The sequence below is a fragment of the Leptolyngbya sp. DQ-M1 genome (assembly GCF_039962505.1).
Classification (GTDB): Bacteria; Cyanobacteriota; Cyanobacteriia; order Leptolyngbyales; family Leptolyngbyaceae; genus Leptolyngbya.
Genome location: NZ_JAMPLJ010000006.1, coordinates 1 through 57671, shown reverse-complemented (window position 1 = coordinate 57671; position 57671 = coordinate 1). Strand labels below are relative to the sequence as shown.

Annotated in this window: 52 protein-coding genes, 1 tRNA gene and 1 pseudogene (1 of these 54 running past the window's edge); 36 read left to right on the top strand and 18 right to left on the bottom strand. The window is 47.9% G+C overall.

The genetic code is table 11. From position 1 onward, the window contains the following. Positions 1-2021: the 5' portion of a solute carrier family 23 protein gene (locus NC981_RS18400; protein ID WP_348244279.1), read on the bottom strand. 199 nt of this gene lie to the left of the window's left edge; 2021 of the gene's 2220 nt are visible here — the first part of the coding sequence; it begins with the start codon at positions 2019-2021; the stop codon falls past the left edge of the window. A gap of 152 nt (positions 2022-2173) precedes the next feature. Here NC981_RS18400 and NC981_RS18395 point away from each other — a divergent pair, with 152 nt between their 5' ends. The 12 genes from NC981_RS18395 (at position 2174) to NC981_RS18340 (ending at position 16841) form a co-directional block, all read left to right on the top strand. Next, positions 2174-3628, top strand: coding sequence for a mechanosensitive ion channel domain-containing protein (locus tag NC981_RS18395; protein WP_348244278.1), 1455 nt, complete (start codon positions 2174-2176; stop codon positions 3626-3628). A gap of 74 nt (positions 3629-3702) precedes the next feature. Then, positions 3703-4152 carry a chemotaxis protein CheW gene (locus NC981_RS18390; protein WP_348244277.1) on the top strand — a complete coding sequence of 150 codons (450 nt, stop codon included), beginning with the start codon at positions 3703-3705 and terminating at the stop codon, positions 4150-4152. A gap of 4 nt (positions 4153-4156) precedes the next feature. Beyond that, entirely contained in the window at positions 4157-5320 is a 1164-nt protein-coding gene (locus tag NC981_RS18385; protein WP_348244276.1) for a CheR family methyltransferase, read from the top strand. An 11-nt stretch (positions 5321-5331) separates the two neighbouring features. After that, positions 5332-6930 (top strand): methyl-accepting chemotaxis protein, encoded by a 1599-nt coding sequence (locus NC981_RS18380; protein ID WP_348244275.1) that lies wholly within the window; start codon positions 5332-5334, stop codon positions 6928-6930. A 4-nt stretch (positions 6931-6934) separates the two neighbouring features. Next, positions 6935-7597, top strand: a complete 663-nt coding sequence (locus tag NC981_RS18375; RefSeq protein ID WP_348244274.1) for a chemotaxis protein CheW — start codon at positions 6935-6937, stop codon at positions 7595-7597. Beyond that, positions 7594-10302, top strand: coding sequence for a hybrid sensor histidine kinase/response regulator (locus tag NC981_RS18370; RefSeq protein WP_348244273.1), 2709 nt, complete (start codon positions 7594-7596; stop codon positions 10300-10302). The genes NC981_RS18375 and NC981_RS18370 overlap by 4 nt, the downstream gene beginning before the upstream one ends. Positions 10303-10305: 3 nt before the next feature. After that, a complete protein-coding gene (locus tag NC981_RS18365) occupies positions 10306-11286 on the top strand; it encodes a chemotaxis response regulator protein-glutamate methylesterase (protein WP_348244272.1) in 981 nt (326 codons plus the stop codon). Between the two features lie 8 nt (positions 11287-11294). Continuing rightward, the gene (locus tag NC981_RS18360; RefSeq protein WP_348244271.1) at positions 11295-12785 is read left to right on the top strand and encodes an adenylate/guanylate cyclase domain-containing protein; all 1491 of its coding nucleotides are present in this window, start codon (positions 11295-11297) and stop codon (positions 12783-12785) included. A gap of 140 nt (positions 12786-12925) precedes the next feature. Further along, on the top strand, positions 12926-13174 hold the full coding sequence (locus NC981_RS18355; protein ID WP_190378401.1) for a hypothetical protein: 249 nt from the start codon (positions 12926-12928) through the stop codon (positions 13172-13174). A 73-nt stretch (positions 13175-13247) separates the two neighbouring features. After that, on the top strand, positions 13248-14057 hold the full coding sequence (locus NC981_RS18350; RefSeq protein WP_348244498.1) for a prepilin peptidase: 810 nt from the start codon (positions 13248-13250) through the stop codon (positions 14055-14057). A 70-nt stretch (positions 14058-14127) separates the two neighbouring features. Continuing rightward, a complete protein-coding gene (gene pheT, locus NC981_RS18345) occupies positions 14128-16560 on the top strand; it encodes a phenylalanine--tRNA ligase subunit beta (protein ID WP_348244270.1) in 2433 nt (810 codons plus the stop codon). Between the two features lie 11 nt (positions 16561-16571). Continuing rightward, positions 16572-16841 (top strand): YciI family protein, encoded by a 270-nt coding sequence (locus tag NC981_RS18340; RefSeq protein WP_190378403.1) that lies wholly within the window; start codon positions 16572-16574, stop codon positions 16839-16841. Positions 16842-16927: 86 nt separating this feature from the next. Here NC981_RS18340 and NC981_RS18335 read toward each other — a convergent pair whose 3' ends face one another. From NC981_RS18335 to NC981_RS18325, 3 genes are all read right to left on the bottom strand, one after another. Beyond that, the gene (locus NC981_RS18335) at positions 16928-17620 is read right to left on the bottom strand and encodes a ribonuclease (RefSeq protein WP_348244269.1); all 693 of its coding nucleotides are present in this window, start codon (positions 17618-17620) and stop codon (positions 16928-16930) included. Positions 17621-17716: 96 nt separating this feature from the next. After that, positions 17717-18988, bottom strand: a complete 1272-nt coding sequence (locus tag NC981_RS18330; protein WP_348244268.1) for a hypothetical protein — start codon at positions 18986-18988, stop codon at positions 17717-17719. A 161-nt stretch (positions 18989-19149) separates the two neighbouring features. After that, positions 19150-19659 carry a hypothetical protein gene (locus NC981_RS18325; protein WP_348244267.1) on the bottom strand — a complete coding sequence of 170 codons (510 nt, stop codon included), beginning with the start codon at positions 19657-19659 and terminating at the stop codon, positions 19150-19152. Between the two features lie 221 nt (positions 19660-19880). Between NC981_RS18325 and NC981_RS18320 the strand changes: the two genes are divergently transcribed. From NC981_RS18320 to NC981_RS18295, 6 genes are all read left to right on the top strand, one after another. Next, on the top strand, positions 19881-20321 hold the full coding sequence (locus NC981_RS18320; RefSeq protein ID WP_348244266.1) for a hypothetical protein: 441 nt from the start codon (positions 19881-19883) through the stop codon (positions 20319-20321). Between the two features lie 34 nt (positions 20322-20355). Continuing rightward, complete coding sequence (locus NC981_RS18315; protein ID WP_190378407.1) at positions 20356-20868, top strand: hypothetical protein; 513 nt, start codon at positions 20356-20358, stop codon at positions 20866-20868. 300 nt (positions 20869-21168) lie between these two features. Continuing rightward, positions 21169-22275 carry a DUF2382 domain-containing protein gene (locus NC981_RS18310; RefSeq protein ID WP_348244265.1) on the top strand — a complete coding sequence of 369 codons (1107 nt, stop codon included), beginning with the start codon at positions 21169-21171 and terminating at the stop codon, positions 22273-22275. A 59-nt stretch (positions 22276-22334) separates the two neighbouring features. Beyond that, a complete protein-coding gene (locus tag NC981_RS18305; RefSeq protein WP_190378409.1) occupies positions 22335-22856 on the top strand; it encodes a BON domain-containing protein in 522 nt (173 codons plus the stop codon). Positions 22857-22980: 124 nt separating this feature from the next. Beyond that, positions 22981-24060 (top strand): EcsC family protein, encoded by a 1080-nt coding sequence (locus NC981_RS18300; protein WP_348244264.1) that lies wholly within the window; start codon positions 22981-22983, stop codon positions 24058-24060. Positions 24061-24669: 609 nt separating this feature from the next. Beyond that, positions 24670-25647 carry a 2OG-Fe(II) oxygenase gene (locus tag NC981_RS18295; protein WP_348244263.1) on the top strand — a complete coding sequence of 326 codons (978 nt, stop codon included), beginning with the start codon at positions 24670-24672 and terminating at the stop codon, positions 25645-25647. Between the two features lie 69 nt (positions 25648-25716). Here NC981_RS18295 and NC981_RS18290 read toward each other — a convergent pair whose 3' ends face one another. Together NC981_RS18290 and NC981_RS18285 are read right to left on the bottom strand one after the other, a co-directional pair. Next, positions 25717-26604 carry a S1 RNA-binding domain-containing protein gene (locus tag NC981_RS18290; protein ID WP_348244262.1) on the bottom strand — a complete coding sequence of 296 codons (888 nt, stop codon included), beginning with the start codon at positions 26602-26604 and terminating at the stop codon, positions 25717-25719. 50 nt (positions 26605-26654) lie between these two features. Beyond that, a complete protein-coding gene (locus NC981_RS18285; RefSeq protein ID WP_348244261.1) occupies positions 26655-27368 on the bottom strand; it encodes a dienelactone hydrolase family protein in 714 nt (237 codons plus the stop codon). Positions 27369-27738: 370 nt separating this feature from the next. Here NC981_RS18285 and NC981_RS18280 point away from each other — a divergent pair, with 370 nt between their 5' ends. Then, positions 27739-28725 carry a GntR family transcriptional regulator gene (locus NC981_RS18280; protein WP_348244260.1) on the top strand — a complete coding sequence of 329 codons (987 nt, stop codon included), beginning with the start codon at positions 27739-27741 and terminating at the stop codon, positions 28723-28725. Positions 28726-28728: 3 nt separating this feature from the next. Here the strand turns inward: NC981_RS18280 and NC981_RS18275 are convergent, their stop codons facing one another. The 3 genes from NC981_RS18275 to NC981_RS18265 form a co-directional block, all read right to left on the bottom strand. Next, positions 28729-30765 (bottom strand): response regulator, encoded by a 2037-nt coding sequence (locus NC981_RS18275; RefSeq protein WP_348244259.1) that lies wholly within the window; start codon positions 30763-30765, stop codon positions 28729-28731. A 67-nt stretch (positions 30766-30832) separates the two neighbouring features. Next, the gene (locus tag NC981_RS18270) at positions 30833-32032 is read right to left on the bottom strand and encodes a histidine kinase dimerization/phosphoacceptor domain -containing protein (protein WP_348244258.1); all 1200 of its coding nucleotides are present in this window, start codon (positions 32030-32032) and stop codon (positions 30833-30835) included. A 635-nt stretch (positions 32033-32667) separates the two neighbouring features. Further along, positions 32668-33168, bottom strand: coding sequence for an orange carotenoid protein N-terminal domain-containing protein (locus tag NC981_RS18265; RefSeq protein WP_190378418.1), 501 nt, complete (start codon positions 33166-33168; stop codon positions 32668-32670). A 203-nt stretch (positions 33169-33371) separates the two neighbouring features. On the opposite strand from NC981_RS18265, the gene NC981_RS18260 reads away from it, so the two are divergent. From NC981_RS18260 to NC981_RS18250, 3 genes are all read left to right on the top strand, one after another. Continuing rightward, positions 33372-33863, top strand: a complete 492-nt coding sequence (locus NC981_RS18260; RefSeq protein ID WP_348244257.1) for an NUDIX hydrolase — start codon at positions 33372-33374, stop codon at positions 33861-33863. Between the two features lie 24 nt (positions 33864-33887). Beyond that, positions 33888-34460, top strand: a complete 573-nt coding sequence (locus NC981_RS18255; protein ID WP_348244256.1) for a hypothetical protein — start codon at positions 33888-33890, stop codon at positions 34458-34460. A gap of 655 nt (positions 34461-35115) precedes the next feature. After that, positions 35116-37935 carry a PAS domain S-box protein gene (locus NC981_RS18250; protein ID WP_348244255.1) on the top strand — a complete coding sequence of 940 codons (2820 nt, stop codon included), beginning with the start codon at positions 35116-35118 and terminating at the stop codon, positions 37933-37935. A 25-nt stretch (positions 37936-37960) separates the two neighbouring features. Here NC981_RS18250 and NC981_RS18245 read toward each other — a convergent pair. Next, a tRNA-Lys gene (locus NC981_RS18245) sits at positions 37961-38032 on the bottom strand. Between the two features lie 48 nt (positions 38033-38080). Between NC981_RS18245 and cbiE the strand changes: the two genes are divergently transcribed. Then, positions 38081-39283 carry a precorrin-6y C5,15-methyltransferase (decarboxylating) subunit CbiE gene (gene cbiE, locus NC981_RS18240; RefSeq protein ID WP_348244254.1) on the top strand — a complete coding sequence of 401 codons (1203 nt, stop codon included), beginning with the start codon at positions 38081-38083 and terminating at the stop codon, positions 39281-39283. Here the strand turns inward: cbiE and NC981_RS18235 are convergent. Then, the gene (locus NC981_RS18235; protein WP_348244253.1) at positions 39267-40004 is read right to left on the bottom strand and encodes a cobalt-precorrin-6A reductase; all 738 of its coding nucleotides are present in this window, start codon (positions 40002-40004) and stop codon (positions 39267-39269) included. The two genes, cbiE and NC981_RS18235, sit on opposite strands and share 17 nt — an antisense overlap. A 77-nt stretch (positions 40005-40081) precedes the next feature. Between NC981_RS18235 and bioA the strand changes: the two genes are divergently transcribed. Together bioA and NC981_RS18225 are read left to right on the top strand one after the other, a co-directional pair. Continuing rightward, positions 40082-41362, top strand: a complete 1281-nt coding sequence (gene bioA, locus NC981_RS18230) for an adenosylmethionine--8-amino-7-oxononanoate transaminase (protein WP_348244252.1) — start codon at positions 40082-40084, stop codon at positions 41360-41362. Between the two features lie 119 nt (positions 41363-41481). Then, positions 41482-42042 (top strand): hypothetical protein, encoded by a 561-nt coding sequence (locus NC981_RS18225; protein ID WP_348244251.1) that lies wholly within the window; start codon positions 41482-41484, stop codon positions 42040-42042. Between the two features lie 44 nt (positions 42043-42086). Here the strand turns inward: NC981_RS18225 and NC981_RS18220 are convergent, their stop codons facing one another. Continuing rightward, positions 42087-42287, bottom strand: coding sequence for a hypothetical protein (locus NC981_RS18220; RefSeq protein WP_348244250.1), 201 nt, complete (start codon positions 42285-42287; stop codon positions 42087-42089). A gap of 1 nt (position 42288) precedes the next feature. Between NC981_RS18220 and NC981_RS18215 the strand changes: the two genes are divergently transcribed. Genes NC981_RS18215 through NC981_RS18205 form a run of 3 tightly spaced genes read left to right on the top strand, consistent with a single transcriptional unit; the run spans position 42289 to position 45810 of the window. Then, positions 42289-43851 carry an efflux RND transporter periplasmic adaptor subunit gene (locus tag NC981_RS18215; RefSeq protein WP_348244249.1) on the top strand — a complete coding sequence of 521 codons (1563 nt, stop codon included), beginning with the start codon at positions 42289-42291 and terminating at the stop codon, positions 43849-43851. A 1-nt stretch (position 43852) separates the two neighbouring features. Then, a complete protein-coding gene (locus tag NC981_RS18210; protein ID WP_348244248.1) occupies positions 43853-45118 on the top strand; it encodes an ABC transporter permease in 1266 nt (421 codons plus the stop codon). A 17-nt stretch (positions 45119-45135) separates the two neighbouring features. Continuing rightward, a complete protein-coding gene (locus NC981_RS18205) occupies positions 45136-45810 on the top strand; it encodes an ABC transporter ATP-binding protein (protein WP_277881344.1) in 675 nt (224 codons plus the stop codon). Positions 45811-45848: 38 nt separating this feature from the next. Here NC981_RS18205 and NC981_RS18200 read toward each other — a convergent pair whose 3' ends face one another. Next, on the bottom strand, positions 45849-46679 hold the full coding sequence (locus tag NC981_RS18200) for a flagellar assembly protein H (protein ID WP_348244247.1): 831 nt from the start codon (positions 46677-46679) through the stop codon (positions 45849-45851). 114 nt (positions 46680-46793) lie between these two features. Between NC981_RS18200 and fumC the strand changes: the two genes are divergently transcribed. Further along, complete coding sequence (gene fumC, locus NC981_RS18195) at positions 46794-48182, top strand: class II fumarate hydratase (protein WP_348244246.1); 1389 nt, start codon at positions 46794-46796, stop codon at positions 48180-48182. Positions 48183-48315: 133 nt separating this feature from the next. Continuing rightward, the gene (locus NC981_RS18190) at positions 48316-48597 is read left to right on the top strand and encodes a hypothetical protein (RefSeq protein ID WP_199298461.1); all 282 of its coding nucleotides are present in this window, start codon (positions 48316-48318) and stop codon (positions 48595-48597) included. On the opposite strand, the gene coaBC is transcribed toward NC981_RS18190, so the two are convergent. The 5 genes from coaBC to NC981_RS18165 form a co-directional block, all read right to left on the bottom strand. Next, positions 48594-49799, bottom strand: coding sequence for a bifunctional phosphopantothenoylcysteine decarboxylase/phosphopantothenate--cysteine ligase CoaBC (gene coaBC, locus NC981_RS18185; protein ID WP_348244245.1), 1206 nt, complete (start codon positions 49797-49799; stop codon positions 48594-48596). The two genes, NC981_RS18190 and coaBC, sit on opposite strands and share 4 nt — an antisense overlap. After that, on the bottom strand, positions 49799-50011 hold the full coding sequence (locus NC981_RS18180) for a DUF2555 domain-containing protein (RefSeq protein ID WP_190376377.1): 213 nt from the start codon (positions 50009-50011) through the stop codon (positions 49799-49801). Before NC981_RS18180 ends, coaBC begins: the two co-directional genes overlap by 1 nt. A 122-nt stretch (positions 50012-50133) precedes the next feature. Continuing rightward, positions 50134-50508 (bottom strand): barstar family protein, encoded by a 375-nt coding sequence (locus NC981_RS18175; RefSeq protein WP_348244244.1) that lies wholly within the window; start codon positions 50506-50508, stop codon positions 50134-50136. A gap of 16 nt (positions 50509-50524) precedes the next feature. Continuing rightward, the gene (locus tag NC981_RS18170; RefSeq protein ID WP_348244243.1) at positions 50525-50806 is read right to left on the bottom strand and encodes a ribonuclease domain-containing protein; all 282 of its coding nucleotides are present in this window, start codon (positions 50804-50806) and stop codon (positions 50525-50527) included. Positions 50807-50891: 85 nt separating this feature from the next. Further along, complete coding sequence (locus NC981_RS18165) at positions 50892-51521, bottom strand: alpha/beta hydrolase (RefSeq protein ID WP_348244242.1); 630 nt, start codon at positions 51519-51521, stop codon at positions 50892-50894. Between the two features lie 72 nt (positions 51522-51593). Here NC981_RS18165 and purH point away from each other — a divergent pair, with 72 nt between their 5' ends. The 6 genes and pseudogenes from purH to NC981_RS18135 form a co-directional block, all read left to right on the top strand. After that, positions 51594-53129: a bifunctional phosphoribosylaminoimidazolecarboxamide formyltransferase/IMP cyclohydrolase gene (purH, locus tag NC981_RS18160; protein WP_348244241.1), complete on the top strand. Its 1536-nt coding sequence runs from the start codon at positions 51594-51596 to the stop codon at positions 53127-53129. 45 nt (positions 53130-53174) lie between these two features. Next, the gene (locus NC981_RS18155; protein WP_190376336.1) at positions 53175-53645 is read left to right on the top strand and encodes a DUF4079 domain-containing protein; all 471 of its coding nucleotides are present in this window, start codon (positions 53175-53177) and stop codon (positions 53643-53645) included. Between the two features lie 331 nt (positions 53646-53976). Then, a complete protein-coding gene (locus NC981_RS18150) occupies positions 53977-54465 on the top strand; it encodes a hypothetical protein (protein WP_348244240.1) in 489 nt (162 codons plus the stop codon). A 31-nt stretch (positions 54466-54496) separates the two neighbouring features. Continuing rightward, positions 54497-54946, top strand: a complete 450-nt coding sequence (locus NC981_RS18145; protein WP_348244239.1) for a hypothetical protein — start codon at positions 54497-54499, stop codon at positions 54944-54946. 219 nt (positions 54947-55165) lie between these two features. Beyond that, a complete protein-coding gene (locus tag NC981_RS18140; RefSeq protein ID WP_348244238.1) occupies positions 55166-56755 on the top strand; it encodes a glycoside hydrolase family 57 protein in 1590 nt (529 codons plus the stop codon). Between the two features lie 659 nt (positions 56756-57414). After that, positions 57415-57671 (top strand): annotated as a pseudogene (locus NC981_RS18135) (hypothetical protein); the annotation flags it as partial.

Below are 57671 nucleotides of genomic sequence, written 5' to 3'. Positions count from 1 at the left end.
AAGCCCATCTCACCGATCGTGTTCCCGATCGTATAAGTCCGAATTCGCTTTGTTTGCTTCTGATCCAGGTCTATCACCACGCTCACTTGCCCTGAACCAACAAAGTACAATCCATCAAACGGATCACCCTGATAAAACAAATACTCTCCAGGCTGAAGCACACAGGTTTTCAGCATCAACATCAATCGATCAACCTGCTCCGGATCGAGAAACGCAGACTTCAAATAGCGACGAAAGGCACGATCGGGATACTCTGAACTGGGTTCAAGTTGGATTAACGGGTAAGCTTGTAGGATTTGTTGTTCGCACCATTCTAAGCCACGATCGAGATCATCAAATCGATGACACAACGGAGCAGTTTCATCTAAACAATCTCCCTGACTTAACCATTGCTTTGCTTCACGAGACAATTGCGTAAACAATAGATGCACCTGTTTCTCGGTTGCAAGCTGTCCTAGTTTGGCAAAACTTAACACCGCAGAAGCATCAAGTCCGCTCACTAATCGAAAATCTAGAATGACAAACCTGACTTGTGAATTCTGGTCTAAATGAGCGCGAATTTGATTGAGTAACTTGTTTGCTGTGCCAAAAAAGATCAATCCTTGTAGCTCTAGCACCAAAATCTGCTGACCTTTTGCTTCAAGGATATCCATTTCTTCGGGTGTTCGGAGAACATTGCTGTGATGATATGTCCCTGAGCTAATGCGTTTCGTGATGGCAAGTTGACTATACTGAATCACAAACAGCACGATCGCAGCCATCAATCCGACTGCAATTCCCTGCAAATATCCCGCCGTTGCCGTCACCGCAACAATCAGCAAAATAATCCCGTAGTCCGATCGTGAAAACCGAAACCAAGCTTGATAAATCCACTCATACAAGGGTTCAATTCCATATAGAAGCGGCAGTCCAACCAGAATGAACTTCGGACAGTAGGCTAAACCCTCAGCACTACCAAACGCAATTGCAAAACACAGCGCCGCAATCATTCGTCCGACTAATCGTGATCGTCCACCCAACTGAATCGCGAGTGCTGTTTCATTCAAACTCGAAAACCCACCCGCACCGCCACCTAAACCAGAGGCGATCGAAGCTGCTCCTGCAATCTTCAATTCTTGATTCAGGTCAAAATCGCGTTTCACCAATAGTTCAATGCCATTGGCGTTGAGCAATAACGCGATTGCTTCAACCAGCCACAATGCGGCTAGAGTCGGAAGCTGTTGAGTGATAACTGTCCAATCAGCGTGGGTAACGGCTGGGATCGCAGTAAATTGGAACAATGCACCTGATGGCATTTCTCCGAGTAACCATTGTTGTGTTGTTGCCTCTTGGATTGTGGTTCCGGTAAGTGCAAGCCCAGCATAAAAGAGCGCGATCGATGCCACAATAATGCCTGGAAGCAACAGAAAATGCTGAAACGACTTTGGCAGAACATACATCGCCAGCGCAAAAAACACCGCAGGTAGCCATTGAAGCAGCACATTCGGTTGCAAAAAGACTGACACGGTTAAATGATCATAATCAACATCACTGAGCGACTGAAGCGCACCCTGAACTAACAATAGTCCTGTACTGGCAATAAACCCACCCACGACCGGATAAGGAATAAATCGAATCAGTCCACCAAGCCGAAACTTACCCAACGCCATTAGAATTGCACCGCCCACAATCGAATTCAGCACGATCGTTGCAGACAGCGTGAGTAACTTTTGTTCAGTCGTTGCATTCGGCATCAGTTCGACAATCTGACGCGCAATCAGGCTCAGAACTGGAATCGAATTATCCGAAAGCGTTGCAACTACACCTGGATACGAACTGAATGAAGAAGCGATCGTATTGATCACTGCTGCACTAAACAACAGCACGCCAATTCCCCAGGGAAGCGCCTCAGAGAATCCACCTGAAAAGATGACTGCTCCAAACGAAACGCTGGTAATCACCGTGAGAGTCCCCATTGTTCCACCTGAAATGAGATTCAGGAACAATTGGTTCTCATGCTTTTTGGCAGGTGCATTCTTCACGCGTTGAATTGATAAAAAAGCATGGAAAGCAATTTCAGCCTACACTAGCTCACCAAAACAAGTCACGCGAGATCGATCGAAATCCTTCTTCAGATGGAAACGATTAGTGCAGTCAGAGGGTTAATTTCTGTGTAGGTTCAAACGCTGTGCTTATGGAATTTCAGGAACTCTTCAACGGAATCGTTGTTCAGGGATTATTTGAAGAGTTGTCTAACTTCTTTTCAACTCACTTATTCACCTTTGGTGGGAAGCAATTTTCGATCGGCTCTATGGTCGAATTGTTGTTCCAACTCATCATTGTTCTGGTTATTTCTAACTTAACCAAGCAGCTTTTGAAACAGCGAGTGTTTCCGGGAGTTGGCTTGAATATCGGTACAAGCGAATCCCTGTCCACGATCGGCAGTTACGTAGTGACGCTGATTGGCTTTTTCGTGGTGATTGAATCAACGGGCATTAACTTCAGTTCACTGACGGTGTTTGCAGGCGCGATCGGGCTTGGGTTCGGGATTGGCTTACAGAACATTACCAGTAATTTTATTAGCGGCATCACATTGTTATTTGAGCAGCCTGTTAAGGTTGGAGATTATATTGAGGTTGAGCAATTAGCGGGGATTGTTGAAGACATCTCGATTCGCAGTACAACTATCCGGACAATTAACAATGTGTTTGTGATTGTGCCGAATAGTCGATTTCTAGAGAATGGTGTCGTCAACTGGAGCTATCGCGATCCAAAGTGCCGCATTGTGATCCCGATTTTAGTCGTTGATGAAAGTGATTCGCTTACGGTCATGGAAGCCCTGCTAGCGGCGGCGCGTCAAGAATCACGAGTATTAGCGGCTCCTTCACCGGAAGTCTACTTTAAGGGATTGGATGCTGAAAAATCGATGTTGAAGTTTGAATTGCTGGTGTGGATCGAGCGGCCGATCGAGCAAGATTCAATCAAAAGCGCTCTACAATTCCTGATCGAAGCCGAATTTCGCGATCGCGACCTGGATACGAAAGCGGCTCCGACTGATATCGTGTTTAACGATTTACCCACGATCGCTCAACTGCTGCAAGGCATCCAGAATGGTTCACCGCCTAAAGCGATCGCACCTGACAAACCGATTAGCGGCTGGCTTTTGCGCGATTTGCTGAAGAAAGTGAGCTATTTTCAACATTGTTCTGATGTCGAATTACGCCAAGTGATCGAAAAAGGCTATCGGAAAAAGCTAGCAGCAGGTGAAGTGATTGCGCGGGAAAATGATCCGGGCGATGCGTTTTATTTGATTCTGTCGGGTGCGGTCGAAGTGGTAGTGGAATCGATCGATCAACAAGTGGCAGTCCGACGATCGGGCGAATTTATCGGAGAGATGTCGCTGTTGTTAGGGACACCCCGAAGCGCGACGTTACGCACGATCGAAGATACCATTCTGTTTATCGTGGATCACGCTAATCTACAGAGCTTACTCAGTAGCCATCATGAATTAGCCGACCAGATTGCGGAGGCACTGTCTCAGCGTCAAGAAGCGCTTAAAAGTTTGGGAGTGACCGTGACTGAAGCGACGAAAGAAGAAACGCCATTTCAGTTAATCCGCAAGCAGATCGAGTCAATCTTCGATCTTTAATTCCCCAGATAGATACTGCGGCAGTTGAGTTCGCGGTAAGCTCAGCAACGAACTTATTTCGGCAGCCCACAGCAATGTTATTGTTGCTTTTTCATATTGCTGAAGATATCTATGCGATCGACAGCACTCACATTGTAGAAGTGCTGCCGCTTGTGCTGCTGCGAAAAATTCACCAAGCTCCGAAGCACATCACAGGTGTGTTTCAATATCGCAATTGTATTGTGCCTGTCGTTGACTTATGCCAACTGATTCAGGGGGAGCCTTGCCGATCGCGCTACAGTACCCGAATTATGATGCTGCACTACACCACCAAAAAGGGTAATCGCGCTTATGTCGGATTGTTAGCCGAGCGAGTCACAGAAACGCTCGATCAGCCTGACCTAATGCCGTCGGCTCAAAGTGATAATGGCTCTTACCTAGGTGAAGTCTTGATGCACGAACAAGACATGATTCAGCGATTACGGTGGGAGGCGCTGGTCTCAGATGTTCAAAACGTTGCATTAATTGGGGGAGGAACTGGTTAGGTGAATGCTACAAACAACCATTGAAGCAATGTTAAGACAGAAGATCGGATTAGATGCAAACAGTATCGGCTCAAATTCGATCGCTTATGCGATCAATCAGCGCCGTTTGTGTTGCGGTCTTCCGACCTTGAAAGATTACTACGATCGCCTGAAGCATTCATCTGAAGAACTCGATGCACTGATTGAAACGGTTGTCGTCCCTGAGACTTGGTTCTTTCGCGATCGTGAACCTTTTGTGTGCTTAAAACATTGGATCAAAACTGAGTGGAATCCAAATTCTACCTTGCGCGTTTTATCGGCACCTTGCTCAACTGGGGAAGAACCTTATTCGATCGCGATAACTCTGCTCGAAGCAGGACTAAGCAGCGCTCAGTTTCGGATTGACGCGATCGATATTAGTCAAGTTGCTCTGGAAAAAGCGAAAAGAGCTACTTATACTAAGCGAGCATTCCGGGGAGAAACATCAATTAATCCTGCATATTTTCAAACCGTTGAAGACCGATATCAGGTGCGATCGCACATTCGCGAGACAGTTCAATTCATGCGGAAAAATCTTTTAGAACCGAACAGTTTACTGAGGCATGAATATCAAGTTATTTTCTGTCGAAACCTGCTGATTTATCTAGATCAACCTGCACGATCGCAGGTAATCAACACGCTAGATCAAGCTCTCAGTTTCTCTGGCTTACTATTTGTTGGCTCCGCAGAAACCTTACAGATTTCATCGCGACAGTATCAGCCTGTGGCTCATCCTGTCGCATTTGCTTATCAGAAAATTAAACCGCCCCCAGCCGCACCTCAAAAAGCGTCTATTAAAGCACCCATTGCTGCACCGCCAAAACCAAAGCCTACTCCCGCAGTCTCACTTTCCAAACTAGAGCAAGCTAAACAACTGGTCGATCGCGGACAACTGACCGAAGCCGCACAGCTTTGTAAAGCCCATCTTGCGCTCGATCGCACGAACGCGAACGCCTACTTATTGCTCGGTAAAATCTATCAAGAACTCAATCAAATTCAACCCGCAGAACAAGCCTTTCAAAAAGCAATCTATCTTAACCCTAACTTCTATGATGCTTTGATTGAATTAGCAGTCTTAAAAGAACAACAAGGAGATCTCGCAACAGCAACCCGCCTAAAAGCAAGAGTACAACGGCTTCTCAATTTATAGTTATTACGTTTATGCTGAACAAAATCACCAATCGAATTCTACTGGGATACTCAATCCCGCTAATTTTTCTGATCATCTTAAGCGCGATCGTCTATCGTACCTCTACTCGCACCTTTCAACTCCAAGCCCAAGCCCAAAGAGCCGAGCAAAATATTAGAAATACCGATGCCCTAGTGGATGGCATCAATCGAATGGTCGCGGCCGCTCGGGGATACTATATCTTTCCAGAACAACGAGCAAACTCTACGAGAGTTTACAACGACGGGCGCAGCCAAGCGATCGAAAAAGCTCAACAGCTACAAACTGCCGACAATCCCAGAGTGAGAGGGGCAGCGAATGAATTGTCGCAACTGATCGAGCAGTCCGATGAAACCTTCCAAAATGTTTTTCGCTTAGTGGGTCAGAACAATCTGCCTCAAGCAAGAACACAGCTTTTACGCACTAGAATTACAGACTTACAAGCACGGCGCAATCGAATTGTGAGTGAGCTTGAAAACGAACTTGCTCAGATTCAAGCTTCTGCTGGCGACTCTCAAGGTTTTTTGCTGAGATTAATTATTGTTGGAACGCTGCTCGCACTCATTTTAACCCTGATTGTTGGCTTGTTGAATAGTCTGCCTTTAAGACAGCAGCTTCCCAAAGTCGTGAATGCCGCAGAAGCGATCGCAGACGGAAACCTTGCTTACTCCCTAGATGACACCAAAGACCGAACCGAAGTCGGACAACTGCTGAATGCGTTTCAAAACATGATCAAAAGCTTGAATAAATTAATCTCGCAAGCTCAGCGATCGGGCATTCAAATCAGCACCTCAACCACGCAGATTGCAGCCGCCGGAAAACAACTCGAAGCTACGGTCAACGAGCAGTTTGCGTCAATGAACGAAGTGAATGCAACAGCGCGACAGATTGCGATGACGGCTGGAGGCTTAGTAAAGTCGATGGATGAGGTTGTAAAAACTGCACAAGAAACGACCAATGCTGCATCCAATAGTCAAACGAATCTGGACAAGATTCAATCCGCAATGCAGCGATTAGCTTACGCCACGAATTCGATCTCCTCAAAGCTGAAAGTGATGGACGAAAAGGCAAACAATATCAATACAGTCGTCACCACAATCACAAAGGTTGCGGATCAAACTAACTTGCTATCGCTTAATGCTGCGATCGAAGCTGAGAAAGCTGGAGAATACGGAGCCGGATTTGCAGTCGTGGCGCGTGAAATTCGTCGTCTCGCTGACCAATCCGCAGTGGCAACGCTGGAAATTGAACAGATGGTGAAAGAAATGCAGTCCTCTGTGTCCAGTGGTGTGATTGAGGTTGATAAATTCCGCAATGAAGTGAAGCAATACGTCGAAGAAGTTGGCAATGTGAGTGAGCAAATTGCAAGCTTTATCACAGAAGTTCAGGGACTCACGCCGCAATTTGTCACCGTCAACCGAAGTATGGATGAACAATATCGAGGAGCCGAGCAGATTAGCACTGCGATCGCTCAGTTACGCGATGCTTCACAACAAACCGTCCAGTCGATTCAAGAAACCAACCACGCTCTGAGGCAGCTTGATGATGCAACGAGAGGCTTACAGCGTGAGATTTCGCAGTTCAAGGTGTAAAGCCATGATCACGATCGAGGATATCAATGATTGCTGGAATCGAATTGGCGTAGAAGGCAATCAGACTTGTGAGCGACTGGCGCAGGTGACGCATTGCCACAATTGCTCTGTGTATTCGGAGTCCGGACGGCTTCTGCTCGAACGTGACGTGCCGATCGATTATGTTCAGGAATGGACGACGAGCATTGCTGAGCGCGGATCAGCTTTAAGCGATCGATCAACGGAAGAAATGCTGTCGTTGATTCTGTTTCGACTGGGACAGGAGCAGTTTGCGATTTCAATCCGATCGCTGCAAGAAGTGATTCGTCCGACTCGAATTCATAAGCTGCCTCGGCGGAGCGATCGGTTATTTCTGGGATTAACCAATGTTCGGGGTGAAGTTCTGCTCTGTGCATCCTTGCGAGAGTTTCTCAATCTAGAAGCTGCTGCGTCTTCGGATGACGATCGAATGCTGATTGTCGGCACGTCTCAGCGGAAATGGGTGTTTCCGGTTGATCAAGTGCATGGCATTCATCGTTATCCGCTGCGCCAGATTCAAGCTCCACCCGTTGTGATCACAAAGACAAATGCAGCCTATACCCAGGGCATTGTGATCTGTAACGATCAAAAGGTGAACTATCTGAATGCAGAATTGCTGATTGATACGCTCGATCGGAGATTGCTATGAGCTATTCAATGCGCGATCTGTTTCGGCAAGAAACCCAAACTCAAGTCGATCGCTTAAAACAATCCCTGACTGCTCTCCAACAACAACCCGATCTAATTCATGAAATTGAGAAGGCGTTGCAATCGATTCGGACGATCGTGGGCGTTGCTCATTTGATTGAGTTCGATGCTGCAACTCATTTAGCAGAGGTCATTCAGTCTTGTCTCACTGCGGCTCATGCTGGTCAGCTTTCTCTCACCCCTGACAAGATTGAGTCATTGCTGCATGGCTGTACTTTATTGCTCCAGATGGGTCAGCTCGATCCGGCAAACTCAAAACAATGGTTGTTCAATCACGCTGAGGATTTAGCGAAAACGCAAACTTTGATCGATGATAGCTACCACGTCGATCGACCCCCTCAATTTGAAGTTACTTCATTTCAGCCGGAACAACCCAAGTCGATCGCTTCTCCTGCACAAGAACAAATCGAAGTTATTAAAGAAACAGCCCCACCTGCACCCGCTCAGAACTTAATGCAGAGTGATCCAGAATTGATGGCATTGTTTCGGCAAGAAGTCGAGGCTCAAACTGCAATTCTTAATCGTGGGTTAGTTGCGATCGAAGCGACTCCAAATTCACTCCAAGAACTCGAAGCCTTGATGAGAGCTGCCCACTCGATCAAAGGAGCCGCCCGCATTGTGGGTCTAGATGCTGCAGTCGAGTTAGCTCATCAGATGGAAGATTGTTTCGTCGCTGCTCAAAAACAAACCCTCAGCTTAAATGCTGCCCAGATCGATGCTTTGTTTCGAGGTGTGGATTTAATTCAATCCATTAGCCAAACGCAAGATGTCCAGCAATGGTTCTCTCATCACCGCTCTGAACTAGAAACAATCCACCGATCGCTGTCGCTAGATCAATCCGAACCTATCCTAGCCCCACTCCCCACTCCCACTCCCACTCCCCACTCCCCACTCCCCACTCCCCAACCCGATCCCCCTGAACCTGAAAACACTGCCCAGCTCGATCGCGTCCTACGAGTCAGCGCCGATAATCTCAATCGAATTGTTGGACTTGCCGGAGAATCAATGGTCGAAGCTTACTGGCTTCAACCCTTTGCCGAGTCATTGATGCAGATTCGCTCAAGACAGTTAGCCCTGTCTAAAATGCTAGAAGAACTTCAACAGTCTCACGAAATTGAAGCATTCGACCAATTACGCCAACAAGAGCGAGAATGTCGGAATTTATTGAGCGATCGCATTGCTGAACTCGGTGAATACATTCGCCGCACAGATAACCTCAGCGATCAGCTTTACCGGGAAGTCATTCAATCCCAGATGCGCCCGTTTTCCGATGGAGTGCAAAGCTTTCCTCGCATGGTGCGAGACCTAGCGCGACAGCTTGGAAAACAAGTCAAACTCTCAATTCTCGGCGAAAACACAGCCGTCGATCGCGATATTCTCACCAAACTCGAAGCACCCTTGACTCATCTTTTAAGAAATGCTCTAGATCATGGCATAGAGCCTCCCGAAGAGCGCATCAGTGCCGGAAAATCTCCCGAAGGCACCATTCAGCTTGAAGCGTTCCATCGGGGTGGAATGCTCGTCATTACAGTCTCCGATGATGGTCGGGGGATTGATCCAAATCAGGTACGGCAACAGGTAATTCGCCGTCGGCTTGCACCTCCAGAAGTGGCCCGTCGCATGACCCATACAGAACTGATGGAATTTCTTTTTCTCCCTGGGTTTTCGCTGTCTAAAAAAGTCACAGAACTTTCTGGACGCGGTGTTGGACTAGATATTGCAAAAGCGATGGCGCAGGAAGTCGGCGGTACTGTCCGCGCCATCGTTTCACCGGGAACCGGAACGAGCTTTCACTTTCAGTTACCGCTGACGCTTTCTGTAGTCCGAACCTTACTGGTCGAGGTTTCTAGCGAACAATATGCATTTCCTCTCTCGCGCATCGATCGTGTCCTCCGCCTCGATCGTGCGGAAATCTCCCTGGTCGAAAACCAGCCGTACTTTACGTTCAACGAGCAAAACATCGGTTTAATCTCTCTGGCTCAAGTGTTTGATTTACCCCACGCGCCTGCACTGCCTGATTCTCTTTGCGTGGTGATTTTGAGCTACCAATCCGCACAGTATGGATTAATTGTCGATCGCACGTTAGGAGAGCGAGAGTTAGTCGTGCGTCCGCTCGATCCGCGTCTAGGAAAAGTTCAAGATATCAGCGCCGCAGCGTTAATGACGGATGGCTCATTAATTCTGATTGTGGATGTTTCGGACTTGGTGCGGTCGATCAACACATTGCTCGATGCGGGGCGACTCACTGCTCCGCGCCACACTGAAACCACAGAGCCGAAAAAGCGAATTCTGGTCGTGGATGACTCGATTACGGTGCGTGAAGTCGAACGCAAGCTGCTGGAAAAACAAGGCTATCAAGTCGATGTCGCGATCGATGGAATGGAAGGTTGGAATGCAGTTCGCAATCAGACTTATGATTTAGTGATTACAGATATTGATATGCCTAGAATGAACGGAATCGAGCTAATTCAGCAAGTTAAAGCTAGCCCGCATCTACGATCGACTCCAGTGATTGTGGTGTCTTATCGCGATCGAGAATCTGATCGACTGCAAGGACTCGAAGCGGGAGCGGATTATTATTTAACTAAAAATAGCTTTCAGGATGACTCTTTGATTCAGGCAGTCGTTGACTTGATCGGGCAGTAAGCTATGAGAATTGCGATCGTCAATGATATGAGCTTAGCCGTGGAAGCGCTGCGACGAGTGTTAATGCAGGCTCCTCAACATCAGGTTGCTTGGATTGCCTACACCGGTGCAGAAGCGGTACAAAAATGCGCTCAGGATCAACCCGATTTGATTTTAATGGATCTGTTTATGCCAGAAATGGACGGCATCGAAGCGACGCGGCAAATCATGCAGCGATCGCCCTGTGCCATTCTGGTAGTGACAGCAGATGTGGAGCATAGTTCTGCAAAAGTGTTTGAAGCAATGGGACATGGCGCACTCGATGCTGTCAATACACCTATTCTCAGCAGTTCAGGAACGCCCGAAGATGCACGGTTACTGCTGTCAAAGATCAAAACCATTGGCAAACTGATTGGAAAGACTGAGTTTACTCCCATCCAGTCACGATCGCCCTTAGTCGTCATTGGGGCTTCAACAGGCGGGCCAAAAGCCATTGTCACAATTCTTGCTCAATTGCCACCCGATTTTAGCGCTGCGATCGTGATTGTGCAGCACGTTGATGTGCAGTTTGCGATGGGAATGATTGATTGGTTAGATCAACAAACCGCGCTCCCTGTCAGCAAAGCCATGAGCGGCGATCGACCCACAAAAGGTAAAGTCTTATTTGCTTGTAGCAATGATCATCTCTGTTTGCAATCGAACGGAACCTTAGCTTATACGCCCTATCCAACCGATTATCCTTACCGTCCGTCCGTCGATGTCTTCTTCAAAAGCGTGGCACAATATGGAAAAGATCAAGGTGCTGCTATTTTACTCACAGGTATGGGGCGGGATGGAGCAGAAGGATTGAGAACATTGCGTCAGCGAGGCTGGTACACGATCGCTCAAGCTGGGGAAAGCTGTGTGGTCTATGGAATGCCCAAAGCCGCGATCGAGCTAAATGCGGCTGTGGATGTGCTCAACCCTGACGCGATCGCTACTGCCTTACTGCACCGTTTCCATTGATCATGAGTATGAGCGATCCCATCACAGTTCTACTCATTGACGATCAAGCGATCATTAGCGAAGCCATCCAAAAGATGCTGGCTCCTGAAGCAGATATTGCCTTCCACTACTGCAACAATCCACTTTATGCGCTGAAAGCCGCAGCACAATGCAATCCTACTGTGATTTTGCAGGATCTAGTGATGCCTCAAATGGATGGATTATTGGTGGTGCGATTTTTGCGATCGCAAGATGCCCCGACTGCGGATGTGCCCCTGATTGTTCTATCTAGCAAAGAAGAACCCCTGATCAAGGCTCAAGCTTTTGAACTGGGTGCAAACGATTATTTAGTGAAGTTGCCCGATCGGGTTGAACTGATTGCCCGGATTCGCTATCACTCCAGAGCCTACAATAACCTCCGCAAGCGCCAAGAAGCCGAAGCCCAACTGCGCGATGAGAACCTGCGTCAAGCACAGTACATTGAGCAAGTGAATAAGCTCACCAAAGCAGCCGTCTCGGTTGAAGAACATACCTTTAAGCCCGAAGATTTAGGCGAAGTCAGCGATCGCGATGATGAACTTGGGCAGCTATCGCGTGTGTTTGTTCAAATGGTCGGCACGGTTAACACTCGCCAGGAAGAACTCAAGCGGCTGAATGAATCCTTTGCCCGATTCTTTCCGTCTGAGTATCTACGATTTCTCCGCAAAGAGTCTGTCACCGAAGTGCAGTTGGGCGATTATGTCAGTAAAACAATGGCAGTGATGTTTAGTGACATTCGATCGTTCACGACGATTTCAGAATCGATGTCGCCGCAGGATAATTTTAACTTTGTCAATGCTTATCTCAAGCGTGTCAGTCCAGAAATTCGCAATCACTATGGCATTATTGTCAAATTTCTCGGTGATGGCATGATGGCAGTGTTTCCAGAAGGAGCAGACGATGCGGTGGCGGCTGGAGTCGCGAAACAGCTTCGGGTACAAGAATACAATGTCGAGCGAATGGCACGGGGAGATTTGCCGGTTCAAGTTGGCATCGGAATTCATGTGGGACACATGATGTTGGGCATGGTTGGGGAAACGAATCGGATTCAAGGCGATGCGTTTTCGGATACCGTCAACCTCACCTCTCGACTGGAAGGACTGACCAAATACTATGGAGTTTCGATGTTAATCTCTGGACAAACCTTGGAGTATTTGAGTAATCCGGGGCAATATCAAATTCGCTTTCTCGATCGAGCGATCGTCAAAGGACGCAACGAACCAATCACCGTGTATGAAATTTTAGATGCAGAGACAGAAGAAAATCGGTTGCTGAAGCGGCAAACTCAGCCCCTATTTGATCAGGGGATTGAGTGTTACCGAGAAGCGAAGTTCGATCAAGCAAAATGCCATTTTGAAGAGGTTCTAAAGGCAAATCCTAACGATTACACGGCACAACTTTATGTTGATCGGGTAACGGAATTGCTCGATCGAGGAGTTCTCAAAGACTGGACAGACACTTGGACATTTGATGAAAAGTAAATTTGATGAAAAGTAATCTGTGCAATATCCTACTCTGTGCATATGCAGAGTTCCTTTTCAACAAATTTCACTGATTTTTTGTACCAATGGTGAATTTTGACATAGGATACAGTCAATCTGTATATGGACAAGTTTGAATAATGAACGTTTTAGCGAAAGTTGAGACTGGAAACGACGTGAATGAAAATGACTTTACAACTTATCTTGATCCGACTCTAATTCAGTCGGCGCGGCTGATTTATGAAACCTATTTTGCCGTCCATCCTGAGATCGATCGTCCGTTGGGCGTGGCGATTAATCGAATTACGCATCGCGGCAAAATCATTTTTTCGGGCAAGCCAGTTTTACTACCTCAAGAATGTTTTGTGCCGTTTGAATTAATCGAGTAAAAATCACAAGAGAAGGGCACGAATTTCAGCTCGATCGAGTTAAATGAAGTCTGCCCTGATGCTTGCTGAATGTATGGATCTTCTTGCTGTCCCAGCTCTGGTTTTGGTGTTTTTTGTGGGTGCCTCGATCGGGAGCTTTCTGAATGTCGTAATCTACCGCTTGCCTGCGGGACTCTCGCTGATTTATCCGCCGTCGCGCTGTCCCCACTGCCTCACTCGCCTGCGAAAACGCGAGAATATTCCTGTGTTCGGTTGGCTACGCCTGAAAGGAAAATGCGCTCATTGTAAAAGCTCGATCGCACCCCGCTACCCGCTCATCGAAGCGATCACGGGCATTTTATTTGTCATCGTGTTCTGGATTTTCGGCATCTCGATCCAAACGCTTGGATACTGGACATTTCTCAGTTGGCTGCTTGCACTGGCGATGATTGATCTCGATACGATGACGTTACCAAATCCATTGACGCAATCGGGATTAGTGTTGGGGTTGGTGTTCAGCACGATCGTTGGCTTTTTAAGCGGCGGCATCGTCGGCGCAATTGGGGGATTCATTACGGCTGTAATCGGCGCGATCGTCGGAATTTGGCTATTGGATCTCATTGCGATCGTCGCTTCGATGATTCTGGGACAAACAGCCATGGGAGCCGGGGACTCGAAGCTAATGGCGATGATCGGCGCGTGGCTGGGCTGGCAGTTGATGCTGATCGGGGGATTTTTGGCGTGTTTGACGGGGGCGATCGTGGGAATTGCCGCGCTAAAATTGGGGCGATTGTCGCGTCGTCAAGCGATGCCGTTTGGCCCGTTTCTAGCACTGGGGGCGGGTTTGAGCTTGTTTTATGGTCAAGCGATGCTATCGAGCTACCTGCAATTATTTGCCCTCTGATTTCTCCGGACAGCAGGATCAACAAGAGCGGTAAAATGAGGCTTGATTAGCGTGAATTTAAAGGCAACGGATGCGTATCTCTCTCAATTGGCTGCGGGAACTGATAGATATTTCAATGACCCCGGAGGCGTTGGCGGAAAAGCTGACGATGGCGGGGTTTGAGGTCGAAGACATAGAAGATCGACGCACTTGGGCAGATGGAGTCGTCGTTGGGAAAGTGCTGACGCGAGAACAGCATCCGAATGCCGATCGCTTGAGTGTTTGCACAGTCGATATTGGCGGTGAAAGTCCCTCTCAAATCGTTTGCGGTGCGGCAAATGTCCGAGCCGATATTTTTGTGGCAGTGGCAACGCTTGGAACTTACTTACCGAATGTTGATCTAAAAATTAAGCCTGCCAAGCTCAGAGGCGTGGAATCCAAAGGGATGATTTGTTCTTTGTCGGAACTGGGTCTGACTAAAGAATCAGAAGGTATTCACATCTTTGATGAGACTGTGACGGGCGCGTTGCAGCCGGGAATGGATGTGCGTCCGCTGCTTGGATTAGATGATGCCATTTTAGACTTGACTTCGACCGCAAATCGGGCTGATGCGCTTAGTCTAGTGGGCATTGCGCGAGAAGTCGCAGCGTTAACAGGCGGAACGCTGCGACTCCCGCAACCTGCCGCACCGCAAGTCGAGCAAAATCGCTCTTTGTCAATCAACATCAGCGATGCTCAAGCTTGCCCGACCTACATCGGAACGATGATCGAGAACGTCAAGATTGCACCGTCGCCGTTGTGGTTGCAGCGTCGATTGTTAGCATCAGGAGTACGATCGATCAACAACATTGTCGATGTGACCAATTACATCATGCTCGAATGGGGTCAACCGCTTCATGCGTTTGATCTCGATCGTTTGATTCAAGTCGCTGGAAGTGATCAAATCGAAATGGGTGTGCGATTTGCACGATCGGGCGAATCGGTGAAAACACTCGATGGTCAAGACCGCAAACTGCAAGAGCAAGCCTTGTTAATCACAGTGAACGACAAGCCGACGATGTTAGCAGGGGTGTTTGGCGGAGAAGAAACAGAAGTCAGCGATACGACTCAGAATGTACTGCTCGAAGCGGCGATTTTTGATTCTGCGGCAATTCGTAAATCGGCACGATCGCAAGGCTTGAGAACTGAAGCATCGGCGCGGTATGAGCGCGGGGTCAACTGGGCAGGACTGGAAACCGCTTGCCGTCGAGCGATCGAACTCATTCTCGAAACGGCAGGCGGAACGGTCACAGCGCAAAGCACGATCGACCATCGACAAGGTACTTTAACGAGAACGATCGAGCTTCGCTTAGAGCGCGTTCGCGAAGTGTTAGGTATGGTCGAACTCGATGAGGATTTAGGCGAACTCCAAGCGAGTGATATCGAACGCACCTTAACGGCTTTGGGCTGTGAGTTGCAGTCGAACGGTTCAGAAACCTGGATTGTGACTGTTCCGCCTTATCGCTATCGGGACTTAGAGCGCGAGATCGATTTGATCGAAGAAATTGCGCGGCTTTATGGATACAACAAGTTCACAGATACTTTGCCGGATAAGACTGAGCTAGGGTATTTGTCGATCGATCAGGTGATTAAGCGCAAAGTTCGCGAAGCATTCCGAGCCGCAGGTTTAACCGAAGTGATGCACTATTCCTTGGGTAAACCTGGAGAAGAACGTCAGGTTGTTCTGGCAAATCCGCTGTTTACGGAATACTCTGCCCTGAGAACTGATTTGATCAATGGCTTGATCGAGGCATTCCAATACAACTTAGAGCAAGGCAATGGAGCCTTGAACGGGTTTGAGGTGGGTCACATCTTTGCTCAAGAAGAAGAACTGATCGAATCTGAAGCGATCGCGGGCATTCTCGGCGGCGATCCGGCTCAGGGTAAGTGGGTACGTGGGGGTAAAGACCAGCCGATGACCTGGTTTGAAGCAAAAGGCGTTTTAGATAGCGTCTTCGATCGTGTTGGTTTAACCGTGGAATACCAGCCCGATCGTCGTGATGCTCGACTGCATCCGGGACGTACTGCTTCATTGTGGGTGAAAGGTGAACGCTTAGGAACCTTTGGGCAACTCCATCCCCAACTGCGTCAAGAGCGCGGATTACCGGATGAAGTGTATGTGTTCCAGCTTAATCTCGATGTCGTGATTCAACAGCTTGAGACGGACGAAGCAATGGTTTCGATCTTCAAGCCGTTCTCAACTTATCCCGCTTCCGATCGCGATATTGCGTTCTTCGCAGCGCGTGACGTTGCGGTGAGCGATTTAGAGCGCACGATCGTCAAAGCAGGCGGTAAGCTGCTCGAATCCGTGGAACTGTTTGATGAGTACATAGGTGATCGGGTTCCGGCGGGTCAAAGAAGCCTTGCCTTCCGGCTGGTGTATCGAGCGGACGATCGCACCTTGAAAGATGAAGATGTCGATCCGGTTCATCAGAAAGTGCGTGAAGCATTAACCGAGAAATTCCGCGTAGAACTGAGAAGCTAAGGAGTGAGATTGTGCCTAAATACGTGGTTTGGGGGAGCTATTGCGAAGATGTGCTAGAAAAAAGAGCACCATATCGCCAAGCTCATTTAGATGGACTCGCCAAACAAAAAGAAGATGGAATTTTGATTACGATCGGCCCGACCAAAGATGTAACTAAAGTGTTTGGGATTTACGAGGCTGAGAATGAAGCGATCGTGCGTGATTTGATTGAGTCTGATCCGTATTGGCAAAACCAAATCTGGACGGAATACGACATTAAAGAATGGATTCAGGCGATTTAAGCGATCGTCGCTTAAAAGTTACCGTTCGACTTTTTTGCTGCGTTGCAAACTACTTGCAACGCAGCAAAACTGTATATCTGTAATTCTTACCGAACACTCCGCACTAAAAAGTTCGCTTGACCACAACTTCTTCGCGATCGTCGTAACACTTCTTCACTACAAGTCCCAGGCTTGCCATCTTTCGAGTAGCACACCAGCGTTTCTTGTAAAAACCGTCCTGACCCCGAACAACTCGGAGCAACACTGTTTGCTGTAAAACCAGGATTAGCCCTGACAAAATCCTGTTTAAACTGCGTCAAAGTCACACGAAATGGTTGAGTTGGGCGGACATAGCGATCGGGAATCGTAACACTCTCTTTGAACGTTTTTGACAATTGGTGGTATTGCACTTGAGATAGACCTGAACAAGTTCCATGCTTTTCCCATTCGTGACTGTATAGCTTTGAACTGGGATAAAGACCCGGAAACTGTTGCTGCATTCTTGGGTTAAATGCTTCGGTAGTGCAGTTTTGTGGATAGCCGCGATCGTACTGGGGCCACAACCCATGCAGGACAAAGCCTAATTGCCGTCCTGCGCCGCATTGTTGAGGATCGCGGTTGCCATTCGTTGCACAGTAATCCGGCGACCAAGAAAGCGCCATCACATAATAATCGAATTGTCCTGGAACATTCCGAGTTTGCTGAGCAGGTTTGGGACGAGAAGGACGTGCTTCTGAAATCCCTGGAAGGGCGCAAATTCCAGCCAGCAGTAGAGTTGGAATAATGGCTTTTTTGAACATCGCTTTTCTGAACACAAAGAGTCCTTGTAGAATCAATTAGAGCAATCTGAATTTCGGAGCTTGAGAAGCAAACCGAGATTATTGTAGGTTAAAGCCTTAGTCCGATCGACTCAAATCTTGCTCTGTTCCACAGTTGCGACAGTAGGGTAAGTGCTTGTAAGTTGGCTGGTGGCAGTTGTGGCACTCTAAATTTTGATGATAGCCACAGTGCGGACAGTAGTTTTCATTGTGCTTCAAGGTTCTCGTACAGTTAAGACAGCGAGACTGTTGCACTAATGCAGAAGGCGGGAGTTTAGTCCGAACGGCAATCTTTTGGAAGAGCTTGATCAGGGCAAATCCTGCGATCGGAATGAGCAAAATATAGGCATAGCTCACCAGAAACAGCAATCCACCAAAAATCGCGCTGATGATATCGAACAAAAACTTGAATAATGCACCAACTTGCAGAAATTCAAAGATTTTCAGAATCAGCGGGATAAAGAAGATGATCAGCAAATGCCAGCTAATCAGTGCAACCAGTCCATAGCGTCTCCGCTCCGCAAACCGGTAGACCAATCCTGCACCAATCAACAGAGGCACAAGGAACAAGGCTTGAAAGGCGAGCTGAATGCTGGGATACCAGAAGGATGCTTGTTTATATCCCCGCTCAACCTCAGAGAACGCTCCATCATTTCTAAGAAAATTAAAAAACTCAACGCTTTCAGGTTTTGTGACTAATTCCGTTCTAAGCTTGGCAATCTCTCCTCTCAGTTGAGCAATCTGCTGATTGTTTTGATCGAGTTGTGCTTTAGCTTTCTCGGCACCCACATTATTAATCGATTGGTCACGATCTTGTCCTGCAATCTTTTCCAGCAGCGTCGAATCGTATTGAGCGCGAATGGTGCGATTAGAATTCTCCAGATTGCCAATGCTGTTTTGTTTTTGGTCGATCGTTTTAACAAGCTTCTGGTTTGTAGGATTATCAACCTTGTCTTTCAGTCCTCCAAACGCTAGACAAGTCGGTGAAACACTTCCTAATCTTCCCTGATTCGCTTGCTGATATCGCTCCTGAAATCCCAGCGATCGCGGCGATGTTTCTCCTGGCAATATCTCAGGAGAGTTATTCACCACGGCGCTACGAACTCTCTCGAAATCTTTGTTTTGTGCGGTAGAAGTTCGATAGTCGCGCCACTCCGAATAGCAGGGATAAGCCTCATTCGGGCTGATTGTCCAATTACTAATATCATTCAGACCCGTAAATACATTAACTAAAATGAAGATATCGATCAAAATGATCACAATCAAACTCACTGCATTCAGTGGTTGTTTGTTGATCGATCGAGTCCGCCTAAAAAATTGTTGTAGCGATCGCTGAAATCTTCTCAACATAATCTGTCTCATCGCCTGAATCGGGGATTATTCAGGTGAAGTGGTTAGAACACATCCCCGTTGTGCTTTCTCTATCTAAAAGGAGATGCAGACCAAAGAGGATCGGCAATGTGACAGGTTTCTAACTTGCCTAAGATTCAGAAAAGTGCGATCGCCCAAATTTAATTTCGATCCTGATGGGAATCGTAGTGCTTTCTTGAAATTTTTCGGCTTAAAAAATCTCGTTTGATAATCTCATAAGCTTGTTTATAAATCTGGAAATCAGTCGGTTTTTCAGGCTCTGGAATACTCTGCGTTACCGTGTGAAAGGCTTGAAACAGAGCATTCAATCCAGCGATCGCATCTTCAAGCGGAATCGCAGCGTGAAACCCATCTTTGCTGAATCGAGTTGCATAGACAAGCTGATGGCGCTGTGCCAATTTCTCTAGCTTGTTTTCATGCACCAGTCGTGACACCTCGGTTATATTTGCACCGATTAATCGAGCTACTTTAGTTGCTGTTTCTTCGTCGGGGTTGCTTTGCTTGAGGCAAATCCACCCAAATCCCGCCCGCGAAATATTTACCTCTCTTGCAAGCTGGCTCATATTCGTCTGCGGATTTTCCTCTAAATACTGCAACACAAGCTGACCAAAAGCAGAGCACTCATCAGAATTTAGCTTTAATGAATTCATATTAATATCCAATCATTCCTATTGAGTACAACATCGAAACGAGTGTACTGATGTTCAGCGTAGGAATCCGTCATCAAAGCATCATCTGTCTATCGTGTCTATCTTAGGGCTTCGTTAGACGCATTTGGGGATCACACCACAGACTGGTGAATTGCGATCGCGCAACCTCTTTACTCTTAAGTAAAAGCACTCCGATTACTTAAGAAAAGAAGGAGGTAAATGTGAGTTTTTTTCAACAAGGGCGTAGATTTTTAACCGCGATCGCGCTCGTTCTTCTGTTAACACTAACAACCGCATGTGGTGGGACAGCAACGGCAAAACAACCCCCCGCTCAAGCGCAAAGCGATCGCACCAGTAGCTATGGACAACTTGCCTATGGCAATTCGTCTGCGGGTCAAGACTTTGGTACCTGGGTGATCAGTGCCAGTAAAGGCTTGATCAAGGATGCTTATGTGCGGGACAACAACAAGCTAGGGGTAGTGATTTCGCCTCAAGTTCGACCCAACGAAGTGAGAGACTTAGCTCGATCGCTGGCTCAAGGCTTCCACAAGAATTTTCCGAATCAAGATTTAACAGTTTTAGTTTATGCGCCTGATAAAAAGCTGATTCTGACTGCTCAATATGATGAGCAATCGAAGCAGATCCAGTATCAAGCTGGTTAGTAATTAATTGTGATTTGACTTAGGAGATAAAACAATGACAAGTAGTGATGCATACAAGCGTCAGGTGATGCAAGACTTAGCAGGCGGAAACAAAGAAAGCCTGGGAGATACAGACAGTTCGCAGGACTATCAAAACTTTGATGATTTTGCTCAAAGAACAACCCGCGATCAGCGCCATCAATTGTTCCAACGGTCTTTCCATCCCGATCGAGTCCCCACTCAGCAAATGGAACCCGAATTGCAAAAAGCGATCGCGCAAATTCAACCGAACGAGCGCGATGATGTTGCGCGTGAGTTCTTCAGCCATCTGAAAAAACGCGGTATTCACGATCGCGATTTAGAACATCAGCTGGGTCTTTCGACCCACCATCCTAGCCGGATGAGCGCGGATGATGTGAGTAAGCTAGCGAGTTTTGCGTACCACAACCATCCCGATATTTTCCAAGAAGTGTTGGCAGATCAGCCTGCGTTGGTGAAGTTTCTGAGTAACCCAATGGTAGGAGCAGCCCTCGGTGCGATCGCAGCGAAATGGTTCGGTCATCGCTAATCCCAATTCGATCCCCGAATCTATAACGATTCTGGTTGAGGTGTGAGCGCTAAAAATGAGCGCTAAAAAGAGTAGGGAGTAGGGATGTTGAAAAGGAAACGGCACTCTACTCCCCACTTCGCGACTGATTGAAGATCGTTATCTCTCTAAAGGTGGATAGATTTTCTATTAATCAATGTCTCCTTTAGCTGATGAGTTTGCTGTGCAAGTTAGTGTTAATTGAATCTGTACGAACCTGTTCATTAATCAATCTCATTTTGGAATTTAAATATTATGGTTTTAGGTCATCAAAGCACCCCTATGAGCAACCACAAAAGAGCAGTTGGAATCTTCTCTAATCGCCGAGATGCAGAAAACGCGCTGCATGAGCTGAAGGCTTCAGGATTTAATATGGATCACGTTTCTGTGATTGCTCGTGATGCAGATCACGACAAGAACATTGCAGGCGCAGAGACAACCAAGCGCATGGGCAACAAAGCGGACAAAGGCGCAGGTGTTGGAGCCGTATCTGGCGGCGCATTGGGTGGCTTAACAGGCTTGCTCGTCGGCTTAGGAACTCTGGCGATTCCGGGCGTAGGCCCGATTATGTTGGCGGGTGCAGCCGCAACCACGCTGGCAACCGCAGCCGCAGGAACCGCGATCGGTGCAGCATCGGGTGGATTGCTTGGTGGCTTAGTTGGACTCGGAATTCCTGAACGTGAAGCTAAGATCTACAACGATCGCGTTCAGCAAGGCGACTATCTTGTGGTTGTGGATGGCACAGACGAAGAAATCCGACGTGCTGAAACAATCCTCAATCACCAAAATGGACTGCACGACTGGGCAGTTTATGATCAGCCCACGAATACTCATCAGGCTGCTGTTACGCCCGCAATGATGCCGCTCGAAAGCAGTGCCGCCTTGACCGATGCCCCGGTCGCAACCCAAAAGCGAGTTGAGACAACGGCTCCGGTCGTCGCTCCCACCAGAATGGAAACGCCTGCAACACCCATTGTCGATCGCACTCCTGCAACCGATGATGAAGCGGTTCGCTTGTACGAAGAACGCTTGATTGTAGACAAAGATCGCAATAAGACCGGAGAAGTCGCGATTGGTAAGCATATTGAAACCGAAACTCGTCAAGTCTCGGTTCCGATCGAGAAAGAGCGGGTTGTGATCGAGCGGATCACTCCGACCAACACAGAAGCGGTGGCAGGAAGCGATGCTTTTAGTAACGCAGAAATTCACGTAGAAGTGTACGAAGAAACTCCCGAAATTCAGAAGGAAGCCTTTGTGCGTGAGGAAGTGGTTGTTCGCAAGGAAGTGGTTCAAGAAACTCTTGCCGTCGAAGAAACCCTGCGTCGTGAAGAAATCGATGTCCACACCGAAGGCGAAGCGATCGTCGATCGTGATCTAGACCAACGTTAAATCAACATCAGGAGCGGGAAAGAATGCTCTCGCTCCTTAGCCAATTATTTTGTAAAGTCATGAAAAAAGTTACTCTTCTTTTCCTCAGTGGTCTGTTGGCTATTAGTACCGCAGCTTGCGGCCCTGCAAAAACGAGTAGTGAAGCACCTGATACCACCACAACAGCGCCAGACAGTCAAAACGTAGACAAACCTGCTGCACAAGCGAGTCAGAATGATGCGACTGACGAAACTCGCAGAAAGCAACTGAATTCCGATATTCGATCGCGGGAGCAGCGCAATCAAGCGATCGGCGATCCAAATGTAAGGGATGATAGTGACCTTGCGAGCGAAGTGCGATCGAAGCTCGAAGCCAATCTGCCAAACAGTGCATTAGCAGTAGATGCGAAAGATGGAAAGGTTACAGTGAGCGGTACAGTTGTGGATCAAAGCCAACTCGGTAAAATCGGCACTTTAGCTAGGCAGATTAACGGGGTCAAAGCCGTTGAACTCAAAGTTAAAACCAAGCAAGCAGCAAAGCCAGATGCTCCAAATCCTGATAGCAAAAACATAACGCAGGATCATACGACTAATAAAAACTAAACGCTTTTAGTCAGCAGCCCAGTGTTTCTAATACTCTGGGCTGTTCAAGGTTGTTCACTAAGAATGATGGAATTGCCCTTTACAGCAGTCATCATTGTTAATTAAAGTTCCGCAATCTAAATCGATGGCACCCTCTAGCAAACCCACCCACAATTCTTTAAGCACCCGCAAAAGCAGCGCTGCAAACGTATTCGACTTCGGAAGAACGATCGCCCAAGGCTCGATCGGTTGGATCGGGCGTTTAAGCAGACGCGCAGGTCATGTCTTAGATTTTGTCGGGAACTTTCCACTCCTGCGAAATCCCATTGTCAGACGGTTTGCAGGTGTTCTGAAGCTAGAATGGCTGATTGGAATTAGCAATCAAGTTGACCTCGAAAAAGCCGAGGAAGCAGCGAAAAAACTTCAACGCCAATTTCCCGATGAAACTGCGGCGCAGATTGCACATCGTTTAATTGTCAAAAAAGCAGTACAAGCTGGAAGCACAGGTTTTGTCACAAGTATCCTTCCAGGGTTTGCAACAGCATTGTTAGCGCTCGATCTCGCTGCAACCACGGCACTACAAACTGCATTAGTGTATGAGATTGCAGCCGCTTACGGATTGAATCTGCGGGAGCCGGAGCGCAAAGGAGAAGTATTAGCAATTTTTGGTTTAGCGCTGGGTGGAAGCAATGCTTTAAAGGCAGGCTTAAGATTCTTGCGAAATGTGCCGTTTGCGGGAGCCGCGATCGGAGCTAGCACCAATGCGACGATTCTTTACTCATTGGGCTATGCTGCCAGCCGGTTTTATGAAGCAAAGCTGGCAAACAATGAACCCGAGACTGAAATACTCCAACGCATTCATCAGCAGAGCGAAAACTATCTCAATCTAGCCATCAATCAGCAAGCCATCATGGATCAAGTTCTTGCACAGATGCTGCTTGCTAGCTATCCAGGAAAAACCTGGGAGTCAATTCTTCCAGACTTGAAGACCCTACAGCTAGAACCTTCTTCGCTTAAAACAATCGAGACAAACTTACGATCGCCTCAACCGCTCGGCGCATTACTTGATCAGTTAGACTGCGATTTTGCTGCACCTTTGCTTGCTCAGTGTCGTCGTATTGCCGAAAGCAAAGACGGTATTTCTTCCCAAGAAGCGGAGGTGTTAAGTGTGATCGAGCAGCGATGCAACGCCCAGCCTTTAAACGAAGTAGGACTTGCTACTTAATGGCAGTGAGAATACGTAAATCGATTTACGTATTCTCACTGCATTGCTTACAAATAATTTCCCGTAATAACACTCTTATTACGGGAAATTTTTGAAATAGGGTGAAGCACTACCCTGCTCTCGCGCTATTCACAACTGTATTTCATTATTTTTTCGCTACCTAAAATACTACTACCGAACTGTTTTAGCTTGATCTTGCTTTTATAATTCAGGACGATGCGATTTGGCAATCTACTCCGTTGAATTTCGGTCTTCTTTACAAAGAATTTACAGTAAGAAAAAGATAACGCTAGAGATCGCTTTAGGCTGGCGTTAAACCTTGCACTGTTAGATTAATTCTTATACATTGAACCGCATCAAGGTTGTGTTGCTTACTCATAGAGATAGGCTTGCTCAGGGCTGCAGGGATGCGATCGAAGAATTTGAAAGTAGGAGTATCAGACAGAGCGATCCCTCATATATACAGCGGGTCTACTCTCTACTGTCTGGATTGAACTTATGCCCAAACTATGCCCAAACTTGGAGCGCAGAATTGTAAGCAAGGATCGCTCCCGCCATCTCAGATGGACTTCTACCATTTCGTACACGTACATTTCCTGACGAAGTGCTATGACATTGACTCACACGCTAAACAACATCCAAGTCGTTCGTGACCCTTTTCCCTACATCATCATCGATAACTTTCTAGACGATGACTTGGCTCACCAAATCGAGCGGAACTTTCCGAAGCCAGAGGAAATGCCACGTCACTCCCCAGATTATGGATTGCTAGACGGTTGGCACCTCAATCCCCGCCACCAAACGATCGTTCAACGCGCAAGCTCAAGAAGCTTGTTCAAGCTGCTTGAATCTCCAGAATTCAGGAAGTATATGCAAGAAGTTTTTGGGGTAGAGCAACCCTTATTCTGCGATCCGCTCTATCAGGGTGCCGGATTTTTAACCGCGAAAAAGGGGGGCGTACATAAAATCCACCGCGATCGCAATCGTCACTTAAACACCCACTTCTACCGTCGTCTCACCCTGCTCACTTACTTCAATCGAGGATGGCAACCTGGGTATGGCGGCGAACTGAACTTATGGGATAGGAAAATCAAGCAAAACGTGGTGATCGAGCCATTATTCAATCGCTGCGTTGTCTTTGAAAATACAAGATATGCTTTTCACAGTGTTTCTGATGTCACTTTGCCAGCGGGGATGACTCGTAAGGCAATCAATTTTTACTACTACACCGAACTTCCTGCGCCCGAAGAGCGCCATACACACATTCACGATACAGAGTTCTTTGCTGCTCCTGGAGAGAAGCTACAGTTTTGGAAATATGTAGCACTCACGCGCTTTCCGATCCTTTTGATTGATACTGCAATCAATCGCAATGAAGCGGCTGCTAGATTTTTACAAAAGACCGGACTACGATCGCTATATTTACGCACAGCCGCAGCAGCATTAAAGATAGTTTCTCCGAAAAAGTATCAGAAGTTGCTCAAATCTAGCAGGTGGAACTTGTTCCAGAAGCCAGACTATCGATTGATCGAATATTGGAAGCGATACAACAATCAAGAAACTTTGCGAGATGGCTCAAAGCCCTAGAACTTTGAGGCTTTAATGCTGCTTAGACGGGCGATCGCTCTAGTCCAAGCCCGATCGCCCTCTTTATCCTTAACCCAGCAGATTTTTCCGAGCGCGTTCCTGCCGCGATTCGGCTTCGTCCATCAGTTTGGCAAAGTCCTCGATCGCTTCTCCCGGATAATTCTCGAACACACGAGTCGAAAGCGAAATTCGTCCTCGCCCTTCATCCAAATCGACAATCATCGCTTTAATCACCTGTCCGACTTGCAGCAGCGAGGGAAGGGATTCGATGTAGTTCTTACTAATTTGATTGATGTGAAGTAGACCCGTTGTGCCATCAAATTCGGCAAACGCACCAAACGGCTTGAGACTGGTAATCGTTGCTTCGACCAGTTGACCCACTTCTAACTGGCTGAAGTTTGCCGCTCGTGCTGCCAGACGATTTGACAAAACGATTTTGTTGCGATCGCGATCCAGTTCCAAAAACGTCGCAGATAGTGTCTGCCCTTTCAGCGCATCGAGATTTTCGCGCTCGACTAAGTGCGATCGTGGAATAAAGCCTCGTAATCCTTGCACATCAACGGTAACACCCCCTTTATTTGAGCCAGTCACCCGAACCTGTAAACTCTGATTGGTTGCCTGCAAATCCGCAAGCTGTTCCCAAACTTTCTGAAGTTCAAGCTGACGCAGAGAAATGGTCACGCGCCCATCGGCATCCTGTTCGCGCACAATGACGAATTCTCGCTCCTCATCCAACGGCAGCACTACTGACACATCCGTCACCCGTCGCACACTCGCTTCTTCGGTCGGCAAAAACGCCGGAGATTTTCCTCCGATATCGACTAAAGCACCATCGCTTTCATAGCTAAACGCTTTACCCGTCACTCGTTTCCCCTTTTGAAACTCGTAATCGTGCTGCTCTAGAGCTTTAGCGAAATCTTCCATCGAAAAGGAAGCATTAGTCGATCGATCTGGCATTTCTACTGATTCCTGAAAAATACGATCGCCACTTAACTGGCTTTCTAATTCTAGTGCCTTAGTCTCGAAAATAACGTCTTAACTTGTTCCCAAGCATCCGCCGCCGCAGTTGAATTGTAGTCCGATCGCTGATCGCAAAAGAATCCATGTCCTGCGGGATAGCGAAAGACGCGATGATCAACGTGATGCTCTTTCAGCGCGGCTTCAATTTGGTCGATTTGGTCGATCGGGATCAGTGGATCTTGTGTACCGAAAAAAGCATACAGCGTTCCTTTAATTTCTGGCGTTCGAGCGATCGTTGGTTCTCCCCCGCCCGGTGTCATTGTCGCAATTCCCGCACCATAGAAGGAAGCGGTCACCTTGACTTCGGGCAACGTTGCTGCCAGATAGGCAACGTGCCCACCGAAGCAAAACCCGATCGTGCCCACTTCGTTAAAGCCTTTGGTTTGCAGAAACGCGATCGTCGCGCTCAAATCGCTCAGCAATTGATCCGCTGTCGTTTGATCCTTGTGAAATCGCCCAAGCTTGGTGCCTTCCTCGCTATATTCCACCTCAAATCCGGGTGCAGTTCGCTGAAAAATCGCGGGCGCGATCGCCAAGTAGCCCGCTTGCGCCAATCGCTTTGTCACTGCTTGAATATGCGAATTCACCCCGAAGATTTCTTGAATCACAATAATGGCAGACGATGCGGAAACATCCGGTTCGCTGATGTAGGCATCAATATCAAGCGAACCAGTTGAAAGTTTGATCCAGGAGGAATTCACGATCGCGTCTCACAACCCAACACTCTGTATTCTGAACGAAAAACGCAGCTCCAGAGCGACGAAAATAGACCGTTCTAACTTTAACTACCGCGACAAATTCAAAAGAGCGATCAAAATATCGCAGGCTATACTGTCTCTATCAGGGTCAGCAGAATTGATGTCAAGCAGATAAAGTTGAGTTTATAGAAGCGGAAGTGATTGAGGAATAATGCGTTCTGATTTCAGTACGACCGATCGCAACCCCGAAGAAGTACCCAACTCATTGCCTCTCTCTTCTAAAATGAGGACAACGTTTGTGGGCTAATTAAAAGCACAACCACTAAAAGATTTTTCCAGTAAGATTCCATGATTGAGGTTTGAGGGCACGGGCATGGTGCAATTTCATATTCAGCCAGATAGCGATATCCCGGCATCAACTCAACTGTATAACCAGATTTTATTTGCGATCGCATCGCGGCAATTTCCACCCGGACATCGTTTACCCAGCACTCGACAACTGGCAATGCAAACCGGACTACACCGCAACACAATTAGCAAAGTGTATCGCCAACTAGAAGATGCAGGCGTGGTCGATGCTCAAGCGGGGTCTGGAATTTATGTGCGCGATCAAGGGCACGATACAGGGGCACACATCAAGTCTCCCCTGCTTGAACAATATCCCCAAGCCCACAAAATCATTCAATCTAGCTTGGATGAACTGGTCAAACAAGGCTGTTCACTCGGACAAGCGCGAGAATTATTTCTTGCAGAGATTGATTGGCGATTGCGGTGTAGCGCTTCAGTTCTCGTGACGGCTCCCCAGCATGATTTGGCAAACGGGGAAGTTTTGATGCGAGAACTGGAACGCGCTCTGGCAATTCCGATGCAGCTTGTGCCGATGGAAGAACTTGGACAAGTGCTCGATCAAACGCGATCGAGTACCGTCGTGACCAGTCGTTACTTTATCGCCCAAGCTGAAGCGATCGCGTCTCCGAAAGCAGCGCGAGTTATTCCGATCGATATCTACGATTTTGAGCAGGAATTGAAGCTGGTCAAAGTCATGCCAAAAGGCACTTGTTTAGGCATTGTCAGCCTGAGCGGTGGCACTGTCGGCGTAGCGGAGGTGATTATCCACAGCTTGCGCGGCGATGACCTGTTAGTCATGACCGCACAGATAGACGATCGCTATAAACTCAATGCAATGGTGAGAACGGCACAAACGATTTTCTGCTTTGATCAGGTAAGTTGTGCAAGCGTAAAAGCAACGATCTCAGCTTCTCGCGATGACATCATTCGCCCGCCTCAAGTCATCTGCTGCGAAAACTTTATTGTGGGCAAATCGATTAATCTACTGAGACGAGAGCTAGGTTTGGAATAAGGATTAGGCAATTCTGATGGGTAGAGCCAGCTTCAGAACCGTCATTTCCGATTGCTGGTTCACGATTAAATCTGCACCTAAATCAAATGCAAATCGCCGCAGCAATGCCAATCTCAGGCTAGAAATATTTTGTTCTTGCTGAAGCCCGATTTCGTTGCCGCTCTTCAAAGCACAATTGGCGGAGAGGCAAAACGTTTGCTGCTCAAGATCGATTTGTGTGTGGAGTTGAATCGGTAAATCAGGAGTCAACTGATTGAGATACAAGAGCATTTGACTCAGCGCTTTTTCCAGGGTGGGCAAGTGAACGAGCAGTTTGGGAACTGGGTCTAGAGTTTGTTTAAGCTGAATTACGATCGTGGTGTCTCGCGAAAATCGCTCGATTAAGAGCGCTAGCCAATCATGAATTTGCACTTCGGTCAGGGGTATCGCATCTGAAGAACTTGAAGAATTTTGAAACACGAGTAAATCGCTCACTAAGCGGAATTTTTCTTGCCACCCCTGCCGCAGAATGTTCAAGTATTGATCTAACCGTTGAACATGAGGGTTGGGAACGTCTGGATCGATCAGAGAAGCAACCCCGTGCTGCATTAGCTCGATCACCATTCGCATATTTGTTAGCGGTGTCCGCAGTTCGTGAGACAGCGCCTCAATAAATTCATCCTGGAGCGCCTTGAGCTGCCTCAGTTCCACAATCTGCGCTTGTGCAATCTGGTTTTGCTGGGCAGATTGATAGGCTCGGATCGCTTGGCTGACCAGTTGTCCGATCGCCTCGGCTTGAAACTCGCTCCAGCGCGGGTACTCTGACAGAATAATGCCGAATTCGCCGATCGTGCCGTGCTTTCCCTGAATGGGGCAGACAATCACTTGAGCCAGGGCGCGATAAATCGGCGGTAGGGTCTCTAGGGGTGGACAGAGCCAGCACTGGCGCTGAAACAGCCGCGAATAAAACGACGAGAATTTCGCAGTTTCTACCGTGCGCCGCAGCAGCGATCTCGGTTCCGCATCTTCAGCATTAAACTCCGCTGCGATCGTCGAAATCGCCGCGGCTGGGTCGTGAAAGGCAATCCAACTGTAGTGAAGGTTTAGCGTTTGCCCAATTTCTTGCAGCATCCACTGGAGAAATTCCGTTCGATCGGTATCGCACTGATCGAAAATACGCTGGCGGAGTCGATCAACCGCGATTGCAAATTGAAGCTGTTCAGTACGCTCTTTTAGCTGAGCGCTCAACAGCGATTGCGTGGTCTCCAGAATTTGCTTTTGGGCATCTAGACTCGACTCGCGCTGGCAGCGATCGCTCATATCCTGAAACACCATAACGCCACCAATAATCTCCCCATCTCGGTTGCGAATTGGAGAGGCACTGTCACCGACAGGGCGCTTTGTTCCGTCGCGCGATCGTAAAACTGCACGAGCGGGCAATGTAATTGTATCACCCTGGCATAAAGCTGCCAGAATCGGGTTGTTGATGGGCGCTCCGGTCTCTTCATCGATTAGATCCAGTACTCGTCCTGCAAATTCTCCCAAGGCTTGCTCCTGCGTCCAGCCTGTGAAGAACTCGGCAGCAGGATTCATGAACGTGATGAATCCATCGACATCGGTGGCGAGCGTGGCATCCCCAATGCTAACTAAGGTGGTAGCATACCATTGCTGGACATCCTTAAGAGCCGCTTCCATCTGGTGACGACGCAGGGCAACCTGAATCGTGGTGTGCAAATCTGCTTCGTGAAACGGTTTAATCAGGTAGCCGAACGGAGAGGTTTCGGTGGCACGTCTGAGCGTGTATTCGTCTGCGTGAGCCGTGAGATAAACAACGGGAAGATTCAGCTTGAGATAGAGATATTCTGCCGCAGAAACGCCGTCGCTTTTTCCTTGCAAGCAAATATCCATCAAGACCAAATCCGGGCGCTGGGTGGTGGCAATCTGGATTGCCTGACGGGCACTGGTTGCGATCGCAATCACCTGGTATCCAAATGTTTGCAATACTTCCTGCACGTGCCAAGCGACAACGCTTTCGTCTTCGACCACAAGGATTCTTTTCACGCTCACCGTTCTCACTTCTTAATTCGCTCTTATTGTAGGCTCTGTTGAGATATTTTAAGCAACAGATTTAAGCACAATTGAATGTGACATTGAACCGAGTTTTTTGAGCTTTTTCAACTGTAATCTGAGCATTTAATTGATTCGCTAAAGCATTCACTAAGCGTAACCCCATCGATCGAATTTCCTGTAGCTCAAAACTTTCAGGAAGAATTTTTCCGTCATTTTCTACGATTAAGCAAACCTTAGAAGAATCATGGTTCAAGATGACTGTTACTTCTCCGATTTCTTCATCCATAAATCCATGCTTCAAAGCGTTGGTCATCAGTTCATTCAGGATTAGACCACATGGAATTGCTTTCTCTAGGCTGACTACGATATTTGGCTGAACTTGAACCAATAAATTTACGCGCTCTGGCTGAATTCGATACGTGTTGAATAAACTCAGCGTCAAAGATTGTACGTATTCTGAGAGGTTGACATTGGCAAAATCTTCAGAGCGGTATAAAGTATCGTGAACTAATGCCATCGAACTAATCCGGCTTTGACTATCCTTGAAAATTTGTTTTACTTCAGGATCTTGAATGCGCTGTGCTTGTAAATAAATTAAGCTCGAAATAATTTGCAAATTGTTTTTGACGCGATGATGAATTTCTTTGAGTAATGCTTCTTTTTCTTGTAGAGACGCTTGGACTTTGGCTTCTGCTAGCTTCTGAATAGTAATGTCTTCGATCGTTCCGGTATGCCCAATTAACTCGTTCTGTTCTGAAAACATCGGAGCAGTTCTGACGTGCAACCATCGGATTTCTTGAGCCGAGGTAATAACCCGGAATTGCTCAGTGTGAGGTCGCTCTGCCTTGGCATCTTCGATCCAGCGAGGCAAGATCCGATCGCGATCGTCGGGATGCACATACTTTAGCCAGCGATCTCCAATACTTTCTTCGAGCGTATGTCCGACAATTTCTTCGCAACGGGAATTGATGTAGGTACACTGTCCCTGCACATTACAGCTAAAAATGCCAAAGGGTAGACAGGCACTAAGTGCTAACCATTGTTCTTCGGTTTGGTGGGTTGCGATCAGCAGCGACGCAGAGTGTGGATTGAGCAGAGTTTCGAGTTGAACAAGGACAGTCGAGAGAGAGTGATCGATCGCGGGTTGAACGGATTGCGGCAGAGCAGTGATCGATCGCTGAAACGCCTGAGCCTGTGCTTTAAAGGCACGAATGCGTAATTCTAGCTCAGGAGGATTCGGGTCTAAAGTCTCGTCCATGTGACATGAATCCCAGGGGTCATAGCAAACTTTATCAGAGATTTAGCCCGATATTTGAGCTTAGCGGCAGGCTTTAACTTGAAAGAGAGAGCTGAGCTATATCGACACCCCGCTCTCCACTCCCCACTTCATTTCGGATTGCTATACCTCCGCTTCTGTTGGAGAACCGATTAAAGGGTGCAGTTTTCCCTTTCTTAAATAGTACGCACGCTAGGTAATCCTCGCCTATGAGCCTTCTAGTTAAAATATTTAGCGCGCTAAATAAATAGATATATAATACTCCTTAGCTCTAATCTGTTCATCGCTTCACTGTGAGATTTCCAATGAAAGCTGCCTCGTTAAATGATTATCAACCCAAATCATCTAAGATCTCCCAATGCGATCGCTGCGGGTACATTCGGCTAACTCTATTGGCAATTTTCCTTGGCGCATCAATCGACGGATAATGCGACTGTTACTGGAAATGTTCGCTCGATCGGCTCACAAGTTTCAGGAACGGTCGATCACGTGTTTGTTGAGGAAAACCAGGAAGTTAAGACGGGACAACCCCTAATTCAACCAGATCAGCGTAAACTACTCCCTCTAACCCTAAGCGGGTATGGAGGGAGTAGTTTACTTCCTGTGAAACTTAAAAATTACAGTCCGGTTTCAGGATCAACTTCAGCCACAGTTGGATCAACGCCCATCGGTGCAACATAGTCTCTGAAGAAGGTGATTTGTTGTTCAAACTCCATTTGCTTCACGCGATCGAGCAAAGACTGTGCCTCTTCTGCAAGCTGATATCCTGGCGGCATGGGGATGATCGTTGCATTTTCCATACCCTGCGCCAACAAGTACCAGACGAGCAGCTTGGTTGTATCACCCAGTGCGCCATATTCGCGAGTGAGTTGGGTGTTGCGGCGGCAAATCAAATCGCGCTGTACGTTTAATTGTTCTTCGTGGGGGAGTTCTTTAATTTGGTTGAAGATACCTTCTGCGATCGCGGGCGAAACGGTGCTTGCACCAGGTGCGGCTGGTGTGATCGCACCGCCCATTTCCTTGTAAATAAACCAGAACAACGCAAGCTGAGTATCAGCATCTAATTGCTGAAACGCTTCGACTAAATCGTTTGCGGTTCCCGAAGTTGTATAGGTCATAAAGTAGTTACCAATTCGACCTCCAAACCGTAGCAAGACGAACTGTTTTACTCGACCTGCCAGAGATAGACCGCTGAACCTAGCTACAGACAGAGGTAGCATGGTTTAAATTTCTCAGGATTGCAAGTTTCCCTTTGAACAAACACTATTAATAAAGAAGATAATAAAGAAGAGTTCAATCGCACGATCGTTGAAACTGTCTCATGTTGAAACTGTCTCATTCTGATCAAAAAGAATTTCCAGTAATCCATCAGTCTGGCGTGATTCCGTACCGTATTCAATCGGGTAACATTGAGGTGCTCTTAGTTACTACAACTAAACGGAGTTCCGCCAAAAACGTCGATCGTTGGAGCATTCCCAAGGGCTGGATTGAACCGTTCATGTCCGCGGCGGACTCGGCAGCAAAAGAAGCTTACGAAGAAGCAGGAGTTCGCGGTTTAGTCAAAACTCCGGCGATCGGAGACTATCAGCGCCGAAAGCTAGGGCTGCCTTGTCGAGTCGAAGTCTTTCTCATGCAAGTTGAAGTCGTTCTCGAAGATTGGGCAGAAGCGAAAGTCAGAAAGCGGCGCTGGTTTAGCGTTTTACAAGCAATCAAAAAGGTGCAACATCCTCAACTCAAACGGCTGCTTGCCCAACTGCCGGAAATGCTCTCCCCTAATGCAGAAGGCGTGAGCAAGAGCAGAGAGCTAGAGTAGAACACCTATGATTGAAGTAGTGATATGACTAAGAAAAAATCTAAAAAGAAACACAATAAAAAAGCTAAAGACAAAGAGACTAAAGATCAAAAGAATCAGACCCGCTTAGATAGCGCTGGACAAAGCATCAAGACTGCGGGCATGGTGATGGCGAGTGTGCTGCTTGGACAGATTATAGAAGCGGCGATCGAACGCCTCCTGCAAAAGTTTCCTGCTCATGCTCCTTTGCCTGCAACGGCTGAGAACGGCAGCAATGGTCAAGAACTTCCTCATACTATCGCGCATCCAGTAGAGCAACCTGGAATGACCCTAGCCTCCGGGATGGGAGCTTCGCCACTGGGTGTACAAGATGTGATTGAGGCAGTTCGCGATGCTGTTCGAGACGTGGCACCAACACTAGACGACGTGGTGGATACGCTTAAAGTGGGGACTTGGCGATCGGTACAGCAGGCAGTTGGAACAGCAGGTAACACGACGATGACAGCAGTTGAGGGTGCGGTTTCAGGTGCGAAAACTTTGATCGATAAATTGCATCCTACTGAACCTGTGGCATCTAAAAAACCGGGCAAAAAGAAGCGCAAAGATAAGAAAAAGTAAGCATAGATGCCAAACTGCTGTTCTTCTAATGGAGTTGAGGAGAACATCTGTTAGCGATGTTACAGAAGTCATTTTCGACCTGCTTAGAGGCTCTTGTAAAGATTAAGTAGCAATGGAAAATAAGGCTGAAAAGCGCGATCGCTGACTGAGCAAATTAGTCGTATTCTAGATCTATGGATCAACGTGATTGAATGGCTCTTCTGACGGAAATCTTTGGAAAGCCATCCACAGGTCTTGAATATTACTTAGCGTTTCTATTCTGCAAGATCGCGATCGCGCTGCACTTTCTTTCGAGGTTTTCCCATGAGCGGAATTATGGACTTCCATACATTACGCAGAATTTATGCAGAATTCGGATCAGGTGTAGCGTCCAAATCAGACGTTCTCTTCCATTTCAACGGATCTAGCCATTGACGGAAACGATCGGCATTCCCGATCAACTTTAGGGCTTTGATTGCCGCACTTCATTCTTTCTCTCCCCACTCTTCGCTAATGCAAAGCTCGGTGAACCATTACCAGCCTGATTCGGCAAGGCGGCGATGTCACGAGCGGCGCGGACGGAAAGAAAATGCAAACCATATCCACTGCGCTCTGCAAAATCACGGCGATCGCAACCTCGATGCAGGTATATTAATGGCTAGTTCCAAAGAAAGGTATGCCAAATCTGACACGCGCTCAACTATTGCATTACGGTATCGCTGGACTCAGCGTTTTGCTGGCAACACTGCTGATGCTTCTGCTAGACCCATTGCTTGCCATGACTCAAAGTCCTTTCCTGCTGTTCTTTGGTGCTGTAATGATCAGCGCTTGGTCAGGTGGCTTGGGTCCGGGACTGTTTGCAACTGCTTTGTCGGGTTTGATTAGTACCTACTACTTTCTTCCTCCTATTTATTCCCTGTCTCTCAATTGGGTGAGCGGTTCACGGTTGAGTTTATTTCTACTAGAAGGCGCATTGATCAGTCTTCTATCTAATGCACTCCGAGTTGCAAAGCGGCGAGTGGAGCGCACGTTGTCCAATTTAAGGATCAGCGAGGAACAGTATCGGCAAGCGGTCATTCGAACCCAAGAACAGGCGAATACGCTAAATGCAATTCTTGCAACCTCCGTCGATCATATTTACGTTTTTGATCAAGAGGGGCGATATCGCTACGTCAGCGATAAGGGTGCTCAAGTGCTGGGTTTTCAGGCTACTGATTTAATTGGAAAAACTTGGCGAGACATTGGGTTACCCGCCGATTTAATGGAGCCGGTAGAGGCTCAGCGAGAAACCGTGATGTCTACGGGTCGATCGCTAAAAGGCGAAACCGATTTTGTGACCGATCAAGGAGTGCGGTCTTATGAATACATTCTCACCCCCTTGGGTACAGATCAATCCACAAAATCTGTGGCTGTCATTTCTCGCGACATTACCGAGCGCAAGCAAGCAGAAGCCGAGCGAGACCAATTGCTGATGAGAGAGCAGGCCGCCCGCTCAGAAGCGGAAGTTCAGCGGAACCGCCTTCATTCACTCCTGCTTCAAGCTCCAGCGTTTATCTGTACCCAGTTCGGTCCTGATCACGTTTTCGAGTTTGCCAATCCTCTCTATTGTCAACTTGTAGGGAACCGCGAACTGATTGGGCGTACGGCTCGAGAAGCCTTTCCTGAGCTACAGGGACAAGGGCTTTATGAACTCTTAGATCAAGTGTTTGTAACAGGGCAGCCGTTTGTCGGCAACGAGATCGCCGTTCAATTTGATCGACAAGGGAATGGGACGATCGAAGAGGGATTTTTCAACTTCATCTACCAGCCGATCTTCGACATCAACGGCGCTGTAGAAGGGGTGATTACCTTTAGCTTTGAGGTGACCGATCAGGTTGTGGCACGACAGCAAGCCGAAACTTTGGCAGAGAATCTGAGATCTCAACAGGTTAAGCTAATGAAAAGCGAAGCTCGGTTCAGCCGCTTGGTTGAGGCGAACATTATTGGCGTGTTTTTAGCAGGTCCTGAGGGCGCGATTATAGAGGCGAATGATGCGTTCCTCGAAATGATCGGTCATACCCGTGAGGACTTGCACAATGGCAGTATAAACTGGGCTGAAATGACACCACCAGAGTACGTCCAGCAAGACGAGCAAGTATTACAAGAACTTGCTAGCTCCGGCAGTTGTGCCCCGTTTGAGAAAGAGTACCTCCGCAAAGATGGTAGCCGAGTTCCCATTCTGCTAGGAGCCGCAGAGCTTGAAAGCGACGAACTCGCTTGGGTCTGTTTTGTTTTAGACCTCACCGAAAGTAAGCAGATTGAGGCTTTGTTGCGTCAGCAAGCTGAGGAATTATCTCGTGCTAATCGGCTCAAAGATGAGTTTCTCGCTACCGTCTCCCACGAGTTGCGAACTCCCTTGAATGCCATACTGGGATGGTCCACGATGTTGCGCTCCAAACAGCTTGATCAAGCCACTACAAGCCGGGCGATCGCGACGATCGAGCGCAGTGCTAGGGCACAGAATCAACTCATTGACGACCTACTGGATGTTTCTCGAATTATTACTGGCAAGCTGCGCTTAAATGTTCGTCCAGTCGTCCTAGTTTCGGTCATTGAGGCGGCGATCGACTCTATTCGCCCTGCCGCAGAAGCAAAAAACATTCGCCTTCAAAGTATTTTAGACCCCGCTGCGGGTCCTGTTTCTGGCGACCCCGACCGCCTTCAACAGGTATTTTGGAACTTGCTTTCTAATGCCGTGAAGTTCACTCCCAAAGGCGGTCGAGTTCAAATCCGACTAGAACGCATCAATTCCCATGTTGAAGTGACGGTGAGTGACACCGGGCAAGGAATTAGTGCTGAATTTTTACCTTACGTCTTTGAGCGCTTACAGCAAGCCGATAGTACAACCACTAGAGCGCATGGCGGACTCGGGCTGGGTCTGGCGATCGTTCGTCATTTGGTGGAGCTACATGGAGGGAGCGTTCATGCCGTAAGTCTCGGTGAAGGACAAGGCGCTACTTTCATGGTTGATCTTCCCGTTACCATCTTTCGCTCGGAATCGACCAACCTTGAACGGGTACACCCTACGGTCAGTGATACAGCCCCTTTGACTAATGCACCGAGATTGGATGGCTTAAAAGTTTTGATCGTAGATGATGAAACAGATGCTCAAGAGCTGCTAGCGACTCTCTTGAGGCAATGGGGGGCGGTGGTCACAACAGCGGCATCGGCGAGGGAAGCTTTAGCGTTCATGACTCAAAGCAGCGTTGATCAAAGACCTGATGTATTGGTCAGCGACATTGGAATGCCAGGTGAGGATGGGTACACCCTGATTCGTGAAGTTCGAGCCTTAGCGCCAGAACAGGGAGGTAGAATTCCTGCGATCGCCCTGACTGCTTATGCTCGCACGGAAGACCGCATCAAAGCATTAGCTTCAGGGTTCCAATCCCACGTCCCCAAGCCAGTTGAACCAACTGAGTTTATTGCAGTAGTAGCAAACTTGGTCGAGCGCTTGTGAGTGTCAGCAAATTTCAATTCACAGATGGATGACCTGGGGCTCGAACCCAGAACCAGCGGATTAAGAGTCCGATGCTCTACCATTGAGCTAGTCATCCGACAAATCTTCTACCATCATATCAGAACTGCTCACATCGAGATCGGATATGGAGAAATGGTTGTCGATCGTTGGAATTGGCGATGATGGAATAGACGGGGTTGCCTCAATCGCTCGATCGCGGATTGAGCAAGCTGAAATTCTGGTCGGCGGCGATCGTCACTTGGCAATGCTGCCTGCTGATTCGCGCCCTAGAATTCGCTGGAGTTCTCCGATCGGAGATTCAGTTCAAAAGCTGTTGAGCTATCGGGGGCGATCGGTGTGTGTATTAGCTAGCGGCGATCCGATGTGTTACGGCATTGGTGCAACTTTGGTTCGTCGCATTGCGATCGATGAAATGATTATTATTCCTGCGCCTTCGGCATTCAGTCTGGCTTGTTCTCGCTTGGGTTGGTCGATGTCTGAAGTCGAAACCCTGAGTCTTTGTGGTCGCGATCCAGCGTTACTAAATGCGGTGCTGTATTCGAGGGCGCGAATTTTAGTGTTAAGCGCCGATCGTCAAACGCCTGGAATTGTGGCTCAAATGCTGCGCGATCGTGGCTTAGCGGAAAGTTCAATGGTCGTGCTAGAGCATTTGGGTGGAACCCAAGAACGCATTCTTGCAAGTACCGCTGCTGATTGGAATCATACCGATATTGCAGATCTCAACACGATCGCGATCACTTGCTCAAATGCGCCTCTCCCTCCTCGCGTCCCAGGACTGCCCGATGCTGCTTATCAACACGATGGACAGTTAACTAAGCGCGAAATCCGATCCGTTACCCTGTCGACGCTTGCACCGCTACCCGGACAGTTGCTTTGGGATGTGGGGGCTGGCTGTGGCTCAATTGCGATCGAATGGATGCGCTCCGATCGCCGATGTCAAGCAATCGCAATTGAATCGAACGCCGATCGCTTAAAGTTAATTGCTCAAAATGCCAATACGCTCGGTGTTCCCAATCTCAAAATCGTTGCGGGAAAAGCACCGATCGCGCTTCAGCATCTTCCTCAACCGGACACCATTTTTATCGGTGGCGGATTGACCACACCGGATGTCGTGGAAACCTGCTGGCGATCGCTGCGTTCGGGTGGGCGACTGGTTGCAAATGCTGTCACAGTTGAAACCGAAGCACAATTGTTTCAGTGGCAAAGTCAAATTGGGGGAGAACTTAGCCGAATTGCTGTTCAGAGAGCAGAACCGATCGGAAAGTTCTTGGGCTGGAAAGCAATGTCACCGATTACGCAATGGTCTGTGATCAAAGCTGTTGATTGATCCACAACCATGCAGCATCAACATCAGAAACAGAGGCTCCCTCTGGCATCGTTGGACGCTGCACCATCACAACAGGTAGTTCTAACTCACGAGCTGCAACTAGCTTAGCAACGGTTGCAACACCGCCGCTATTTTTACTGACAATGGCTTGAATGTTATAACTCTGCATCCACGATCGCTCTTGTGCAACTGAAAACGGTGGACGCGCTAACAAAACCTCTCCCGGTGGAATTGGCGTTCCTGCAACGGGAGGATCAATCATTCGCATCAGAAACCATAGCTGTGTGAGATGAGCAAATGTTGCGAGTTCCTGTCGCCCGATCGTCAAAAAAATTCGCTTTGCAATCTCCGGTAACAAACCTGCTGCGGCTTCATTGCTTTCGACTTCGATCCAATGGGGTTCAGTTTCCCAGACAGGACGCACGATCGCTAATCTTGGAATCGAAGCGCGATCGGCGGCGGTTGCCGCATTCCACGAAATCTGAGCCGCAAACGGATGCGTAGCATCAATTAGTAAATCAATCTGCTGGTCTTGCAGATAGTGAAACAGTCCTACTGCGCCCCCGAACCCCCCAATCCGCAGGTCTCCCAAAGGATAATGTGGCTGTTGAGTGCGTCCAGCCAGTGAAGAAATCACATCTAAATTGGGAAGTTCTGAGGCTTTTGCTGCCAATTGTGTTGCTTCTGTTGTGCCGCCCAGAATGAGCAATCGTTTTTTCACTGATCAAAGTCCAGTTTTCTGTTGATATTATCGCGCAGTCATTGAGACAATGAACATCACTGAAGTTAACACCGACTATGAACGCACACTCTCCGATCTGGCGACCTTTCACGCAGATGAAAACCACCCCTGAACCGTTAAAAGTGAAGCGGGGCGACGGAGTTTGGCTAGAACTTGAAGACGATCGCCGCATTCTCGATTGTATTTCTAGCTGGTGGGTAACTATTCATGGTCATAGTCATCCTGCTTTGGCTGAAGCGCTTTATCAACAGGCTCAACAGCTAGAGCATGTGATTTTTGCTGGATTCACACATGATCCAGCTGAGCAATTGGCGCGTAATCTATTAGCTCACTTACCGTCTGAGCTAACGCGAGTTTTCTTTTCTGATAATGGTTCAACTTCGGTAGAAGTAGCGCTGAAAATGGCATATCAATACTGGCGCAACCTTGGAGAACAACGCAGCACATTTATTACCTTCGAGGGGGGCTACCACGGGGACACGATCGGTGCCATGTCGATCGGTTCTGGTTCAACCTGGTGGCAGCCATTTCGCGATTTGATGTTCGAGACTGCGTTAGTTCCGTTTCCGGCAACTTACCGAGGGGATTCAACGATCGAGCGCAAAGAAGCAGAAGTTTTAGAGACGATCGAACAATTACTCAAACAACAAAACATCATTGGCATTTTCATCGAGCCTCTGATTCAGGGGGCGGGTGGAATGCGAATGTGTCGCCCTCAATTTTTACAAGCACTGAGGACATTAGCAGATCAGTTTAATGTGTTGCTCATCTATGATGAAGTTATGACGGGGTTTGGGCGGACGGGTGAACTGTTTGCCTGTGTGAAATCTGCTGCAACCCCTGACATTATTTGCTTATCCAAAGGTCTATCCGGTGGATGTCTACCGCTTTCAGTGACGATCGCAAACGAAGCGATTTATCAAGCCTTCTATCAAGATGATCCCACTCAAGCGTTTTATCACGGACATTCTTACACCGGAAATCCCCTCGCTTGTGCAACCGGAGTTGTCTCCCTGGAATTACTGACGCAAAATCCGAATGCGTATAAACGCTTAGAAGACCTGCATTGGAAATTTCTCGATCGCTATCTGCTGGCTCATTCGCGCTTAAAGCAGTTCCGCGTCTGCGGTACGATCGCGGCAATGGAGATCAAGACCGACGACGAATCCGGCTACTTTAACGCGATCGCTCCCCTGCTGCGATCGAAATTCCTGGAAGCGGGATTTCTGTTGCGCCCCCTCGGAGATACGCTCTACATCATGCCACCCTACTGCATTACAGCCGATGAACTCGAATCGATTTATGAGGTTATCGATCGCACTTTATCAGCACTGTAGAATTTACGATTTCTTCATGTAACTTTTCTGGAACAACACAAAGAAGTCTAAGTAGAATCAGCGATACTGTAGCAAGAGAATGATTAGTGCTACCGAGTATTTACTGATTTCTAAGAACGATGAATAGCCTCGATGACACCGAATTAGTCAAGAAATTTGTGGAGGGTAAGATTTCATTTTTGGCAAATCAAAACTTGCGGATTGAGCCTGCGTTTAACACTGAGCAACTCTTAGCTAGAAAAGGCGAACTGGTTGCGACTGCGAAACTCGTTGGGCAAATTCGTGCTGTTTTGGTACGGCAATCCACAGCCTATCAAGAACTCGTCAATCGCATCTTGATAGCTCAGCAATATATCCCAACTCGAATCAATCCGCAGGGACTGATCGAATACGAGCACTGCCCGATACCCGTAGGCTACCAAGCAAACTGCACTGAATTTCGCCAACTCTGGAAAGCTTGGCGCGTTCACTACAGCACAGAGCCAAAAATTCCCTTGCTGATGCATGAGGGCAAGAAGTGGCTGCCCGTGGAGAAGATCACCTTTGGCAAAGAGAGGTTTTTCATCCAGGTGCCTGGTGATGAAAAGATGGTGAAGATTGACGATCGGATTATCTGGCTCAGTCCTGTCGAATCAACAGCCCCGGTCTTAGAACCTTCGCTCAAAAATCATCAGGATTAAGTAAGCCCTAACGCCCTCAATTTTTCTGCAAGTTGCTGCGCTTTTCAGCGTTCTCGTTCTAAGTCACGCTCAGCACTTTCCGCTCTTGATCTTTCTTGCTCTGCTCTCGATCTTTCCGCTTCTAATTCCTGCTCTGCTTGTTCTGCTCTCTGCCGCTCTAATTCTGCTCGTCTGCGTTCTTGCTTTGAACGCTTTTCGCGATCGTGCCGTCTAATAGGAACAGCATTCACTACACTAATAAGCACGATGGTTCAACGTTGGTTTCGGACTGAGGCAGGGGAAATGGCATCTGTGAAACAGTGGATGAAAGTTAGACCAAAGCTTCCGAAGTGGGTGGTGTGGCTACTGACAGCAGGCATCCTGGGAACCGGAGGCTATTTTGCCTATAACCAGTACACGGCATCGCAGCGGCAAGATGCCAGACGACGCGTGCAAACGGTGACGGTCGATCGCGTTGATACCGCCATTACAATTTCGGCCAATGGAACCGTGCAGCCTGCCCAATCGGTAAATGTGAGTCCAAAAAGCTCTGGGGTGCTGAAACAGTTGCTGGTGAAAGAGGGCGATCGAGTCGTCACAGGTCAGGTTCTAGCACGGATGGATGACTCGAACCTACAAGGACAATTGCTTCAAGCTCAGGCGCAAATTGCTAATACTCAAGCAAATTTGAATAAGCTTGAATCTGGCAATCGTCCGCAAGAAATTGCCCAAGCCCAAGCGCAGCTCACGGCGGCTGAAGCGAACTTAGATAAGCTGATTGCAGGCAACCGTCCGCAGGAAATTGCTCAGGCTCGATCGCAGCTCACGGCGGCTGAAGCAAGCTTACAGCAAGCTCAGTTGAACTTTAACCAGAATCAGCGATTGTTTAGCTCTGGGGCATTGTCTCAGCGCGAATTTGATACGTCTCAAACGGCTCTTGCAACTGCCCGCGCTCAGGTTGAACAAGCCAAGCAAGCCGTCAATCTTCAGCAAACCGGAACTCGTCCAGAGGAAATTGCGGCGGCTCGCGCTCAAGTTGAACAGTTAAGGCAAGCTTTGAGCTTACAGCAGGCAGGGAGTCGATCGGAGGATATTGCTGCGGCTCGCGCTCAGGTCTTGAGTGCTCAAGGACAACTCAAAACCGTTCAAACTCAAATCAATGACACGATTATTCGCGCTCCGTTTAGCGGTGTGATTACGCGCAAGTTTGCTGATCCGGGTTCGTTTGTGACTCCAACCACTTCGAGTAGTGCGGTTTCATCTGCGACTTCTTCTTCAATTTTGGCGTTAGCGGCGACGAATCAAGTTGTGGCGAAAGTGCCAGAAACGAGCATTTCTCGGATCAAAGTGGGGCAGCGAGTGACGATCGATGCCGATGCTTTTCCGGGCAAATCTTTCACCGGAACGGTGGTGCAAGTTGCGAATCAATCCACGGTCGATCAGAATGTGACGAACTTTGAAGTAAAGACCTCGATCGACGATCGACAAAACAACTTGCAGGCTGGAATGAATGTGAATGCGAAATTTAATGTCGGTCAGATTGAGAATGCTTTAGTCGTTCCAACGGTTGCGATCGTGCGACAAGCCGAAGGAACGGGCGTTTTGCTTTCCGGTCGAGAGCAAGGAAGACCCCGATTTCAACGAATTACAACGGGCGCAACCGTGGATGATAAAACCATTGTGGAATCAGGGCTGAAAGAGGGCGATCGCGTATTGATCAGCTTTCCGCAAGGTGAGCGACCGCAATCGAGAACGCCTTCGGTCTTTCCGGGTGCGCCAGGCGGTGGCGGCGGAGCTCAAGGTGGCGGTAGACGCAGCGGAGGTCAATGATATGGGAAAGTTTGCAGAGATTCGATCGAATCCCGTATCCCTGCTGGAAATCTTTACGATGGCAGTGGAAGCACTCTGGAGCAATCGATTACGCACCAGTTTAACTATGCTGGGCGTGATCATTGGAATCGCTTCGGTGATTACAGTCACTTCAGTTGGGCAAGGGGTACAGAAAGCGACAGAACAGCAGATTCAAGCCCTGGGAACGAATGTGATGCTGGTGCTTTCAGGCGTGGCACGATCGGGTGGAATTAGCCAAGGAGCCGGATCAGCAAGCACCCTGACGCTCGAAGATGCTCAAGCAGCGGGGCGGCAGGTTCCAGCAGCAGAAGGAGTAACGGCGTTTTTACAGCGCGGTGGACAGGTTGTTTACAACGATCAGAATGATTCGACTTCAATTTTAGGGATTGATCTCAATTATTCCGATGTGAAAGAGATCAAGCCGCAAGAGGGGCGATTTTTTACTCAGGACGATATGCAGAATGAAAATTCTGTTGTGGTGCTGGGAAGCGCAGTTCGCGATAGTTTATTCTCCCCAGGAGAAGCCGCGATCGGTGCAAATATCCGCATTCAAAATGGGCGCTATACCGTGGTGGGTGTGGCAGAGTCGAAAGGATCAGTGGGTGGACAAGATCAAGACGATCGTGTGTATATTCCCCTGACAAACATGTCTTCGCGAATTGTGGGAAATAACTCGCTAAATGGTCGTGCGATTAGCGGGTTTTGGGTGAAAGCGAAAGATCAAGAACAACTTGAAGCGGCACAGTTTCAAGTGACGAATCTACTCAGAATTCGGCACAATATCTATCCACCGACGCCGGATGACTTTCGTATTAGCAATCAGGTAGATATTATCAATACGTTTAGTAGTGTTGTGGGACTGTTCACAATATTAGTGAGCGCGATCGCAGGTATTTCCCTGGTGGTTGGCGGCATTGGAATTGCGAACATTATGTTAGTGTCTGTGGTCGAACGCACTCGCGAGATTGGAATTAGAAAAGCGATCGGTGCAACGAATAGCGCTGTGTTAAGCCAATTTCTCACGGAGGCAATTTTAGTTTCGATGCTGGGGGGTGCGATCGGGGTGGCTGCGGGATTGGGATTAGCATTCGCAGCATCCAGCCTGTTTAGCTTTCCGTTTATTGTTTCGGGATTCGCGATCGCATCAGGATTAACGCTTGCCTTGGTTGTTGGGTTGATTGCAGGCGTGATTCCGGCTCGGAATGCAGCCAAACTTGATCCGATCGCAGCACTACGGAGTGATTGAACAGGAGTGACTGAACAATGGCAACCATGATTTGGATGGAAGACATCATTAAGACTTACCGTTTAGGCGATATTGATGTTCCTGTTCTCAAAGGCATTAATCTTTCCATTGAGGAAGGTGAGTATGTTGCGATTATGGGAATGTCTGGATCGGGTAAGTCAACTTTGATGAACATTATCGGGTGTCTCGATCGTCCTTCGGAGGGTCATTATGTACTGGAAGGTCGGAACTTAACTACACTCGATAATGATGAACTCGCTTTTATTCGCAATCAACGCATCGGTTTTGTATTTCAGCAATTCAATCTATTGAATCGATCGACGGCGTTAGAGAATGTGATGTTACCAATGGTGTATGCAGGGGTTCCGCGATCGCAAAGAAAAGAACGTGCCGCAGAAGCACTGACTCGCGTTGGACTTGCAGAGCGGTTAGGAAATCGCCCGAACCAGCTTTCAGGGGGACAACAGCAGCGAGTTGCGATCGCTCGTGCTTTGGTCAATCGTCCAGCGCTGGTGCTAGCGGATGAGCCGACAGGTGCGTTAGATACACAAACTTCAACTGAGGTGATGAGTTTATTAACCGAGTTGAATCAGCAAGGAATTACGATCGTGATTGTGACCCACGAACCCGATGTTGCAGCGCAAACTCAACGAGTCATTCATGTTAAGGATGGATTGGTGGTCGATCGTTAAAATTCTTCTAATTTGTCGTTGTCTCTACCATCGAATGCTCATCGATCGCGTTCAGCTTGAAGATGCTGGAGATACTCCATTGTTAGTCCCGTGACTTCCGAGATCGTCTCTAGGGGAAGATTTTTTTGTAGCATTCTAAACGCGATCGCTTCCACCGCTTCTTGTTTACTTCGCTCTTGAGTTTGTCGCTCCCATTCTAAGAACGCTTCTGAAAATGCCATGATCGCCTCCGAATCGCAGAAGTTTACCAGTTCACCTAAATCAATTCTAATCTTCCAGTTTGTCAGCAATCGTAAGATAGTATTTCGTCGATGGTGATCAGGCGGTAGCGCCAATACTTCTCGGATTGCTCTTTCCTGAGTTCTGTCACGCCCCAAAACTCTGAGCCATAAAGTGTCCTCAGTTTCAGGAAGTTGATCAATTGCAACAATAGCGCTCTTAAAGATGCCTGACAGGAAGTATACTCCGGGCATCCAGTCAGCTTTGACTCTGCCTTCTGCTTCCTCTAACAATGGCTTCGAGGTTGTCGCTGCCAGAATCCACAGACAAGGTAAAGCCTCTTCTGGAAGCTCATCGAGTTTAGCTTTGCGCCGTTCATCTTCTTGTATCCAAACCAACTTCATGACTGATACTCTCACCTCAGTTCGAGTTGGAACATTGCGATATGGCTCGAACAGGCAAGGCTGTTGTACCATTCGTCGTAAAAGTCCCAAATCTTCGGTTTGAGTTGCATCTGGGTTGGGAACAAACCAAACATCGACAAATTTAGACTCACCTGGAATTTCATACTGTCGTTGTACTGTACCAATCGGAGCAAGAAATTCCTCTAAATATTGTTTAGCGAGTTGATCAAAGGGGTTTTGAGTCACACGATCGAATTTAGAGTTGTCAGAGCGATTGTATTATACGGTTTCGGTCTCGCTTTTCCCTTTGCCACAGATCCCGTAGTCTAGAGATTGCCGATCGCACAAGGAAGCCTTCACATGACCACTAGAACTGAAACAGACAGCATGGGCGCGATCGCTGTACCCAACGATCGCTACTGGGGCGCACAAACGCAACGCTCTTTGATGTATTTCGCGATCGGACAAGATAGGATGCCGACCGAGTTGATTCGGGCATTTGGAATTCTGAAAAAGGCAGCGGCGATCGTCAATCAAGATCTAGGAAAGCTCCCACCCGAAAAAGCCCAATTGATCATTCAAGCCGCAAACGAAGTGATCGAAGGAAAGCTAAACGATCATTTTCCGTTATCTGTATGGCAGACAGGAAGCGGAACACAGACCAATATGAACGCAAATGAGGTAATTTCAAATCGTGCGATCGATCTCGCTGGCGGTGTTTTAGGCAGTAAAGATCCAATTCACCCAAATGACCACGTTAATATGTCGCAATCATCAAATGATACGTTTCCCACAGCGATGCACATTGCAGCAGCAGAAGCGATTCATCAATCATTGTTACCGATGATCAAAAAGCTGCGGGATGCGTTGCAGGAAAAATCAGCCGAGTTTGAAACCATTATCAAAATTGGGCGGACTCATTTGATGGATGCAGTTCCACTCACCCTGGGACAAGAGTTTTCGGGCTATGTGGCACAGTTAGATCAAGCGATCGTTCGCATTGAAGCAACATTGCCGGGATTGTATGAGTTAGCGATCGGAGGAACCGCAGTCGGAACTGGAATTAATACGCACCCAGAATTTGCAGAACGATCAGCCGATGAAATCGCGAAGTTAACCGGATTGTCCTTTGTCAGTGCGCCGAATAAATTTGCGGCATTAGCAGCGCATGAAGCGATCGTCTTTACCAGTGGCGCGATCAAAACACTAGCTTGCGCCTTGATGAAGATTGCGAATGATTTGCGCTGGATGGGATCAGGCCCACGATGTGGACTTGGAGAATTAGTCTTACCCGCGAATGAACCGGGATCATCAATCATGCCGGGAAAAGTCAATCCAACTCAGTGTGAAGCGATGACAATGGTGTGTGTGCAAGTGATGGGAAACGATAGCGCGATCGGCATTGCTGCCAGTCAAGGGAACTTTGAACTGAATGTGTTCAAGCCTGTGTTAATTCATAACTTGATTCATTCGATTCGCATTCTCTCAGATGCTTGTGCTTCATTCACCGATCATATGGTTGCAGGCATTCAACCGAATCGCGATCGCATTACCCAATTTCTCGAAAATTCATTGATGCTAGTTACTGCGCTGAATCCGAAGATTGGATACGATCGGGCTGCGAAAGTTGCATACAAAGCTTATCAAGAGAGTTCAACCTTACGGCAGGCTTGCATTGATCTAGGCTTTTTAACGGGGGAAGAATTCGATCAGATCGTGCGACCGGAGCACATGATTTATCCGAGCTAAACCAGCGTCAAAAATTAGACGTAGGAGTGAGGCGCGAACTGATTCAATCCGAATAATCTAAAAATATTCAGGGCGCGAGTGCTTCTGAAGTTTCGGCTTTCGCTACGTTGTCCTTACTCCGGAACCTAAACCAATGGATGCAGCTAGAACCCCGCTTCGACGAATCGATTATCTTTTGCGTAAGGCTGATTATGTCAATTGGCATCGTCAGCAGAGTAATCAGCAAATTTTGCGATCGCAGCAAGGGTTTGGCGAGGTAGAGTCATCGCGTCCCAAATCGTGTCGCGGTTGTGCGAATTATCACGGGATTGCATACGGGTACAGCCGCGAGAAGCGCACCCCTTTGATTTGCGGATTTCATCCGTTCGGCTGGGAGGATTCAAATTGTCCCGACTGGCAAGGCAAAAAGGATTAAGCCTGAAGAAAGTCAAAAAGTTGATGCGCCAGTTCTAGTTTGCTACAGGTTGGAAGGGTGAGTTGGCGACCGGAGCGATCGATCAACACCGCCTGATTCGTATCACTTCCAAACCCGCTATTGGGTTGATCAACGGGATTGGCGACGATCGCGTCTAGGTTTTTGCGCTTGAGTTTGTCGATCGCAGGCGTAACATAATCTCCAGTCTGCGCTGCAAATCCGACCAGAGTTTGATGGGGTTTCTTTAGAGTTGACAATTCAGCAACGATATCAGGAATTGAAACTAGATCTAACGATGTTGGTAGTTGATTTTTCGGAAGTTTAGTATCGCTATAGAGATCAGAACGTACATCACCGACCGCAGCAGACATGACAATATAATCCGCAACACTAAGATGGTCTTTCATTGCCTGCTGCATTTCAGCGGAACTCATGACAGGAACTAAGCGAACATTGCGGAGCGGAGCAAGGAGATGCGAGTTGATCGGAGCATGAACCAGGGTGACTTGTGCGCCGCGATGTAGAGCCGCTTGCGCGATCGCCACGCCCATTTTCCCGGTTGAGGGATTACCAATAAACCGCACTGGATCAAAATGTTCTCGCGTTCCACCTGCGCTGATTAAAACGCGCTTTCCGGCTAAGTCTCGTTTTCCTTTTGTGTGTAATAGCGATCGGATCTGTACAAGTAATTCTTCCGGTTCTGCCATGCGTCCAGTCCCGACGCGATCGCACGCTAAAATTCCCGCACTTGGATCAGCCGAATGGTAACGAGGATCAATTAGCAATTCGCGCCAGTTGCGTTGGGTCGATCGTTGCTCCCACATATCGGTATTCATTGCAGGGGCTAACAATACCGGGCAAATTGAAGCGAGTACCGTGTTGGTTAATAAATTATCTGCCAGTCCGTAAGTTAATTTTGCTAAGGTGTTCGCCGTTAGGGGAGCGATCACAAACAGATCAGCCCATTCACCAAGTTCGATATGCAGTGGACGATCGTTTGAAGCATCCCAAAACGTGCGATCGACATAAGCGGGATGACGGCTCAGTGTTGCAAACGTCAATGGTGAAACGAACGCTTGAGCCGAATCGGTGAGAATGACTCGGACTTCAATCCCTTCTTTTGCCAATGCCGAAACTACATTGCACACTTTATAAGCTGCAATCCCGCCTGTGATACCAAATAAAACTCGCTGACTGGGCATCACGACTCATCAAACGCTTCTAAATCCAGTAGATAAAGATACGGTTCGACTAATTCTGGACGTTGAAACGCGATCGCTCTAAGTAAATGCCAGTCCTTCAGCCCTTCAAACGCATCGGTGTAATCATCTTGCTCTAAGCGCGTCGCCAGTTCTGCGATATCTGTTTCGGTCAATGCGGACACATCTAGTTGTCCCGAACGAAATGCAGTCATCATACTAACCTCCCGCTAGTTTCCCCGTAAGTTCAAATTCTACTTCAGAAGACGGAGGCGATTAACAGAATAAAATGTTCGTTTACGATCGAGCTAATTCAAGATTTGAAAAAGGAAAAGACTTAGTTTAGAAGTGATAGAACCCAAACTTCCATTAACCGACCGGATTCCTGCCAGTGGTGCGCCGCGGATTGAAGAATCTCCTGAGCGATTTGCCACTGTTCGGGCTGCGCTCTTGCGAAAATGTCGGGACGATCATAAATGACGATGTATTTTTGAGCAGGCAACCAATTTAGGTCGCGAATACACTCGTCAAACGCATCCCAGTTGTAACCAAAGTAAGTTGGAAAATCCATAGCTTCAGCCACTTCTCGCAGAAATTCCTCCTTACTGGCAATCTTTCTGCCATCTAAATAAAAAACCTTTACTTCCGGTTGAGAAGCGCTCTTTACGGCTTCCGCTTGCAGATCAAGTGCGGAACGTTGCTGTAACTGCACAGGTTTCCTCCGTTAACTAAGAGGCAATGATAACCTCCTGAAAGCCATTGTAATGGTCATCTGTGTAATAGATCTCGCCGCCTTGACCAACTATAAGTCGTCGCTGTCCACGATTAGCACTTCCAGGAGTTTCAACGGTATATTCCAAATAGTAATTTTGGGGTTTAATCGGAAGTTTTTTCTCCAAGTTCTTGAAGACAGAACCATCTTGAGGGTAAGGAAAATTACCTCCAGATTGAATTTGCTGGAGTGTTGCCTGAGCTTCAGGAGGTAAGTCAGTAGATGAAACCTTTTTCATATCTTTAACGAATTCGTTTCAGCCACTCTATCCCTGATCACGCTATTCCTGGGGATGTGTACCATCTACGGCAAACCTTTACCATTTACAGCAAAGCTTTCTGCACAAACGCATAAACTTCGTTTAATACTAACGGCGAAATTTCGTGTCCCATATCGAACTCACGATATTCGATCGATGCCTTCAATCGCTCTAAATTCGCCTTGGCTCGATGGGCGGCAGCGATCGGCACAACCTGATCCTGCCGTCCATGCACCATCAGAATCGGTGGAATTTCTTTGCTAGGATTCAATGCCCCGTGTTGATAGCCGCTCAGAACCATTAATCCGGCTAACGGTAACGACAATCCCACCTCTAAAGTCATTGCACCACCTTGAGAAAAACCGCCAAGAATCGTGCGAGATAAAGGAATTCCAGACTGCGCTTCGAGCGAGTTCAGCCAGTCGATCAAAGCTTTTCGGCTCGTTTGTAAGTCTGATTGTTGCGTGAAATCAGCTTGAAAGTTGGCATACGAGAGGTCATACCACATTTTTCCCTGAGTGCTGTAGGGATGCGGGAACGGCGCATCAGGAATGAAAAATTGAATATCCGGTAACTCCAAAAGTGAGCAGAGAAATGCAACATCTTGAGCATTCGATCCCCAGCCGTGCAGGATGACGATCGAGCCTTTGGGAGTGCCAGATTTTGCGGGAATTGCGATCGCGTTCAGTGCCATAGAATTTCATCACTCATCCTGCTGATTGTAACGCTATGCTTAAAGATCTCTTTTTACTTGGGAACTAAATCGATGGCACGTTTAGCATTATTGAGCGTCTCCGACAAAACGGGATTAATCGAGCTTGCAAAACAGTTAGTCGAAGAATTTGGCTTTGATTTGATTAGCAGTGGCGGAACGGCTCAGGCATTGAAAACAGCCGGATTGCCTGTGACAAAGGTTTCAGACTACACCGGATCTCCTGAAATTTTAGGCGGACGAGTCAAAACGCTGCATCCTCGGATTCATGGCGGAATTCTGGCGCGTCGAGATTTACCGGAGCATGTAGCAGATTTGGAAGCGCAGAACATTCGCCCGATCGATCTGGTCGTGGTCAATCTTTACCCGTTTGAGCAGACGATCGCGAAACCGGATGTCTCGCTCGAAGACGCGATCGAACAAATCGATATCGGCGGCCCTGCCATGATTCGCGCTTCGGCTAAGAACTTTGCAAACCTCACGGTGTTGTGCAATCCAAATCAGTACAATGCTTACCTTGAAGAGCTTCGGAAGAATGGAGAAGCCTCGATCGCATTCCGCCAACACTGCTCACTCCAAGCCTTCAAACATACTGCAAGTTACGATCAAGCGATCGCAGCTTATCTAGAAAAGCAAACACAATCAGCATCAACCTCGTTCACTCTAACAGGAACGCAAATTCAAGCCTTACGCTACGGAGAAAATCCACATCAACCCGCAGCATGGTATCAAACCGGAGCCGTTGCAACCGGCTGGGCAGCCGCAACAAAGCTTCAGGGAAAAGAACTGAGCTACAACAATCTGGTTGATTTGGAAGCAGCACGATCGATTATTGCTGAATTTATTCACGATGATCCCGCCGCAACGATCATCAAGCACAACAACCCTTGTGGATCAGCAATGGGCGGATCAATTTCCGAAGCTTATGAGAAGGCGTTTAACGCAGATTCGACTTCTGCATTTGGTGGCATTGTGGCATTGAATCGAGCGATCGACCCTCCAACCGCAACCTCCTTAACCAAAACCTTCCTAGAATGCGTAGTTGCGCCTGGAATTGATCCAGAAGCTCAAACCATCTTGCAGGCAAAGCAGAATTTACGAGTGTTAGTTCTGCCAGATTTGAGCAATGGTGCAAAAGAGAACGTTAAACCAATTGCAGGCGGGTTTTTAGTGCAAGCGGCGGATGATATCGTTGCTGATCCAAATACTTGGCAGTTTGTCACCGAGAGAAAGCCGACTCCCGAACAGCTTGCAGAATTGCTGTTTGCCTGGAAGATTTGTAAGCACGTGAAATCAAACGCGATCGTCGTCAGTCGCGATCGCACCACGTTAGGAGTTGGAGCCGGACAAATGAATCGCGTCGGCTCGGTGAAAATTGCACTCGAACAAGCAGGAGACAAAGTAAACGGTGCAGTGCTAGCTAGCGATGGCTTTTTCCCGTTTGATGATTCGGTGCGAACGGCGGCGGCGGCGGGAATTAGCGCGATCGTTCAGCCCGGAGGCAGTATGAGAGACGCCGACTCGATCGCTGCTGCCAACGAGCTTGGAATCGTGATGGTGCTTACCGGAATTCGTCACTTTCTGCATTAGAAATTGTGCTAAGTTTTATTACAGTTCTCACGAAACACATCCCCTATGTCGCCTGACATCCTTCACACCCTCAAAGTCTACAGTCAGTTTGTTCACCCCGTTTTGATGTGGGTGTTGCTAGCGCTGACAAGCTATGCGCTGTACACAGGATTCCAATGGCGACGGACTCGATCGGCAGAAGGCGACCTGAAAAAACAGCTCATCAAGCAGAAATTCAACATCAAACATCATCAAATTGGTGCGATCGTGTTGACTTTGATGGTGGTGGGTTCAGTTGGAGCAATGGGCGCAACTTACATTAATAGCGGCAAGCTTTTTGTCAATCCCCATTTAGTTGCAGGACTAGGCATGACCTGCTTAATTGCAATCTCAGCTTCACTCACCCCGTTTATGCAGAAAGGTCAGGAATGGGCACGAATGAGCCATATCTTGATCAATGTGGTGATTACTGGATTATTCGGATGGCAAGCTGTAACCGGAATGCTGATCGTGCAGAACATCATTAACCGAATGTAATTCAACTCAATCTAATCCGAAGGCAGGAGCGATCCTACCTTCGGATTTTTATTTGCGATTTTTGATCACTCTTCCAGGACTGACGAAAGAAATTCCTTGATTTCCTAGCCATCATCCCCCTCGTCTGAGGTTCCGTCTAGCCCGCGTAATACTAGGTCTCTAGATCCGCACTACAGATCTTGGTACAGGTGCGACTCGCCACAGTCTCATACCTCAGGCTTTCGCTATCTCTATCACAAGTGCGAGGGAAGCTAATTCACTTCCGGTCACAGTTAAAGGCGTACAACCTACAAAAACTCTTATACAGAACAACGAGGTGGCGAGGTAGGAAATGATTTTATTCAAGTCTCAGAAAGGAACAAAACTTGCTTCATGGTTTCTGTCCTGTCTAATGATGGTGCCATTTGTCGCTGCATGTGGTGGTGGTAGCAATCAACAAACTCGGATCGATGACGCTCGAATCGCGTCTGCTCCAAACGGTGCACCGAATGCGCCAGCGCGACCTAAAAAACAAGGACTATCGACGGGTCAAAAAGCAGCAGTAACCTTAGCAGGTGCAGCAGCGTTGTATTACCTCTACAACCAGCACAAAAAGTCCCAAGCCGCCAAGGGTCAACAACCGCAGTATTACATGTCGAAAAATGGTCGGGTTTACTACCGGGATGCTCAGAAACGGGTGCAGTGGGTGACACCGCCGCGTGAAGGAATTCAGGTTCCAGCATCAGAAGCGCGGCAATATGAACAGTTTCAGGGATACAACAACCGAGCAAGCGGACGCGATTTAACCAGTTTGCCCGAAGCGCGATCGGCAGGCTTCTAGATTGAGTAAAACCTTATTTGGAGATTAGATCATGGTTGACGATATTTTTAGAAGAGTTGCTGGTGCTTTTTTAGGTGATGAAAATTCATCCGAACAAGAGCGTCGCCCCCGTCCTGCAAGCCAAGATCCCTATGGCGATCCGGCTGATCAAGGTTATGGCGATGCGATGCCTGCAAGCCAAGATCCCTATGGCGATCCGGCTAATCAATATGGTCAGGGATATGGTGATGTGATGCCTGCAAGCCAAGATCCCTACGGTGATCCGGCTAATCAATATGGTCAGGGGTATGGTGATGTGATGCCTGCAAGCCAAGATCCCTACGGCGATCCGGCTGACCAAGGTTATGGCGATGTGATGCCTGCAAGCCAAGATCCCTACGGTGATCCGGCTAATCAATATGGTCAGGGGTATGGTGATGTGATGCCTGCAAGTCAAGATCCCTATGGCGATCCGGCTGACGAAGAAGGATATCGCTACTAATTACGGAAGGCTTCGCTTAGCCCAAGGGCAACGCAAGACCGCCGCATAAAATCATCTCATCCTTCCTTTGGCTAAAGCTGGAGGAAGGATTGTTTTTGGCATCCAGAATTTCCAGCACTAACGGCAGCAAATTACCGTTTTGAATTTCACTATATTGGCTACAATTTTGCTTTACAATTTTGGCAACTGATCCCAGTCCACTTACGGATAAAAAGTTCTATGAGTATCGGATATGTTGCCCTCGTACTTCACGCTCATTTACCGTTTGTGCGTCACCCAGAAAGCGATTACGTTTTAGAAGAAGAATGGCTTTACGAGGCGATTACCGAAACCTACATTCCGCTAATTCAGGTCTTTGAAGGGTTAAAGCGCGACGGGGTAGACTTCAAAATCACCATGAGCATGACCCCGCCGTTGTGTTCGATGCTGGCAGACCCACTTCTGCAAGAGCGCTACGATGAGCATCTCGCCCAACTCGAAGAACTGGCAGAACTAGAGGTTGAGCGTCATGCTCACTCTGGGCACATGAAGTATCTGGCAGAACACAACGCCAAAGAATTCAATGCGGTTCGCAATACTTGGGAAAAGTACGATCGTAATCTGATCACTGCCTTCAAACAGTTTCTCGACTCGAACAACCTCGAAATCATTACTTGCGGGGCAACTCATGGCTATCTGCCCCTGATGAAAATGTATCCGCAAGCAGTCTGGGCACAGATCCAAGTTGCCTGCGAACATTACGAAAAAACCTTTGGTCGTCCCGCCAAAGGAATCTGGCTCCCCGAATGCGCCTACTACGAAGGAGTTGAACGGATGTTAGCCGATGCGGGACTGCGCTACTTCCTCACCGATGGACATGGCATTCTCTACGCGCGTCCTCGCCCCCGGTATGGAAGTTATGCCCCAATTTTCACAGAACCTGGTGTGGCTGCATTCGGGCGCGATCATGAATCGTCTCAGCAGGTTTGGTCATCAGAAGTTGGGTATCCAGGAGCGGTTGAATACCGCGAGTTCTATCGCGATTTAGGCTGGGATGCAGACTACGAATACATCAAGCCGTATGTCATGCCCAATGGTCAGCGCAAGAATGTGGGCATCAAGTATCACAAGATTACGGGTAAAGGGTTAGGGCTGGGCGATAAGCAGCTCTACGATCCGTACTGGGCGCGGGAAAAGACAACTGAACACGCCGCCAACTTTGTCTACAACCGGGAACGCCAGGTTGAGCATTTGTTTGGCATTATGCACCGCCCGCCGATCGTTGTTTCCCCCTACGATGCCGAACTCTTTGGTCACTGGTGGTACGAAGGCCCCTGGTTCATCGATTACCTGTTCCGTAAGGCCTGGTTTGATCAAGATACCTTTGAAATGACGCACTTAGCGGACTATCTGAGAAAGCACCCGACTCAGCAAGTGTGTCGCCCGTCGCAATCGAGCTGGGGCTACAAGGGCTTCCACGAGTATTGGCTGAATGAAACGAATGCGTGGATTTATCCGCATCTGCACAAAGCCGCAGAACGCATGATTGACCTTGCAAAACGGGAACCCGCAGACGAGTTGGAGTGGCGAGCACTCAACCAAGCGGCGCGAGAACTTTTGTTAGCGCAATCTTCTGACTGGGCATTTATCATGCGAACCGGAACAATGGTTCCGTATGCGATTAGAAGAACTCGATCGCACCTGATGCGCTTCAACAAACTCTACGAAGACCTGAATCACGGCAAAGTAGATTCTGGTTGGGTTGAGAAGGTGGAAGCGATCGACAACATTTTCCCGGACATCAACTACCGCGTTTATCGTCCACTTTAAATTCATAATGACAAGTCAACGAAAGCCTGATCGAGCAAGGTTATCCTATCGATCAGGCTTTCTTGCATTTAGAAAATGTAGAGGCGTGAATCCGTCTGATGTAGCGAAGTGCCTACATCGCCAATGGGTAAGATTTCACGGTGGGACAACATTCATTTGATGTTGCTTTCTAGGCAAGCAAATCTGAGATTAATCATTGTTGCAAACGCAAATTGCTTGGATCAGGCATGGTAAGTTAAGCATGATGCTGCTCTAAAGCGCGGTGAATTGGGGCAAGTAAGGCATTTCAGCCCTTCAAACAGGTTGCGATCGACCTACCTCAACTGCCAAATTTTAGACTGTCACTCTATCAAATCCGACGGCTCTCAACAGATGATTTGATAGTTAAGCAAGGCAAGGTGTAACGCTTGTTGAAGGTTCTTCACAACGGAGTTGCACTGCTTTTTCAATGGCTCTTTCTTGCTCGCATCCCTACTACGTACTTGGCTGAGGCATTTTTCAAAATCTCTGCATTTCGTTTTCCGAAATCACATCCTCAGAGAGAGTAGCAGTACAAAGACGGTGTTGGATACTGTTCACTAGCCCCCTGGTGAAATCAGGGTATTACAACACTTTTTATTCAACCCCCGCTAAAGACTTTATTTATGAGAGGGCATTCCATGAAAGCATTGAAGACTTACCTCCTCGCCCCTGTTAAACAAGCAGCCCCGATGATCGCAGGTTTTTCGCTTGCGCTCACCAGCTTGGTGGCGACGAATGCTCCTGCTCAAGCAGCTCCCCGCACTCTGGCGAAAAACGCAGTTGCTCAAGCAACCACACAGAAAACCACATTGCCGGATGGAGTCTACCTTTACGGGCAATCCGCAGAACCCGATCAGATCGGGCAGGGCTATTTTGTATTTGAAGCACGACAAGG

What these genes read in the sequence shown, in the direction of transcription:
- NC981_RS18325 (WP_348244267.1), bottom strand. Translation starts at nt 19,659, where the DNA reads ATGAATTCATTAAAGCTAAATTCTGATGAGTGCTCTGCTTTTGGTCAG.
- NC981_RS18215 (WP_348244249.1), top strand. Translation starts at nt 42,289, where the DNA reads ATGGTTCAACGTTGGTTTCGGACTGAGGCAGGGGAAATGGCATCTGTG.
- NC981_RS18335 (WP_348244269.1), bottom strand. Translation starts at nt 17,620, where the DNA reads ATGTTCAAAAAAGCCATTATTCCAACTCTACTGCTGGCTGGAATTTGC.
- NC981_RS18350 (WP_348244498.1), top strand. Translation starts at nt 13,248, where the DNA reads ATGGATCTTCTTGCTGTCCCAGCTCTGGTTTTGGTGTTTTTTGTGGGT.
- purH (WP_348244241.1), top strand. Translation starts at nt 51,594, where the DNA reads ATGGCACGTTTAGCATTATTGAGCGTCTCCGACAAAACGGGATTAATC.
- NC981_RS18255 (WP_348244256.1), top strand. Translation starts at nt 33,888, where the DNA reads ATGACTAAGAAAAAATCTAAAAAGAAACACAATAAAAAAGCTAAAGAC.
- NC981_RS18150 (WP_348244240.1), top strand. Translation starts at nt 53,977, where the DNA reads ATGATTTTATTCAAGTCTCAGAAAGGAACAAAACTTGCTTCATGGTTT.
- cbiE (WP_348244254.1), top strand. Translation starts at nt 38,081, where the DNA reads ATGGAGAAATGGTTGTCGATCGTTGGAATTGGCGATGATGGAATAGAC.
- fumC (WP_348244246.1), top strand. Translation starts at nt 46,794, where the DNA reads ATGACCACTAGAACTGAAACAGACAGCATGGGCGCGATCGCTGTACCC.
- NC981_RS18380 (WP_348244275.1), top strand. Translation starts at nt 5,332, where the DNA reads ATGCTGAACAAAATCACCAATCGAATTCTACTGGGATACTCAATCCCG.
- NC981_RS18260 (WP_348244257.1), top strand. Translation starts at nt 33,372, where the DNA reads ATGTTGAAACTGTCTCATTCTGATCAAAAAGAATTTCCAGTAATCCAT.
- NC981_RS18190 (WP_199298461.1), top strand. Translation starts at nt 48,316, where the DNA reads ATGGATGCAGCTAGAACCCCGCTTCGACGAATCGATTATCTTTTGCGT.
- NC981_RS18155 (WP_190376336.1), top strand. Translation starts at nt 53,175, where the DNA reads ATGTCGCCTGACATCCTTCACACCCTCAAAGTCTACAGTCAGTTTGTT.
- NC981_RS18375 (WP_348244274.1), top strand. Translation starts at nt 6,935, where the DNA reads ATGATCACGATCGAGGATATCAATGATTGCTGGAATCGAATTGGCGTA.
- NC981_RS18210 (WP_348244248.1), top strand. Translation starts at nt 43,853, where the DNA reads ATGGGAAAGTTTGCAGAGATTCGATCGAATCCCGTATCCCTGCTGGAA.
- coaBC (WP_348244245.1), bottom strand. Translation starts at nt 49,799, where the DNA reads ATGCCCAGTCAGCGAGTTTTATTTGGTATCACAGGCGGGATTGCAGCT.
- NC981_RS18180 (WP_190376377.1), bottom strand. Translation starts at nt 50,011, where the DNA reads ATGACTGCATTTCGTTCGGGACAACTAGATGTGTCCGCATTGACCGAA.
- NC981_RS18280 (WP_348244260.1), top strand. Translation starts at nt 27,739, where the DNA reads ATGGTGCAATTTCATATTCAGCCAGATAGCGATATCCCGGCATCAACT.
- NC981_RS18270 (WP_348244258.1), bottom strand. Translation starts at nt 32,032, where the DNA reads ATGGACGAGACTTTAGACCCGAATCCTCCTGAGCTAGAATTACGCATT.
- NC981_RS18305 (WP_190378409.1), top strand. Translation starts at nt 22,335, where the DNA reads ATGAAAAAAGTTACTCTTCTTTTCCTCAGTGGTCTGTTGGCTATTAGT.
- bioA (WP_348244252.1), top strand. Translation starts at nt 40,082, where the DNA reads ATGAACGCACACTCTCCGATCTGGCGACCTTTCACGCAGATGAAAACC.
- NC981_RS18295 (WP_348244263.1), top strand. Translation starts at nt 24,670, where the DNA reads ATGACATTGACTCACACGCTAAACAACATCCAAGTCGTTCGTGACCCT.
- NC981_RS18370 (WP_348244273.1), top strand. Translation starts at nt 7,594, where the DNA reads ATGAGCTATTCAATGCGCGATCTGTTTCGGCAAGAAACCCAAACTCAA.
- NC981_RS18390 (WP_348244277.1), top strand. Translation starts at nt 3,703, where the DNA reads ATGTTATTGTTGCTTTTTCATATTGCTGAAGATATCTATGCGATCGAC.
- NC981_RS18205 (WP_277881344.1), top strand. Translation starts at nt 45,136, where the DNA reads ATGGCAACCATGATTTGGATGGAAGACATCATTAAGACTTACCGTTTA.
- NC981_RS18395 (WP_348244278.1), top strand. Translation starts at nt 2,174, where the DNA reads ATGGAATTTCAGGAACTCTTCAACGGAATCGTTGTTCAGGGATTATTT.
- NC981_RS18330 (WP_348244268.1), bottom strand. Translation starts at nt 18,988, where the DNA reads ATGTTGAGAAGATTTCAGCGATCGCTACAACAATTTTTTAGGCGGACT.
- NC981_RS18360 (WP_348244271.1), top strand. Translation starts at nt 11,295, where the DNA reads ATGAGCGATCCCATCACAGTTCTACTCATTGACGATCAAGCGATCATT.
- NC981_RS18145 (WP_348244239.1), top strand. Translation starts at nt 54,497, where the DNA reads ATGGTTGACGATATTTTTAGAAGAGTTGCTGGTGCTTTTTTAGGTGAT.
- NC981_RS18290 (WP_348244262.1), bottom strand. Translation starts at nt 26,604, where the DNA reads ATGCCAGATCGATCGACTAATGCTTCCTTTTCGATGGAAGATTTCGCT.
- NC981_RS18225 (WP_348244251.1), top strand. Translation starts at nt 41,482, where the DNA reads ATGAATAGCCTCGATGACACCGAATTAGTCAAGAAATTTGTGGAGGGT.
- NC981_RS18300 (WP_348244264.1), top strand. Translation starts at nt 22,981, where the DNA reads ATGGCACCCTCTAGCAAACCCACCCACAATTCTTTAAGCACCCGCAAA.
- NC981_RS18170 (WP_348244243.1), bottom strand. Translation starts at nt 50,806, where the DNA reads ATGAAAAAGGTTTCATCTACTGACTTACCTCCTGAAGCTCAGGCAACA.
- NC981_RS18265 (WP_190378418.1), bottom strand. Translation starts at nt 33,168, where the DNA reads ATGACCTATACAACTTCGGGAACCGCAAACGATTTAGTCGAAGCGTTT.
- NC981_RS18315 (WP_190378407.1), top strand. Translation starts at nt 20,356, where the DNA reads ATGACAAGTAGTGATGCATACAAGCGTCAGGTGATGCAAGACTTAGCA.
- NC981_RS18355 (WP_190378401.1), top strand. Translation starts at nt 12,926, where the DNA reads ATGAACGTTTTAGCGAAAGTTGAGACTGGAAACGACGTGAATGAAAAT.
- NC981_RS18310 (WP_348244265.1), top strand. Translation starts at nt 21,169, where the DNA reads ATGAGCAACCACAAAAGAGCAGTTGGAATCTTCTCTAATCGCCGAGAT.
- pheT (WP_348244270.1), top strand. Translation starts at nt 14,128, where the DNA reads ATGCGTATCTCTCTCAATTGGCTGCGGGAACTGATAGATATTTCAATG.
- NC981_RS18385 (WP_348244276.1), top strand. Translation starts at nt 4,157, where the DNA reads ATGCTACAAACAACCATTGAAGCAATGTTAAGACAGAAGATCGGATTA.
- NC981_RS18165 (WP_348244242.1), bottom strand. Translation starts at nt 51,521, where the DNA reads ATGGCACTGAACGCGATCGCAATTCCCGCAAAATCTGGCACTCCCAAA.
- NC981_RS18365 (WP_348244272.1), top strand. Translation starts at nt 10,306, where the DNA reads ATGAGAATTGCGATCGTCAATGATATGAGCTTAGCCGTGGAAGCGCTG.
- NC981_RS18250 (WP_348244255.1), top strand. Translation starts at nt 35,116, where the DNA reads ATGCCAAATCTGACACGCGCTCAACTATTGCATTACGGTATCGCTGGA.
- NC981_RS18140 (WP_348244238.1), top strand. Translation starts at nt 55,166, where the DNA reads ATGAGTATCGGATATGTTGCCCTCGTACTTCACGCTCATTTACCGTTT.